56 protein-coding genes, 2 tRNA genes and 1 pseudogene (2 of these 59 running past the window's edge) are annotated in these 56,566 nt (G+C 54.3%); 44 read left to right on the forward strand and 15 right to left on the reverse strand.

Annotated elements, in window-relative coordinates; all coding sequences use genetic code 11:
* A protein-coding gene (locus ACSYTG_RS11465; protein ID WP_489783172.1) for a DODA-type extradiol aromatic ring-opening family dioxygenase crosses the window boundary here: on the forward strand, window positions 1-310 show its final stretch. It extends 509 nt beyond the left edge of the window; 310 of the gene's 819 nt are visible here — the last part of the coding sequence; its start codon lies beyond the left edge, outside the window; the stop codon is at window positions 308-310.
* 158 nt (window positions 311-468) lie between these two features.
* A tRNA-Asp gene (locus ACSYTG_RS11470) sits at window positions 469-545 on the forward strand.
* A 130-nt stretch (window positions 546-675) separates the two neighbouring features.
* Here ACSYTG_RS11470 and ahpD read toward each other — a convergent pair.
* Together ahpD and ACSYTG_RS11480 are read right to left on the reverse strand one after the other, a co-directional pair.
* Window positions 676-1,203, reverse strand: coding sequence for an alkylhydroperoxidase, AhpD family (gene ahpD / locus ACSYTG_RS11475; protein ID WP_086646372.1), 528 nt, complete (start codon window positions 1,201-1,203; stop codon window positions 676-678).
* Between the two features lie 200 nt (window positions 1,204-1,403).
* A complete protein-coding gene (locus ACSYTG_RS11480) occupies window positions 1,404-1,946 on the reverse strand; it encodes a peroxiredoxin (RefSeq protein WP_086646412.1) in 543 nt (180 codons plus the stop codon).
* 166 nt (window positions 1,947-2,112) lie between these two features.
* Here ACSYTG_RS11480 and ACSYTG_RS11485 point away from each other — a divergent pair, with 166 nt between their 5' ends.
* The 3 genes from ACSYTG_RS11485 (at window position 2,113) to ACSYTG_RS11495 (ending at window position 4,066) form a co-directional block, all read left to right on the forward strand.
* Window positions 2,113-3,042, forward strand: a complete 930-nt coding sequence (locus ACSYTG_RS11485; RefSeq protein ID WP_086646373.1) for a hydrogen peroxide-inducible genes activator — start codon at window positions 2,113-2,115, stop codon at window positions 3,040-3,042.
* Between the two features lie 154 nt (window positions 3,043-3,196).
* Entirely contained in the window at window positions 3,197-3,322 is a 126-nt protein-coding gene (gene ykgO, locus ACSYTG_RS11490) for a type B 50S ribosomal protein L36 (RefSeq protein ID WP_003625637.1), read from the forward strand.
* 3 nt (window positions 3,323-3,325) lie between these two features.
* Window positions 3,326-4,066: a tetratricopeptide repeat protein gene (locus ACSYTG_RS11495; RefSeq protein WP_489783171.1), complete on the forward strand. Its 741-nt coding sequence runs from the start codon at window positions 3,326-3,328 to the stop codon at window positions 4,064-4,066.
* Window positions 4,067-4,072: 6 nt separating this feature from the next.
* Here the strand turns inward: ACSYTG_RS11495 and ACSYTG_RS11500 are convergent, their stop codons facing one another.
* Window positions 4,073-4,972, reverse strand: a complete 900-nt coding sequence (locus tag ACSYTG_RS11500) for a prephenate dehydrogenase/arogenate dehydrogenase family protein (RefSeq protein ID WP_086646375.1) — start codon at window positions 4,970-4,972, stop codon at window positions 4,073-4,075.
* A gap of 3 nt (window positions 4,973-4,975) precedes the next feature.
* Window positions 4,976-6,049, reverse strand: coding sequence for a lysylphosphatidylglycerol synthase domain-containing protein (locus tag ACSYTG_RS11505; RefSeq protein ID WP_086646376.1), 1,074 nt, complete (start codon window positions 6,047-6,049; stop codon window positions 4,976-4,978).
* A gap of 216 nt (window positions 6,050-6,265) precedes the next feature.
* On the opposite strand from ACSYTG_RS11505, the gene hpnA reads away from it, so the two are divergent.
* From hpnA to ACSYTG_RS11535, 6 genes are all read left to right on the forward strand, one after another.
* The gene (hpnA, locus tag ACSYTG_RS11510) at window positions 6,266-7,261 is read left to right on the forward strand and encodes a hopanoid-associated sugar epimerase (RefSeq protein WP_086646377.1); all 996 of its coding nucleotides are present in this window, start codon (window positions 6,266-6,268) and stop codon (window positions 7,259-7,261) included.
* Between the two features lie 14 nt (window positions 7,262-7,275).
* Window positions 7,276-8,493 carry a glycosyltransferase gene (locus ACSYTG_RS11515; protein ID WP_489783170.1) on the forward strand — a complete coding sequence of 406 codons (1,218 nt, stop codon included), beginning with the start codon at window positions 7,276-7,278 and terminating at the stop codon, window positions 8,491-8,493.
* Window positions 8,494-8,601: 108 nt separating this feature from the next.
* Window positions 8,602-9,462, forward strand: a complete 861-nt coding sequence (hpnC, locus tag ACSYTG_RS11520) for a squalene synthase HpnC (RefSeq protein ID WP_253528107.1) — start codon at window positions 8,602-8,604, stop codon at window positions 9,460-9,462.
* Between the two features lie 96 nt (window positions 9,463-9,558).
* Window positions 9,559-10,437, forward strand: coding sequence for a presqualene diphosphate synthase HpnD (gene hpnD, locus ACSYTG_RS11525; RefSeq protein WP_086646413.1), 879 nt, complete (start codon window positions 9,559-9,561; stop codon window positions 10,435-10,437).
* Window positions 10,438-10,456: 19 nt separating this feature from the next.
* On the forward strand, window positions 10,457-11,755 hold the full coding sequence (hpnE, locus tag ACSYTG_RS11530) for a hydroxysqualene dehydroxylase HpnE (protein ID WP_489783169.1): 1,299 nt from the start codon (window positions 10,457-10,459) through the stop codon (window positions 11,753-11,755).
* A gap of 224 nt (window positions 11,756-11,979) precedes the next feature.
* The gene (locus ACSYTG_RS11535; protein WP_489783168.1) at window positions 11,980-12,705 is read left to right on the forward strand and encodes a phosphorylase family protein; all 726 of its coding nucleotides are present in this window, start codon (window positions 11,980-11,982) and stop codon (window positions 12,703-12,705) included.
* Between the two features lie 127 nt (window positions 12,706-12,832).
* Here the strand turns inward: ACSYTG_RS11535 and ACSYTG_RS11540 are convergent, their stop codons facing one another.
* From ACSYTG_RS11540 to ACSYTG_RS11565, 6 genes are all read right to left on the reverse strand, one after another.
* On the reverse strand, window positions 12,833-14,347 hold the full coding sequence (locus ACSYTG_RS11540) for an efflux transporter outer membrane subunit (RefSeq protein WP_179290169.1): 1,515 nt from the start codon (window positions 14,345-14,347) through the stop codon (window positions 12,833-12,835).
* A gap of 22 nt (window positions 14,348-14,369) precedes the next feature.
* Entirely contained in the window at window positions 14,370-15,281 is a 912-nt protein-coding gene (locus ACSYTG_RS11545; protein ID WP_086646383.1) for an HlyD family secretion protein, read from the reverse strand.
* A gap of 26 nt (window positions 15,282-15,307) precedes the next feature.
* Window positions 15,308-15,502 (reverse strand): DUF1656 domain-containing protein, encoded by a 195-nt coding sequence (locus ACSYTG_RS11550; protein WP_025827705.1) that lies wholly within the window; start codon window positions 15,500-15,502, stop codon window positions 15,308-15,310.
* A 22-nt stretch (window positions 15,503-15,524) separates the two neighbouring features.
* Window positions 15,525-16,019 carry a MarR family winged helix-turn-helix transcriptional regulator gene (locus ACSYTG_RS11555; protein ID WP_086646384.1) on the reverse strand — a complete coding sequence of 165 codons (495 nt, stop codon included), beginning with the start codon at window positions 16,017-16,019 and terminating at the stop codon, window positions 15,525-15,527.
* A 134-nt stretch (window positions 16,020-16,153) separates the two neighbouring features.
* Window positions 16,154-16,579 carry a phage holin family protein gene (locus ACSYTG_RS11560; RefSeq protein WP_086646385.1) on the reverse strand — a complete coding sequence of 142 codons (426 nt, stop codon included), beginning with the start codon at window positions 16,577-16,579 and terminating at the stop codon, window positions 16,154-16,156.
* 40 nt (window positions 16,580-16,619) lie between these two features.
* Window positions 16,620-16,922, reverse strand: a complete 303-nt coding sequence (locus tag ACSYTG_RS11565) for a hypothetical protein (RefSeq protein WP_086646386.1) — start codon at window positions 16,920-16,922, stop codon at window positions 16,620-16,622.
* A gap of 72 nt (window positions 16,923-16,994) precedes the next feature.
* Between ACSYTG_RS11565 and ACSYTG_RS11570 the strand changes: the two genes are divergently transcribed.
* The 7 genes from ACSYTG_RS11570 (at window position 16,995) to ACSYTG_RS11600 (ending at window position 22,640) form a co-directional block, all read left to right on the forward strand.
* Complete coding sequence (locus ACSYTG_RS11570; RefSeq protein WP_489783167.1) at window positions 16,995-18,116, forward strand: ABC transporter ATP-binding protein; 1,122 nt, start codon at window positions 16,995-16,997, stop codon at window positions 18,114-18,116.
* Window positions 18,117-18,152: 36 nt separating this feature from the next.
* Window positions 18,153-19,265, forward strand: a complete 1,113-nt coding sequence (locus ACSYTG_RS11575; protein WP_489783166.1) for an extracellular solute-binding protein — start codon at window positions 18,153-18,155, stop codon at window positions 19,263-19,265.
* Window positions 19,262-19,684, forward strand: a complete 423-nt coding sequence (locus ACSYTG_RS11580) for a hypothetical protein (RefSeq protein WP_489783165.1) — start codon at window positions 19,262-19,264, stop codon at window positions 19,682-19,684. The genes ACSYTG_RS11575 and ACSYTG_RS11580 overlap by 4 nt, the downstream gene beginning before the upstream one ends.
* Complete coding sequence (locus ACSYTG_RS11585) at window positions 19,681-20,154, forward strand: YcgN family cysteine cluster protein (protein ID WP_489783164.1); 474 nt, start codon at window positions 19,681-19,683, stop codon at window positions 20,152-20,154. Before ACSYTG_RS11580 ends, ACSYTG_RS11585 begins: the two co-directional genes overlap by 4 nt.
* Window positions 20,084-20,830 carry a M48 family metallopeptidase gene (locus ACSYTG_RS11590; protein ID WP_491706420.1) on the forward strand — a complete coding sequence of 249 codons (747 nt, stop codon included), beginning with the start codon at window positions 20,084-20,086 and terminating at the stop codon, window positions 20,828-20,830. The genes ACSYTG_RS11585 and ACSYTG_RS11590 overlap by 71 nt, the downstream gene beginning before the upstream one ends.
* A gap of 65 nt (window positions 20,831-20,895) precedes the next feature.
* Window positions 20,896-20,981: transfer RNA gene (locus ACSYTG_RS11595), tRNA-Leu, on the forward strand.
* 63 nt (window positions 20,982-21,044) lie between these two features.
* Entirely contained in the window at window positions 21,045-22,640 is a 1,596-nt protein-coding gene (locus ACSYTG_RS11600) for a tyrosine-type recombinase/integrase (RefSeq protein WP_489783162.1), read from the forward strand.
* Window positions 22,641-23,155: 515 nt separating this feature from the next.
* On the opposite strand, the gene ACSYTG_RS11605 is transcribed toward ACSYTG_RS11600, so the two are convergent.
* Window positions 23,156-23,488, reverse strand: coding sequence for a hypothetical protein (locus ACSYTG_RS11605; RefSeq protein WP_244896516.1), 333 nt, complete (start codon window positions 23,486-23,488; stop codon window positions 23,156-23,158).
* An 82-nt stretch (window positions 23,489-23,570) separates the two neighbouring features.
* Here ACSYTG_RS11605 and ACSYTG_RS11610 point away from each other — a divergent pair, with 82 nt between their 5' ends.
* The 8 genes from ACSYTG_RS11610 to ACSYTG_RS11645 all read left to right on the forward strand — a co-directional run bounded on the left by ACSYTG_RS11610 (window position 23,571) and on the right by ACSYTG_RS11645 (window position 30,770).
* The gene (locus ACSYTG_RS11610) at window positions 23,571-24,461 is read left to right on the forward strand and encodes a 3'-5' exonuclease (protein WP_489783161.1); all 891 of its coding nucleotides are present in this window, start codon (window positions 23,571-23,573) and stop codon (window positions 24,459-24,461) included.
* Window positions 24,462-24,678: 217 nt separating this feature from the next.
* A complete protein-coding gene (locus ACSYTG_RS11615) occupies window positions 24,679-25,767 on the forward strand; it encodes a D-alanine--D-alanine ligase family protein (protein ID WP_489783316.1) in 1,089 nt (362 codons plus the stop codon).
* Window positions 25,768-26,110: 343 nt separating this feature from the next.
* On the forward strand, window positions 26,111-27,046 hold the full coding sequence (locus ACSYTG_RS11620) for a LysR substrate-binding domain-containing protein (RefSeq protein WP_489783160.1): 936 nt from the start codon (window positions 26,111-26,113) through the stop codon (window positions 27,044-27,046).
* Between the two features lie 155 nt (window positions 27,047-27,201).
* A complete protein-coding gene (locus ACSYTG_RS11625) occupies window positions 27,202-27,948 on the forward strand; it encodes an SDR family oxidoreductase (RefSeq protein ID WP_415497939.1) in 747 nt (248 codons plus the stop codon).
* A 3-nt stretch (window positions 27,949-27,951) separates the two neighbouring features.
* Window positions 27,952-28,638: a cupin domain-containing protein gene (locus ACSYTG_RS11630; protein WP_489783159.1), complete on the forward strand. Its 687-nt coding sequence runs from the start codon at window positions 27,952-27,954 to the stop codon at window positions 28,636-28,638.
* 18 nt (window positions 28,639-28,656) lie between these two features.
* Window positions 28,657-29,139 (forward strand): DUF2938 family protein, encoded by a 483-nt coding sequence (locus ACSYTG_RS11635; protein ID WP_489783158.1) that lies wholly within the window; start codon window positions 28,657-28,659, stop codon window positions 29,137-29,139.
* A 13-nt stretch (window positions 29,140-29,152) separates the two neighbouring features.
* Entirely contained in the window at window positions 29,153-30,241 is a 1,089-nt protein-coding gene (locus ACSYTG_RS11640; RefSeq protein WP_489783157.1) for a flavin monoamine oxidase family protein, read from the forward strand.
* A gap of 145 nt (window positions 30,242-30,386) precedes the next feature.
* A complete protein-coding gene (locus ACSYTG_RS11645) occupies window positions 30,387-30,770 on the forward strand; it encodes a VOC family protein (RefSeq protein ID WP_048836324.1) in 384 nt (127 codons plus the stop codon).
* Between the two features lie 353 nt (window positions 30,771-31,123).
* Here the strand turns inward: ACSYTG_RS11645 and ACSYTG_RS11650 are convergent, their stop codons facing one another.
* Window positions 31,124-32,128, reverse strand: a complete 1,005-nt coding sequence (locus ACSYTG_RS11650; protein ID WP_489783156.1) for a hypothetical protein — start codon at window positions 32,126-32,128, stop codon at window positions 31,124-31,126.
* 262 nt (window positions 32,129-32,390) lie between these two features.
* Window positions 32,391-32,990: a recombinase family protein gene (locus tag ACSYTG_RS11655; protein ID WP_025825621.1), complete on the reverse strand. Its 600-nt coding sequence runs from the start codon at window positions 32,988-32,990 to the stop codon at window positions 32,391-32,393.
* A gap of 176 nt (window positions 32,991-33,166) precedes the next feature.
* On the opposite strand from ACSYTG_RS11655, the gene ACSYTG_RS11660 reads away from it, so the two are divergent.
* The 6 genes from ACSYTG_RS11660 (at window position 33,167) to ACSYTG_RS11685 (ending at window position 37,622) form a co-directional block, all read left to right on the forward strand.
* On the forward strand, window positions 33,167-33,709 hold the full coding sequence (locus ACSYTG_RS11660) for a hypothetical protein (protein ID WP_491706421.1): 543 nt from the start codon (window positions 33,167-33,169) through the stop codon (window positions 33,707-33,709).
* Window positions 33,710-33,768: 59 nt separating this feature from the next.
* Window positions 33,769-34,143 carry a hypothetical protein gene (locus ACSYTG_RS11665; protein WP_489783154.1) on the forward strand — a complete coding sequence of 125 codons (375 nt, stop codon included), beginning with the start codon at window positions 33,769-33,771 and terminating at the stop codon, window positions 34,141-34,143.
* Window positions 34,144-34,185: 42 nt separating this feature from the next.
* The gene (locus ACSYTG_RS11670; RefSeq protein ID WP_126621475.1) at window positions 34,186-34,836 is read left to right on the forward strand and encodes a hypothetical protein; all 651 of its coding nucleotides are present in this window, start codon (window positions 34,186-34,188) and stop codon (window positions 34,834-34,836) included.
* A gap of 30 nt (window positions 34,837-34,866) precedes the next feature.
* Window positions 34,867-35,853, forward strand: coding sequence for a hypothetical protein (locus ACSYTG_RS11675; RefSeq protein WP_489783153.1), 987 nt, complete (start codon window positions 34,867-34,869; stop codon window positions 35,851-35,853).
* A gap of 35 nt (window positions 35,854-35,888) precedes the next feature.
* A complete protein-coding gene (locus tag ACSYTG_RS11680) occupies window positions 35,889-36,530 on the forward strand; it encodes a hypothetical protein (RefSeq protein WP_489783152.1) in 642 nt (213 codons plus the stop codon).
* A gap of 222 nt (window positions 36,531-36,752) precedes the next feature.
* A complete protein-coding gene (locus ACSYTG_RS11685) occupies window positions 36,753-37,622 on the forward strand; it encodes a hypothetical protein (RefSeq protein WP_491706422.1) in 870 nt (289 codons plus the stop codon).
* A gap of 13 nt (window positions 37,623-37,635) precedes the next feature.
* Here ACSYTG_RS11685 and mobF read toward each other — a convergent pair whose 3' ends face one another.
* Window positions 37,636-40,677, reverse strand: a complete 3,042-nt coding sequence (gene mobF / locus ACSYTG_RS11690; RefSeq protein WP_489783150.1) for a MobF family relaxase — start codon at window positions 40,675-40,677, stop codon at window positions 37,636-37,638.
* A 376-nt stretch (window positions 40,678-41,053) separates the two neighbouring features.
* On the opposite strand from mobF, the gene ACSYTG_RS11695 reads away from it, so the two are divergent.
* The 3 genes from ACSYTG_RS11695 to ACSYTG_RS11705 all read left to right on the forward strand — a co-directional run bounded on the left by ACSYTG_RS11695 (window position 41,054) and on the right by ACSYTG_RS11705 (window position 43,037).
* Entirely contained in the window at window positions 41,054-41,512 is a 459-nt protein-coding gene (locus tag ACSYTG_RS11695) for a hypothetical protein (RefSeq protein WP_143216472.1), read from the forward strand.
* Between the two features lie 122 nt (window positions 41,513-41,634).
* On the forward strand, window positions 41,635-42,402 hold the full coding sequence (locus tag ACSYTG_RS11700; protein WP_489783149.1) for a nucleotide-binding protein: 768 nt from the start codon (window positions 41,635-41,637) through the stop codon (window positions 42,400-42,402).
* 14 nt (window positions 42,403-42,416) lie between these two features.
* Entirely contained in the window at window positions 42,417-43,037 is a 621-nt protein-coding gene (locus ACSYTG_RS11705; protein WP_489783148.1) for a hypothetical protein, read from the forward strand.
* A 231-nt stretch (window positions 43,038-43,268) separates the two neighbouring features.
* On the opposite strand, the gene ACSYTG_RS11710 is transcribed toward ACSYTG_RS11705, so the two are convergent.
* A complete protein-coding gene (locus tag ACSYTG_RS11710) occupies window positions 43,269-44,729 on the reverse strand; it encodes a hypothetical protein (protein WP_489783147.1) in 1,461 nt (486 codons plus the stop codon).
* Between the two features lie 383 nt (window positions 44,730-45,112).
* Between ACSYTG_RS11710 and ACSYTG_RS11715 the strand changes: the two genes are divergently transcribed.
* The 9 genes and pseudogenes from ACSYTG_RS11715 to ACSYTG_RS11755 all read left to right on the forward strand — a co-directional run.
* Entirely contained in the window at window positions 45,113-45,373 is a 261-nt protein-coding gene (locus ACSYTG_RS11715; RefSeq protein ID WP_086657969.1) for a type II toxin-antitoxin system RelB/DinJ family antitoxin, read from the forward strand.
* Window positions 45,370-45,471, forward strand: a pseudogene (locus ACSYTG_RS11720) (type II toxin-antitoxin system RelE family toxin); the annotation flags it as partial. The gene ACSYTG_RS11715 and the pseudogene ACSYTG_RS11720, both read left to right, overlap by 4 nt.
* Before the next feature lie 383 nt (window positions 45,472-45,854).
* Window positions 45,855-46,508 carry a hypothetical protein gene (locus ACSYTG_RS11725; RefSeq protein ID WP_489783146.1) on the forward strand — a complete coding sequence of 218 codons (654 nt, stop codon included), beginning with the start codon at window positions 45,855-45,857 and terminating at the stop codon, window positions 46,506-46,508.
* A gap of 1 nt (window position 46,509) precedes the next feature.
* Window positions 46,510-48,843, forward strand: coding sequence for a hypothetical protein (locus ACSYTG_RS11730; protein WP_489783145.1), 2,334 nt, complete (start codon window positions 46,510-46,512; stop codon window positions 48,841-48,843).
* Between the two features lie 7 nt (window positions 48,844-48,850).
* A complete protein-coding gene (locus ACSYTG_RS11735; RefSeq protein ID WP_489783315.1) occupies window positions 48,851-49,990 on the forward strand; it encodes a cysteine desulfurase family protein in 1,140 nt (379 codons plus the stop codon).
* A 46-nt stretch (window positions 49,991-50,036) separates the two neighbouring features.
* Window positions 50,037-50,960 carry a DUF4007 family protein gene (locus ACSYTG_RS11740; protein WP_415506862.1) on the forward strand — a complete coding sequence of 308 codons (924 nt, stop codon included), beginning with the start codon at window positions 50,037-50,039 and terminating at the stop codon, window positions 50,958-50,960.
* Entirely contained in the window at window positions 50,957-54,256 is a 3,300-nt protein-coding gene (locus tag ACSYTG_RS11745) for an ATP-binding protein (protein ID WP_489783144.1), read from the forward strand. Before ACSYTG_RS11740 ends, ACSYTG_RS11745 begins: the two co-directional genes overlap by 4 nt.
* On the forward strand, window positions 54,253-55,095 hold the full coding sequence (locus ACSYTG_RS11750; RefSeq protein ID WP_489783143.1) for a phosphoadenosine phosphosulfate reductase domain-containing protein: 843 nt from the start codon (window positions 54,253-54,255) through the stop codon (window positions 55,093-55,095). Before ACSYTG_RS11745 ends, ACSYTG_RS11750 begins: the two co-directional genes overlap by 4 nt.
* Before the next feature lie 447 nt (window positions 55,096-55,542).
* Window positions 55,543-56,566 carry the 5' portion of a DUF6538 domain-containing protein gene (locus ACSYTG_RS11755; RefSeq protein WP_489783142.1) on the forward strand. 584 nt of this gene lie beyond the right edge of the window, so the window shows 1,024 of its 1,608 coding nt (coding positions 1-1,024); its start codon is at window positions 55,543-55,545; its stop codon lies beyond the right edge, outside the window.

Here is a 56,566-nt window from a genome sequence, read left to right on the forward strand (position 1 = left end):
CGTGCTGATCATGGGCACGGGTCTGAGCTACCATAACCTGCCCCACTTCATGAGCGGTTCCCCCGCAACCGATGAGCCTGCAAAGGCATTTGATGCGTGGCTGACGCGTAGCGTCTGTGCGCCGCCGCCAGAGCGCACCGCGCAGTTGACCCACTGGGCACAGGCCCCCGGTGCACGCCTGTGCCACCCCCGCGAGGAGCATCTGCTCCCGCTGATGGTGGCCGCCGGTGCTGCCGGGCAGGATTACGGCCAGCAGATTTACAGCGATACAGTGCTGGGCAAGGCGCTCTCGGGCTACCGTTTTGGTTGAAGCGGCTCTTGTGCGGCCAATTTTATACGACCGTACAAGACCGCCTGCGCAAAAATGCACTTCTTTGCATTTTTTTATGAAATGCCTGTTGCCAAAGAAAAAAACATCGTTATAAAGCCCCACATACCGACGCACACAACTGGTGAGCGTTGGAAAATGCGGGTGTAGCTCAGTTGGTTAGAGCGCCGGCCTGTCACGCCGGAGGTCGCGGGTTCGAGCCCCGTCACTCGCGCCACTTTCCTTTACAAATCAATCGTATCAGAAAGTGGCGCCGAGCGCCCTTGTGCGCTCCCCACAAACTCCCCCTCTAACCGGCCGCCAGAACGACCGGTTTTTTTATACACTACCCTTACGCTGGGTAATGCTTACTGCTGCAAGGCATCCGCGCCCTGCAATGTTACGGCTACCGCATGCACTGTTGCGGCAATCCGTGCCGCAGTCTGCACCGCAGCAGCGCCAAGTGCATCACGCACGATTTTTTCGTGGCTGGTCACACACAGGTCGCACCCGTTGATGATGGAAACGGCCAGACACCACAGCTCAAAATCTGCTTTATCCACGCCGGGGTTGCCAATCACGCTCATGCGCAGCTGAGCTGGCATCTTGGCGTATTCACCACCCGCCATATGCACAAAGCGGTAGTAGATATTGTTCATACCCATAATGGCGTTGGCAGACTGCGCAGCAGCCAATGCCTGCTCGGACAGCGTATCGCGGAACTGGGCCACAATTGCACGCGTCACATCATCATTGCGCGCAGCGAGGGCGGAGGCGATGAACGTGCCGCCAAGCTGCTGCGGGGTCAGGGTAATATCGCTTGCCAGAGACCCCAGATTCAGGCGTAGGTCCTTGGCGTAATCGGGAATACGGTCTTTGAGTGCATCTATAGACATGGCTTTTTCCGTTATGATTTATTTTGGAAAAATCTGTGCCAGACCAATACATGGAACCTGGAGCACAAGGCACAGCCAGAAACTGGCTGGGAGCGGGCTAAACAGCCCTGAAAGATAGAGTGGTGGTTGCGGCAGAATACGCAGGTATGCCACCGCAACCACCCCCGGCCCGCAAACGCGAACCGGGCAGTGCGTCAGACTCAGACTTTGATAAAGTCTTCGCCCTTTTTCCAGTTGCACGGGCACAGCTCATCGCTCTGCAGGCCGTCAAGGATACGCAGGATTTCCTGCGGGTTACGACCAACAGACAGGTCGTTGACGGACACATGACGGATCACACCGTGCGGGTCGACAATGAAGGTCGCACGCAGGGCAACGCCAGCGTCCTTTGCCATCACGCCCGTGCCTTCGGTCAGCTCGCGCTTGATGTCGGCCAGCATCGGGATCGGCAGATCCTTCAGGTCAGCGTGGTGCAGGCGCCAGTTGAGGTGCACGAACTCGCTGTCGATGGACACGCCATACACAACCGCATCACGGTCTGCGAAGTCCTTGGACATCTTGCCAAAAGCCACGATTTCGGTCGGGCAGACAAAGGTGAAGTCCTTCGGCCAGAAGAACACCACTTTCCACTTACCGGCATCGGATTTGTCGGAAATCTGAACGAATTCGCCCTTCAGGCCTTCCGGCCCACCTGGAACGGAGGTCAGATCAAAGCTGGGAAACTTATCGCCAACGGTCAGCATATGTTTGCTCCTTGTTTCTGGCACAGTGCCTGACCATGCTTTAGGCTGGGTCAGGCGGTGCAGGTATGTATGGCCCGCCTTTTTCATTTAATCCAATGAATATTTTATATAAGAACAATTGAAAGTATCGATTAACCATTCTCGGGTTTTCAGGTAGGACTTGGCCATGCTTCCACTCCCCTCCGCACAGCAGCTCCGCTACCTGATCGCCCTTTCCGAACTGCGCCACTTTGGCCGGGCCGCGGCAGCCTGTGCCGTAACCCAGTCCACCCTGTCTGCCGGGATTATGACACTGGAGCGCCAGCTGGATACCCCGTTGCTGGACCGCACCGTGGGCAAAAAAGTGGTTTTTACCCCTTTGGGGCACGAGATCGCACTCAAAGCCCGGCAGGCACTGGCCGCGCTGGAGGCCGTACCCCAACTAGCCGCCGCAGCCCGTACTCCTTTGACTGGTCCATTACGACTCGGGGTTATTCCCACCATTGGCCCGTTCCTTATCCCCCGCACGGTGCATATCCTGCGCGAGCACTTCCCCCGCCTGCTTTTATCCCTGACAGAAGACACCACAGAACACCTGCTGGAAAAGCTCTCCCTTGGGCAACTGGACATGCTGGTGCTGGCCATGCCCTGCCTGTGTGATGGCACGGAAACCCACCCCCTGTGGCAGGACCCCTTTTATGTGATCATGCCCTCCAACCATCCTTTTGCGGCACTGGAGAGCGTGCCCGTGGAGCGGTTGTCCGAATACAACATGGTTATGATGGAAGACGGGCACTGCCTGCGTGAGCAGACACTGGCCATCTGCCGCCAGAGCCCCAGCCGCAGTGGCGCGGAAGGAGAGAGCGAACCCACCTTTACCGCCATGTCGCTCCACAGCATGGCAGAGATGGTGGAACTGGGTTTGGGAATCGCCATCATGCCAGCACTAGCCATTAACGGGGGTATTCTTAAAAACCGTAAAATTGCCGCCCGCCCCCTTGCAGATGGCGCCGCATGGCGCACCATTGGTCTGGCCTGGCGGCCCCGTTCCCCCCGTGCTGCCGATTTTTCCACTCTGGCCAGCACGCTACTCACACTCGCACTGGACCCGGCTTAAGCGCCCAATCTGCCCGCATCCATGCGATAAAACGCACTATAGGCGGCAAAATCCGCAAGAAAAATGCGCAGAATATTGACTCAGGCGCACGGGGCCGGTATGTGCCGAGCCAACTTATTTATGCATTGAGCGGCATCGACGGAGAATACGGGCCATGAAAATCAGAAATAGCCTGAAGTCAGCCAAGGTGCGCGACAAAGACTGCCGTGTGGTTCGTCGTCGTGGCCGGGTTTACGTCATCAACAAAAAGAACCCCCGCATGAAGGCCCGTCAGGGCTAATTCATGGTTAGTCTGGCCCTTACGGGCAAGCTTATCATGATGATCATGCATAAAGCCCGTTCCCTCGGTCCCCGAAGGAACGGGTTTTTGTTTTTAGGCCTGTCCACAGCCCTCTGCATTACGGCTGTTCCTGCTGCATGGGCGGATACAGCGCCCAAAACCCAGCCTACCCCCTTGGCAGCGCCTGCTCCAGCAGCTGGCACTGGCACTGGCACTGGCACTGGCACTGGCACTGGCACTGGCACTGGCACTGGCACTGGCACTGCAAAACAGATTGCCCTGTTGGTCAAGCAGCTTGCCCAAGCCCCAACGCCCGAAGAGGCCCATACCCTGCAAGAAAGGCTTGAGGCCTTACGGGCAGCGCACCTTTCCCCCACCACGCAACTTCTGGTCCGCCGTGCGGAAAAAGACCTGATATCCGAAAAACCGGATGATGCCGTGGACGATATGGGGGATGCACTGGCACTTCAGCCCGATCAGGCCATTCTGTGGCGCACCCGTGCCCAGATGCGCCTTGTTGCTGGCAACCTGAAGGGCGCTGTAGCGGATTTGGGGGAGGCCCTGATGCGTGATGCAGAGGACGCCCAAAGCTGGAGCCTGCTGGCCAGTGTGGAAGAACACCTGAACGATGGTCAGGCCGCACTTAAAGCATGGCAAAAGGCAACCGCCCTCAACCCCATGCTGGACAGAAGCCACAAACGCTCCGATTCCCTGCGCATCAAGGCGTTTGGCCAGCCAACCTGAGCAGGCTCAGGCCTGCCGGTTTTCAATCAGGCTTTTGCGGATCTCGCGGCCACGCTCGATCTTGTTTACAATATAATCCGCATCTCCCCAGCGGATCGCGCGGGCCATGGCCTGAGCATCTTCCATAAAGCGCCCCAGCATTTCCAGCAGGGCCTCACGGTTAGCCAGAAAAATATCGCGCCACATAATGGGGTCGGATGCCGCAATCCGGGTAAAATCCCTGAAGCCCGAAGCCGCCAAGTCCAGCACTTCCGAGCGGGTTTCTTCCGCCAGATCATCAGCCGTGCCGCAGATGGTAAAGGCCAGCAGATGCGGCAGGTGGCTCACAATGGCGCATACACGGTCATGGTGCGCGGGGGTCATTTCCCGCAGGCGGGCACCACAACGCGTCCATAATTCGCGGATCTGCTGCAGGGCTTCTGGCGTTGTGGCTTCCAGCGGGGTTAGCAGGCACCAGCGATTTTCAAACAGGTCCGCCAGCCCCGCATCCGGGCCGGAGAACTCCGTACCCGCCATGGGGTGTGCAGGCACATAGGGCACATCGGCCCGCAGGCTGGGTAGAATGGCCTCGGTGACCGAAACCTTGGTGGACCCCACATCGGTCAGCACTGCGCCCGGCTTCATGGCGGGAATAACCTGCGCGGCAACGGGCCCCATGGCCCCGACCGGCACGCACAGCATAACGCAATCCGCCTGTGCGGCAGCAGCGACTACGTCTGTTGTTGCCTCATCCGCCAGCCCCAGCTCCATGACCCGCGCGCAGACATCCGCACTGTTGTCCACCGCGATCAGTCTGCGGGCCAGATGACCATGCACTTTGGCACGCCGCAGCACGGACGAACCGATAAGCCCCGGCCCAACCACAACAAGCGTGTCAAACACGACCTGAAGATGCTCTTCCGCCACGGCTCAGCTATCCTTGATTGTGTTGGAAGGGGCAGAATACCCAATATTTTCGCCCTGTGCCGGAGCTGCAGGCTGCTGGGGTGCATTCTGGCGCAGGCCGCGCATTTCCATAAACTGCCACAACAGCAGAACGGGAATACCAATGGTAATTTCCCGCCCACGGCGGAGCAGGGAAATACCAAGGGACAGGGACGGGTCTATGCCAAACGCATGGCCAAGCGCCATATAGGCCCCTTCCTGCACGCCCAGACTACCCGGGACCAAAAACCCGACAGACATAATGGCACAGGTTACGCCTTCCACCGCCACAGCGCCGGGGAACGTCAGCTGCGCACCCAAAAAGCGCGCTGTCAGCCACAGCATGCCAGCACCACCCAGCCAGCCGAGCAGATGGTAGCTGGCAGAACGGCAGATATGCCACGGGCGGCTCCAGGCGGCTTCCATACGTTCCTGCAGGTTATCCGCACCAGCCAGAATGCTGTCCCGCCACTGGGAGGCCAGACTGCGGGTAAACATCCCGCCGAACTTGCGGAACAGGTTGCCACCATGCGTCTGGGTCCAGATAAAACCTGCGGTTCCCGCGATCAGGAACAGGGTTCCCCCGACCACCGGCACCACAAACGGGCTGGAACGCTGGTGCGCAACAAGGCAGGCCACAGCCAGCAGCACAAATGCCACCTGCCCCATGACCTCGGTTGTAATATCCACAAGGTTGGCGCAGGCGGCTTCGGGCAGTTCTACTTCCCGGTCGGTGGCGCGGTGTACGCCATGGCCCGAGCAGGTCGCACGAATACCAATAACAATGCCCCCAACCTGCGAAAACGGCAGGCAGGTTGCAGCCGCATCACGCACCATGCGGGCCAGCAGCAGACGCATGTACCCGATTTCAGGAAAAGCAGCATGCCAGGCCATGCCCAGCAGGCCATCCACGGCCAGCTGGCAGCATACCATAAGCAGAAAGCCGCCAAGACCAATACGCATAACAGCACGTAAAACAGAATCGAAACCGCTCCACGCCATTGCTGCCGTAACGACCACGAGTCCAAGAAAAGTGAGAAAAACCGTAAGCTTCTTCAAGGCCTCAGCTCTGTCCGCCTGTTACGCTCGCGGCTCCGTCACGCCCATGGGCACGCCCGAAGCCCAACCGGGCGCATGTGTGAATGTTCCGCCCCCTTACACTACCACGGGGTCTGGCGCCACCTCGGGTGTCAGGATAAAGAAACAGACCAGCCGTTCGGGCTTAATGCCCAACACCTGTTTTTCTTTCAGCCCTCTACCGGGAGCGCATCCTTCATGACTGCTCATACGCTCGTAACCGGCGCAACTGGTTTTGTCGGTTCCGCCGTGGCTCGCACACTGCTGGAACGCGGCCATTCCCTACGCCTTATGGTGCGAGAAGGAAGCGACCGTAGCAACATTGCCGACATTCCGGCCGAGCTGGTGGAAGGCGACCTGTCACAGCCGGACACATTTGCGCGTGCAGTCAAAGGTTGCCGGTATGTTTTTCATGTCGCGGCCGACTACCGCCTGTGGGTACCCGACCCCGCCCCCATGATGACCGCCAACGTGGAAGGCACCCGCCTGCTTATGCTGGCAGCCCAGCAGGCAGGGGTTGAACGCATTGTGTACTGTTCCTCCGTGGCGGCCCTGGGCCTGATTGGTGATGGCACCATTGCGGACGAGAACACACCGGTAGAAGAACATGCCGTTATTGGCATTTACAAACGTTCCAAATACCGTGCCGAGCAGGAAGTGCTGCGCCTTGTGCGCGAGCAGAATCTGCCCGCGGTTATTGTGAACCCCTCCACCCCCGTTGGCCCGCGCGACATCAAACCCACCCCTACAGGCCAGATGATTCTGGACTGCGCGGCAGGCCGCATGCCCGCTTACGTGGATACGGGCGTCAACATCGTGCATGTGGATGATGTGGCAGAAGGCCATGCGCTGGCCCTTGAACGGGGCAGAATTGGCGAAAAATACATTCTGGGTGGCGAGAACTATCTGCTGCGCGACCTGTTTGCCATGGTGTCTGAAATCGCGCATGTACCCCCGCCCAAGATCAGCCTGCCGCAGGAGGTTATCTGGCCGGTGGCTATTGTGTCCGAATGGCTGTCCCGCGCTTTTGGCTTCTCGCCCCGTGTCACGCGGGAGATGCTCGCCATGTCCCGCAAGAAAATGTTCTTCTCCTCCGCAAAAGCCATGAGCGAGCTGGGTTATGCCCCGCGCCCCGCCCGCATGGCGGTGGAAGACGCCATTACATGGTTCCGCAATAACGGCATGCTGAAATAAGGAGGCGGTCCATCATGATTCTGGCTCTGGCTATTCTATGCGCCATAATCTGGATGGGTCTTATTTTCTGCCACGGACACTTCTGGCAGGCTGGTCCCATACTCCAGCCCGCCAGCATGGCAGACGCACCGGCGGCGGATATTGCCCCCGATGTTACTGTGGTTGTACCCGCCCGTGATGAGGCGGAGTCTATCGAGGCGGCACTTGGCTCCCTTCTGCAACAGGACTACCCCGGCGCGCTCTCGGTCATTTTAGTCAACGACCGCAGCACTGATGGCACAGGGGCTTTGGCCAGAGCCCTGCCCGATACCCACAACCGGCTGAATGTGCTGGACGGTGCAAACCCCGAGGCAGGCTGGAGCGGCAAATTATGGGCCGTAGCACAGGGTGTACACGAGGCAGAGCGACAGACCCCACATGGCAGTGGCTACCTGTTCCTGACCGATGCCGACATTATTCACGACCCCGCCCATGTTTCCACCCTTGTTGCCAAGGCACAGGCCGACCGGCTACACATGGTTTCCGAAATGGTGGAGCTTCAGTGCATCACACTGGCCGAACGGGCGTTGGTACCTGCTTTTGTCTTCTTTTTTGCGCTGCTTTACCCCTTTGCCAAAGTCAACAACCCAAAGGATAAAACCGCTGGGGCAGCGGGGGGCAGCATCCTGCTCCGGCGCGACATGCTCCGCCAGATCGGGGGGATTGAAGCCTTAAAAGGAGCCCTGATTGATGACTGCACACTGGCCACATGCGTCAAGCAGGCCGGGGGGCGGCTCTACCTTGGCCACTCCTGCCTTGCCCGTTCCATCCGCCCTTACCCATCCGCTACCGATATCTGGCGTATGATCACGCGTACAGCCTACGTGCAGCTTAATTTTTCTCCCCTACTGCTGGCGCTAACCGTTGTGGCCATGCTTGTGGTCTGGATGGCACCTCTTGCACTGGCCCTGTGCGCCCACGGCGCTGCGCAATGGATTGGTGCCGGGGTGTGGCTTGCCTCCACCCTGTCCTTTTTGCCTACGCTCAGGCGTTTTCGGCTTTCACCCCTCTGGGCGCTAGGCTTGCCCCTGATTGCCGCCTTTTATACCGCAGCCACCCTTGGCTCCGCCCTTAACCACCACCGCGGGCGCGGTGTGGTGTGGAAGAACCGGGCCTATACCGAGGCCATTCCCAACAATGGGCGGGCCAGCCCCCCGGACGCAGAGCAGAAAATACAGATCCCCAGACGGTAGGTTTTTTTGCCGTTACCTGCCCTCCGGCATTAAGGGATAGGCATGGCAGGCGTGCTCATGTAAACACCAAGCTGCCCTTGGGGTCCCTTTTTTTGAACACGGCACGGCATGACTGACGATACACGCATCTGGGGAAAAGCTGACGTTTCATCCGGCAAGGGTGCGTCTGACGAGAACTTTCCCGTAGGCTCCCTCCTTCTCAGCCGCAAACTGCGCCCGCATGTGCATGCCTATTACGATTATGCCCGTGTTATTGACGACATAGCAGACTGCGAAACCCTCTCCCCCGAAGACAAGGTCACCCGGCTGAATGCCATGGAGGAGGTACTCCTTGGCCAGCGCAGCGCCATTAACCGGGCCGATGCGCTCAGTGCCGCACGGCTGCGGGCATCGCTCATACAGACCAATGTGCCGTTCGAAACAGCAACAGACCTGCTGATCGCCTTCCGTGATGATTCACGCGGCCATGAATACCGCACGTGGGATGACCTGCTGCATTACTGCAAATATTCCGCCAACCCGGTCGGGCGCTACCTGATCTGCCTGCATGGGGAAGACCCGGCAGCCTTTGGCCCATCGGATGCACTGTGCACCTCCTTGCAGATTCTGAACCACCTGCAGGACTGCGCCAAGGATCTGGAGCGGCTCCAGCGCTGCTACATGCCCACAGAGCTGATGCAACGTGCCGGCACCTCCGCCCAGGACCTGCTTGCAGGCCAGACCAGCCCTGCCATGCGCAGGGTGTTCAACACCCTGCTCGACGGGGTGGATGCCCTTAACCGGCAGGCCAGCGCCCTGCCGGCCCATATCAAGGGCCGGCGTTTCCGTATGGAATGTGCGGCCATTGTAGAACTCGCCCACCGCCTGACACAGCGCCTGCGCCGCGAAGACCCGCTGGCCGGGCGGGTGGCCCTGCGCCGGACGGACGCCATGCATGCAGCCATTGCGGCCCTGCGGGCATGGGCATGACCTTCCCGAACGGTGAAAGTTCTGTAAAAAGAAACCCGTTCTCTTCAATCTTGACGAAAAACAGGTGAAAAGCGCGTGACAGCCGTAAACATCCAGATGCACGACAAACCGACCCCGCTCGGATGCGATCCGGCTGATCTTGCCTGGGTGGAAAGCACCGTCAAACAGGCAGGCACCTCCTTTGCCGCTGGCATGCGCATCCTTCCGCCCATGCGGCGTTACGGCATGTACGCCATTTACGCCTTCTGCCGCGTAGTGGACGATATTGCAGATGGCACGGCCCCGCTGGCCGAACGCACCAAAGGTCTGGAAGACTGGCACCAGCGCATTGCCGAGCTTTTTGCGGAACGGGCTGTCCTCCCGACCGAACCGCTGGACCGGGTTCTGCTGGCGACCATCAACTTTTTCTCTCTCCAGCAGGCTGATTTTGATGCCGTGATTGATGGCATGCTGATGGACACGCAGACCGCCATTGTTGCCCCGGACGAAAAAACGCTGGACCTGTATTGCGACCGCGTAGCCTCCGCCGTGGGCCGCCTGTCTGTCCGCATTTTTGGCGACAGCTCCAAAAATGGTGACCTCGTGGCTTTCCATCTGGGTCGGGCCTTGCAGATCACCAACATCCTGCGTGACATTCCCGAAGATGCAATCCGTGGGCGGCTGTACCTGCCGGCTGATCTGCTGGAACGCTTTGACGTGCCCAAAGACCCGATCAAGGCTCTGTCCGCTCCGGGGCTGGAACTGGTCGCCCGCGTTATGGCTGCCCGTGCGCAGGACCACTTCCGCACTGCCTTTGCCACCATGAAAATCTGCCAGCCCCGCTCCATGCTCCCCGCCCGCATTATGGGTGCAAGCTACGAGTCCATTCTCAAGGCGCTGTGCAAGCGTGGCTGGGGTGCAGACGTGCTGCGCGCACGCCCCCATACCTCCCTTCTTGGCAAAGCCCGGTGGTTTGCCCTTTCCTACACGTCCTGAGATAACGGCAAAACGCGGCATGTCTGGTATTTTGCATATTATTGGCGGTGGCATGGCTGGCCTTGCCGCTGCGGTAGAAGTCGCGGGCACCGGCACGCGTGTGATCGTGCATGAAGCCGGGCGGACATGCGGCGGGCGCGCCCGCTCCTACCATGACCGGCATCTGGACTGCCGCATAGATAATGGCAACCACCTGCTCCTGTCCGCCAATAGCACGGTGTTCCGCTACCTTGGCATAACGGGAGCACTGGATACGCTCAGCGGACCGGGCAAGCCGATTTTCCCGTTTGTTGATCTGGCCGAGGATGCACGCTGGACGCTGGATTTGTCCCGCGGGCGTCTGCCTCTATGGGTTTTCCAGCCTCACCGCCGCGTGCCGGACATGCGCCTGCCCGAGTTGCAGAGCCTCTACCGCCTGATCCGCGCAGACGACCAGACAACAGTGGCCGACTGCCTGCTGCCCGGTGCCTTTACCCGCAGACTGCTTGAACCTTTTTCCATTTCCGCCCTGAACACCTTGAGCGATACAGGCAGCGCGGCACTGCTTGGCGCTGTGGTGCGGGAATCGCTCTCGCTCGGGGGGCATGCCTGCGTGCCGTGGTTTGCGCGTGACGGTCTTTCTGAGTCTCTCGTGGACCCGGCCGTTGCTTATCTGGCCTCCATGAACGCCGAGATCCGCACACAAACCCGCATTACGGGGCTGGACGTTGCTAAAGGCCGCGTAACCACGCTCCATACTGCGCAGGACAGCATTGCCCTGTCCGAACATGATAAGGTGATTGTCGCCACCACAGCACCGGTTGCCGAAGGGCTGCTGAGCCAGCACATGGCCGGGCTGACAACCCCCAATGCGTTTGAGAGTATTCTGAACCTGCATTTCCGTCTGGCAGAGGCCCCACGCCCTGTTGGTTCTTTTGCCCAATGCGGATTTATGGGGGTTATTGGCGGCGTGACCGAATGGGTGTTCCTGCGCGGGAATATCCTGTCTGTGACCGTTAGTGCGGCCAACCGCTACGCCAAGCATGACCACGAGGAACTGGCCCGTACCATCTGGTCCGAGCTGCGCAGCGCGTGTGATGCGGTATTGGAGCAACCCCTTCCCTCCGTACCGGATGCCCAGCGTATTGTATGGGAAAAGCGCGCAACCTTTGCCGCCACCCCGGAGCAGAACCGCCGCCGCCCCGGCTCGGCCACTCCTCTGGTTAATCTGGCATTGGCAGGGGACTGGACCAACACAGGCCTGCCTGCAACGTTGGAAGGGGCCATGCGCTCGGGCCTGCGCGCCGTACACGCACTGGGCCTGAAAACACCGTCCTGAAACTACGGCTGTTGTTCTGCCCCCGCTGCGCGTTATCCGGGTTGCGGGGAGTGTGTTGCCCCTAGCCATATGTGCTGCGGTTCAGCACAGACCCGGGTACCAGAATATTGCAGGCAACCATACCGGCCATCTGTAAGGGTTCAGAACCCTGCGTGCTGGCCGGGGCCATTTTACCAGCTTAATCCGATTGTTTTTCGTCTCCACCAAGGCCTGGGTTCTGATCCATGACACAGTCAACCACCGCGCACCGCGCCCCAACACGCCCTGGCATTCTGGTCGGGCTTAAAGCAGAAGCACAGTTGATCCGGGGTGTGTTCCCCCACGCAGCCATTGCCGCAAGTGGTGCCACCAGCGCTGGCGCACAGCGTGAGGCCAACCGGCTTGCGGCATGTGGGGCAGACTGCCTGTTATCCTTCGGGCTTGCAGCAGGGCTGGACCCGGCTCTGCCACCCGGGACCATTGTTATTCCCAGTGCCGTGCAGGCATGGGGCAATGTCTGGCCGAGTGAGCCAACCTTGCGCCATATTCTGGGCGGGGAACAAGCCGGGGTTATCAGCGGGCCTCTCCTCCACAGTGATCAGGTCGTATTGCAGGCCCAGCACAAAGCCGACCTGTTTGCCGCTACGCACTGTGCCGCACTGGATATGGAAAGTGGCTTTTTAGCCCGTGCAGCCCATGAAGCAGGTTTGCCCTTTGCCGTGCTGCGGGTTGTGTGCGACCCGGCAACACGCTCCCTCCCCCCCATTACGGCCTGTGTTCTGTCCCCCGATGGTGGGTTGCAAATCGGCCTGCTGCTGCGCTCCCTGCTCCGCCACCCTTCCCAGATTGGTGGATTGATCTCTCTGGGGCGGGACGCCGGGCTGGCACGCAAAGCCATGCTGCGTTTTCTGCACGAGCAGACCACCCGTCCTGCATTCCAGCAGCTTACCGCCCGCACCACGCAAGGTTGACGCAACCACAGGCCAAGGCACATCCGGGCCCGCAACTCTACGCCCCGATGCTTAGCCTCGACCCACAACAAAAAACCGCCCGGCATATAACCGGGCGGTTTTTTTTAAGCACACGAACCAGAATGTCTTACTGCGAGAAAGCTCTTGCCAGAATATTCTGCGTTTCAAGCGACACAGGCAGGGTAGAGTTGGTAAGGGCCACACCTTTCCACCCTGCACCAAGGGCTGTGTAAAGGTTCACCGCATCGCGCAGGCGTTCAAGACGGGCCAGAGCTTCCATGTTCTGCGCGTTCAGTGTGGTGCGTTCGGTTGTCAGCACTTCCAGAAAGCCAACCAGCCCCGCGCCATACAGTTTACGCGCACGGTCACTGGCTGTTGCGCTATCTTCCGCCGCTTTGTGCAGTTGCTCGGCATATTCAATATCATCATGCCAGGCCGCCATGGAGTCTTCGACCTCCTTGAAGGCCGTCAGCACTGTCTGCCGGTATGTCAGGCGTGCTGCCTCGGCCGAAGCCTGCGTTGCGCGGACTTCAGACGTCATTTTACCACCGTGCATCAGCGGCAGGCTGGCCATAAGCAGGAACTGCCAGCTCATGGCATTGACCTGAAACGCCTGATACATGGCAGAGGCATTGGGGTTGAAGGTCAGCGGCACCACAAAATGCGGATACAGATTGGCAACGGCAACGCCAATCTGGGCCGTGGCGACGGCGTAACGCCGCTCCGCCATACGCACATCCGGGCGGTTGGCAATGACAACAGAAGGCAGAACCGCCGGGAACTCCGGCACAACAGGCAGCGGACGCTGCTGCTTCAGTTCATCTTCCAGCTCACCCGGCATTTTACCCAGCAACACCGCAATCGCATGCGTAACCTGAGAAACACGGGTTTTAAGCGGTTCGCGCGCTGCGATCTGGGCATCCAGTTCCGCCTGAGCCTGCGCGATCTGCAAGGTGTTCCCCACACCTTCCAAATACAGCTTGTTGGTCAGGTCCACGGCGTCCTTGGCAACGCGGATATTGTCCGTGGCAATCTGGATCTGCAACTGCGTTACGCGCAGCAGCATGTAATCCGACGCCAGCTCGGACAAAAGCCCCATGAGCACCGCACGGCGGGCTTCAATTGTGGCTTCAACTGCATGTTCACGGGCCTGCACATCACGCCGGATACGCCCGAACATGTCCAGCTCCCACGATGCCGTGGCACCGTAGGTCAGCATGGAAGCTTCTGGCCGGTTTGCCGGGTTACCCGGACGCAACGGCCAGTTATCGATGTTCAGGGAGTAGCGGACATCCCCGCCCCCCATGTTGGCATCCATCTGCGGGTACCATTGCGCGGCGGAACGGTCACGCATGGCGCGTTCGGCCAGAATACGCTGCCCCGCAATCTGGAGGTCGTAGTTCCCCTTTATGGCGTCCTGCACAAGGCGGGAGAGAAGGGGGTCCTTGAACAGGGCCCACCACTCGACCATTTCCTTGTTTGTGCGCTCAATCTCTTCAGGGGTGGCAACATGTTCCTCCGCTGCCTCCTTGAACTGGGCAGGCAACTTCATACGGTCAGGCTGATAATTGGGCCCAACGGTACAGGCGGAGAGAAACATGCTTGTTGCGGCACATAACCCAAAGCGACGGCGAGCCTTCATGCGCTTCATCCTTGGCCCACGCTCAGAGATGATCTTGCAGCCAGGTGGTCAACGTACCCCTGCGCCCGGTTGGCTCTGGCCCCACGCTGACCGTAGCTGTCATACCTGCTGCGAGGGTGACGCTATCGGGCACATGGTCAAGATGGATACGCACCGGAATACGCTGGGCGAGCCGGACCCATGTAAAGATCGGGTTCACATCCTGTAGGCCCAGCTTATCAGGCGTGCCGTTGGTATCGTTAATACCACGCGCAATGCTGACAACATGCCCGGTCAGGATTGGCTTGTACCCCATGAGCTTGACGCGGGCGACATCGCCCACATGCACGCCCCACATCTTGGTTTCTTCAAAATACCCGTAAACCCAGTAGGAGTCGGCATCAATCACGGCCATACGTGCCTGACTGGCGGCTGCGTAATCGCCCACCCGCAGGTTCAGGTTGGTCACATAACCATTGACGGGAGAATACAGAACCGAGCGCTGCAGGTTCAGCTTGGCCACGTCCAGTGCGGCGCGGGCTGCGTCCACTGCGGCAATCTGGGTTGCCACGTTGGAGTTGAACACTTCCTGCTCTTCGGCCGACACAATGCCACCCAGGCCCATACGGCGCTTGGCGTCATTACGTTTGAGCTTCAGGTCTTCCAATGCGCCATCCAGCCGGGCCTGTGCCTCGCGGATAGCCAGACGGAAGCGGACCGGATCGAGCACAAAGAGCGGGTCGCCCTTATGGACAAACTGGTTATCCACCACCGGAATCTGCACCACGGTGCCAGAAACTTCGGGGGCCACATCGACCACGTAAACACGCACGCGCCCGTCGCGGGTCCAGGGGGCGATCATGTAGACGTTCCAGAGAGTGATCCCCAGAACAATCGCAAGAGAGACGACCGCCAGGGTCAGAACAACTCGTATCAGGGTGCGCAGAAGGGGCATTGCAGAGACTCAAAAGCCTTTTCAGGTCAGACGTAGAGGATCAGCAGACAGAGAATGCAGACGTAAAGCGAAACTTCAAACAGCGCGATATGCCAGAACCAGCCCAAAAGGCCACTCCACCACAACGCAAACCGGATACACATGGTCAGCGGGAGTGCTGCCAGCGCATACACAACAATCGGTGCCATAAAGACACCAAAGAGATTAAATTCCGTCAGCATGACACCGCCCTGGACACCAGCATTACCGTGCGTCCCTTTTTTCAGCATCGGAACTCTCTTTATGGGCCTGAGCAGCCTGCTCTACCCGGTCGAGAACACCACAGCACTGTTCCAGCTCCGGGTCGGACACACCAGCCATAAGCCGGGCCGTAACCTGATCTGCCACGCTGCTGACCAGAGCGGCCACCTGCCGCCCCTCCGACGTGATGCTGACAAGCTTGGAACGCCGGTCTTCCTCATCCGTCTCACGCACGACGTAGCCGCGTTTTTCCAGCACATCCAGAAGCCGCACCAGTGAAGGGGCCTCGAGTGACAGGGAACGGGCCAGATCGGTCTGGCGCATGGATGAGGATGAAAAGTTGAGATAGTAAATGGGGCGCCACGTGGCATCGGTCAGACCGAATACCCGCAGATCGGCATCTATTTCCCGCCGCCACATGGACGCAAGTCGAGCCAGCCGGTAACCGAAGGACCGGCGAGTCTCGTTGTCCACAACAGGATTATGCTCAAGTTCCATTCACTGCTCACACTAGCGAGTATGCAAAAAGTTTGCACACTCACAAAAGACTGACGCCATCATTTACAGAAACAATCCAGCGCGCCAATGCAAATTTGGAATGGAACCTATGGCTTAACCTAGACTGGACAGATTCAGTCCTTTTTACCGCGCACAATATCCCACACCTTGCGGGTGCCACCGCGGCCAACGGCGGTTGCAACGGTGGCCGTAACCGCAGCCATGGTTACGGAGTCGCGCATCTGGGTCATGCAGCGGTCACGCATGATCCGGGCTTCCACTTCATCCGTGGTCAGGTAGGAGCGGCGGCCAAACAGAACGCACACAAGGGCGGCCAGCACATCCAGCCCGAACACGGTAAAGGATGCGCCAACCGGCCCGAAGTGGCCAACAAACACAAGAAGAATCCAGAGCAGACCATGCCCCGTGATCAGGGCAAAAAGGCCAAACACCGCAGCCATGATCAAAAACGCGGCCTGACGACCGTAACGGATGGCCATCTGCTGCATCAGGGAGGACTGGGCAGATAGGGCGGATTTACCAAGATCAAAGATGCGCATGGGCTCTGGAGCTACCTTCGTTCAGATGACGCGCAAAGCGTCAGCGAGACATGCGCCCGATGATAAACCCCACCACGCCGGAAATGGCAATGGACAACCAGGACGAACGACCGCTTGTACGCTTTGCAAGATCGTTGCGCGTATGATCCGCCAGTTCGCGGGCATTGGCAACTGCCTGTTCTGTCAGATCACCTGCCTTGCCGCCTGCACGGCCCAGTGCGGGAACAATATGTTGTGTAACCAGACGCTCAATATGGGCTTTAACGGCCTCCAGTTCTTCACGCGCGGTGTCGGCTGCGGCTTCGCCAGCCAGCTTAACGTCTTTGATTTTATCTGATGACATGAAACAAACCTCGTTGACTTTACCGTTTTAAATTACAACACCATTGTAACCCACAAAAAAGGACATAGTTGCATGCCGCCAGCGCATGGCTCACTCCCGGCTTTGGCGCTTACGGATTTTACTGTCCTGCCCGAAGCTCCTCCACTTGCCTTACGCCTGAGTTCCGGCTGCTGCATGGCCCTGCTGGGAATCGGCCCCACCACGCACGACCTGAACGCGCTGACCGAAGCCCTGACAGGGCGCAGCCGGACATCGGGGCAGATATGCGTATACGGGGTGGATGTCAGCCATAAACCGCAGGGGCGGCGCGGCATTGCCACAGCGGGGGTACATGCCCCCCTGTTCGACCACCTGAGCGTGACCGACAACATTCTGTTCCCCCTCCGCGCCACGAGCCTGCTCTCCCCTGCTGAGACCAACCGCAGGCGTGATGAGGTTCTGGCCCTGACAGGGCTGGATGCCGTGCGCACGTTCTTACCCCCAGCACTCTCCACCGAGCAGGTTTTTCGCGCGGCACTGGCACGCGCCCTGATTACCTCCCCCGACCTGCTTGTGCTCAACCAGCCTTTAAATGGTATGCACCCACAGGCTGCAAAACGCTCGCTGGCGTTTTTGGAACGACTCCGCCAGGCCATTGGCCTGACCTCCCTGTTCCTCACCTCGGACCGGACCGAGGCCTTCATGGCCGCCAACACCATTGGTGTGCTTGATCAGGGGCATTTACTACAGGTGGCGGATGCCCCCACCCTGCTCAACCGCCCTGCCACGCCTGCCGTGGCGCTGGCATTGGGGGACGCCAATATCCTGACCGGCAAGGTCCTGCGCCTTGACGATGATACAGCCGAACTCCGGCTGCCATCAGGCGAAACAGTCGAGGCAATGGCCGATGGGGATCTGGCGGAGCATGATCTGGCGAGCATCTGTATTCTGCCCGACCGGCTTTCCGTTCTCTTTCCTCGGCAGGTAGAGGCTGATAATGCTGCCGAAGCAGGCGACCTGCCATGCACCCTTGTATCCGCCCACCATCTTGGTCACACCATTACCATGCGCATGCGCCTGCGGGATGGAACGGAAATAACTGTTAACCGCCCCCCCGTGCATACACAGCGCGAGCTCAGCGCAGGCCGCCCTGCCCTGCTGGCCTGGCAAACACGGAACGCAACAGCCTTTCCGATGGATAAAAAAACCAGCTAGATTTAGGCTGGCAAAACTGGCCAACAAAAACGACGCATGAGGTTTACCCTGTTCTCTTTCTCTTTCCTGAACACACCCGACAGGCAGGCAGTGTCCTCCCAGGAACGAGGGCAGGCTCCTTCTCTTGGCGTTTTATCGCGCCGTCGCGCATTGCTGGCCGGGCTAGGTTGTCTGACACCTTTGCTCCCAGCTTCTGCCATGGCCCGGCACCCCGCTCCGCAGAGCAAAGCCGCCAGAAGCCTCCATATCCTGACCTTTTCGGGCAAAATTGCCGGGATACAGAGCAAAATCCTGTTCAAACCTTATGAACAGCTTACCCACCAGACTATTATACCCCATGGCTGGAACGGGCAGATCAGCGATCTGGAGCACGTTATAAAGCAGACACACCGTCCTCTGGCTGCTGCCATGATGGAAAGCAGCAGCCTGCGCATTGGCTGCAACCTCAAGCTTCTGTCACGCCACCAGACCGACAGCTCCCTCAGCAATTGCGGCCAGCCCTCCGCCGCAATAGATTACGCCATGGCATGGGACCGCGCCCGGTTTGACGCAGCCCCCAACTGGCCCGATTTCTGGGATGTTGCGCGCCATCCCGGCCGCCGCAGCCTCCGCCGTGACCCCCGCCTGACACTGGAAATTGCCCTGCTAGCCGACGGCGTGCCCGCCAATGCGCTCTACTCTGTTCTGGCAACGACCGAGGGGGTTAATCGCGCTTTCCTCAAACTTGAACAGCTCAGACCCTATATTGTCTGGTGGTCCACGCCGGAAGAAGCTGGACACATCCTGACTTCGGGCGGTGCTCTTATGGGCTGTGTTCCCACGGGGGAAATTCTGGGCATATCCGGACCAGACCGCCAGCGTTTTGGCCTGCACTGGCAGCAGCGTTTTCTGGTCCAATATGGTTGGGGAGTGCTAACCGCTGCCGCACGTAACCCTGCGGCTCTGGCTTTTGTCTCCTGGCTGGAACAGCCGGCACAACAACAGGCATTTGCCAATGCCTGGCCCTCCCTCCCCTCCATAACGGAACTGAATGCTCTGGCTCCACGCCTTAGCCACGTTCCACCTGCCATTATGGTCGATGACACCTTCTGGGAGGCCAATCTGGAAAAGCTGAGTGACCGCTTCCAGCAATGGATTCACCACGTATGATTCCGTATTACTGGGGCCTTACTGATGCACATACAGCGTGCCTCCATGGCCTGCTGATTCTCACAACCAGTCTGGTGGCTACTGCCCTGCTCCTGGGGCTGGGTATTCTCCTGCGTGTAGAACAATGGCTTTATGCGGCCACACTTTTTCTTCTGCTTCCTTGCATCGTCCTTTCCGTAGCACTGCCTTTTTTTCTACATACACAAACCACACCGTTTTTGCAGGGCCTTTTCCTTCTTCCCCTCCTTTTGTTTCCATTATCGTTGCCTATCAGAACCTTGCAGCAGGGCTGGTCGGCTACCGCACGGGAACTCGGCGCAGGCCGACAGGCAAGGCTCCGTTTTTTCTGGTTGCCACTCCTGAAAAATGCTGCCTGCCAAAGTCTTTTTCTCTCACTTCTCTTTAGCATCGTACAATGACACCTCCATCCCCTCCCTCCTTCTGGAAAACCACTCCCCTTGCGGACATGACAACCGAACAATGGGAGTCTCTATGTGATGGCTGTGGCCGATGCTGCCTGCACAAACTCCGTGATGATGACACGGAAGAACTCCACTATACATCTGTCGCATGCAGGCTTCTGGATGTAAAAACCTGCCAGTGCACAGACTACCTCAAACGCCACCGCAAAGTGCAGGACTGCGTAACCTTAACCCCCACCATGATCCCGGACCTGGACTGGCTTCCGCCAGACTGTGCCTATAAACGACTGTCTGACGGTCTCGACCTGCCCGCATGGCACCCGCTGATCACTGGGGACCCCAACACGGTTATCACTTCCGGCGCATCCGCTGCGGGGCGATGCATTAGTGAAAGACGTGCAGGAGCACTGGAGGATTACATTGTTGACTGGCCAGCAGAGCCTGCGACAACTCCCGACGGAAATTAACCTTTCCGCCCAGGAGCCCTTACAGGTCATCTGGAAGCACTCTTTGCGGGCAAGACGCCTTGCCCTACGCATTGCTCCACACGAGCAAAAGCTTGTTGTTACCATCCCGCAAGGCTGCACCTCTGCTCAGGCGCTTGCATTCGTCCAGAAAAATCACGGATGGATTAGTGAGCGTTTGAAGAAACTTGAAAAGGCACCGTCTTTTTCAGCCAACAACACAATTCTGATTGAAGGAAGACCCTACCGGATTGTCCACTCCCCAGAACAACTGGGGGGCGCATGGCTTGAAAACGACCGCGTTATGGTGAGTGGGGATGCGGCATTTATTAACAGACGCGTGACCGATTTCCTCCGCAGCCATGCCGCGACTGTATTAAAAAGAGAAGTGCAGTCAATGGCCCAGCACACTGGCCTGCGCCCAACCCGGGTGGATATCCGAGACACGTCCAGCCGGTGGGGAAGCTGCTCCTCAACAGGCCGGATCATGCTGTCCTGGCGCGTGATCATGGCACCGGAACTGGTACGGCACTACCTGATTGCCCACGAGTTAAGCCACCTCCAGCACATGAACCACGGTCCGCTCTTCTGGCAATGTGTAAGAAGCATTACACCACACAAAACACAGGCCGAAGCATGGCTCCGCCAGAAAGGACCTCTCCTGCTACAAGCCAGATGAACCGAAGATTTGCGCAATAGCCGAAGCATGCTAAAGAACAGCCGCATAGGCCATACAAAGCATATGCGAACTTGGCGGAATGGTAGACGCAGGAGACTTAAAATCTCCAGCCCGTATGGGCGTGCGGGTTCGAGTCCCGCAGTTCGCACCACAAACTGTTGAAAAACAGAGGTATTTTGTCCGAGAGGGAATTTTCCCATAATGGGAAAACTTCATGCTCCGCGCCATCCCGTCCCGACGCACAGGACAGCCTCGTTATCACTTCCGCCGCATCGTCCCGGCACTGCTCCGTCCCCTGTTGGGCAAGACCGAGATTTCCCTTGTCCTCCATACCTCTGATAAGCTGGTCGCCCGTGAACGTGCAGCCGCCCTGTATGCCAGGACGGGACAGCTTTTCAGAGCAGGCAAGATGCAACACCCCACCAAAGACGACCTTCTGGCCCTCTATCGCGACCTGATTGACAGCTACGAGGCCGCTCTGAAAGCGCAGGAAGAGAGTGCCGAAAAAGTGCTCGAAGCCGAACGCGCCCAGCATCTCATTGAAAAAGCCGATCTGGTCACCAAGCAATCAACCTTCCTCAATACGGTCCTGCCTCACATGGAAGGCCTTCTGAAGGGACTGGGACAACTCAGGCACACCCTCGAAAAACGGGAAGTCTGGGCTGTCACCGAAAAACAGGGCTTACAAAACCAGATCACCACGCTCTGTAGCCTGATCCAGACCAGCCTGCCTCACAATGAAGATAAACCCGATGGGCAGAAATCCTCGTCCAAACAACCGCGCAGCATGAAACTGTCGGCGGCGGCGGACAAATTTGTCTTCTCAGTACCATCCAAAAGTGCTGGCACCATCAAAGGAACGGGCAAGACTGTAGCCCTTTTCACCGAAGCCTTCGGAGATATCCCGGTTCATCAGATCACCGGCGACGTGGTTGGAGAATTTTACGACCTTCTCTCTGGCCTGCCGACCACCCATGGCAAAGGTAAAGTCACCCTCCCCCTTCGGGACGCTGTCAGAGAGGCTGAAGACAATGGAGCGGAACTCGTCTCCGGCAAGACCGTCAAAAACCATTTCTCGCGCATGTCTGCGATCTGGAGCGAACTGGTCCTGCGAGACCTCGCTCCCAAAAACCCTTGGGCCAACTGGTCTTTCGATTTAACACAAAAGACCAATCGCCGGGCCTGGTCAGAAGAGGAACTGAGAACACTCCTGACGTCAAAATGGCTGGGGCGTGTTTTCCCCGAACGCACCTATCGGGGCATTGTGCGCATTGCTCTTTATACCGGCATGCGTCTGGGCGAGATCTGCAATCTGAGGAATGAGGATATCGAAGTCCTGAACGGTATTCCCTGTTTCCACATCCGACCCCATACGGTTGAGATCGACGGCAAAATCCGGGAATGGTCTCCCAAGACATCGGCCGGCACCCGTATCGTGCCCATTCACAGCAAACTGCTGGAAAAAAATATCCTTGAGGAATTCAGAAACGCCGGCCCCTATTTCTTCAGTGAACTGCCTATCTCCAATTTCGGGGTGCGGGGCGCCAATTTTGAACTGATCTTTTCCAAGCATAAACGGCGCCTGAACCTGCCAACGCAGGTCACCTTTCACTCCTTCCGCCATCTGGTTTCAACCGTGCTCAGAAATCAGGACAGTCACATTCGAGAGCTTTGGATTGATGACCTGTTAGGCCATGAAGCCACCCATAAAAGTCAGGGCACGACCCAATACACATCGGCTATTTATCTGCAAAACCTTCAGCGTGTTGTGGAGGCCATTACCTATCCCGATGACATTGCAAACTGGTGAACACCGAGCCGGCCTGCTCTGGTTTTAGGGGCCGGAGTAAAGGACACTGGTGCTGTTTCTTGTCACCAAAACCCTCTCGTCATGCGACCATTGGTCGCTTTGGAAGGAAACCCAGACGACCAACGGTCGCCTCACCCTCCCTTCATCAACGACCATTGGTCGCATGGCCAAACCCTCAAGTGCGACCATTGGTCGCTTTGGAAGGAAACCTGGGCGACCAACGGTCGCATCACCCACCCTTCATCAACGACCATTGGTCGCATGGCCAACCCCTCAAGTGCGACCATTGGTCGCTTTGGAAGGAAACTTGGGCGACCAACGGTCGCATCACCCGCCCTTCATCAACGACCATTGGTCGCATGGCCAAACCCTCGAGTGCGACCATTGGTCGCTTTGGGAAGAAACCTGGGCGACCAATGGTCGCATAAAACACCCCTTACGGTTTCTGCAAAAAGATGTGCTGTCTCCCAACCGAACACCTCTTTCCAATCAATTTATGACATGAAATCAGTCTCTTAATTCAAAGCCCAACAGCGTGAAGTCGGCACGTTCTGATCTGTCTGGGGATTGGGTGCGGTTAACACACACAACACAGTTTGCTTACGTCCTTCTACTGTTAAAAGAACCCCTTGCCCCGAATAGTCCGTCGTGCTGATGACCTTGAAACCCTTGTTCAATAACTCGGTCAAAGACAGCGCGAGTGGTTTCAACGTCGTGGGAACCGCCAAAGGACTATAGGGGGATTTCACACCCGACTGCGGCAGCCAGTCCCCCGATGACTGGGCAAAACCACAAACTGGCCCTAAAAGGCCAAGGGCTGTCATCACCATAAAACCGGCTTTGCGCATGAGACTTCCTCCTTCTAATGCTGTTACAGCCTGTAACGAATTACCTCCTGTTTATTACATCAGGCTTTAAGGAAGCGCTTCTGTGCAACACACTTCGCTGGAAGATCAGGCACGCACCTTGGAAGCAACGGGTGCTTACCGGGTTTTACGTCGTATCGCGCCCCTTCCACTTGAAACACAGGTGCCGCGTGATCAGACCCGTGTGGGCCTTTTTCTTGATCTTGAAACCACCGGCCTTGACCCTGCCTGTCATGAGATCATCGAATTCGGGATGGTGCCTTTTGTCTATACGCTGGATGGGCGCATTCTCGGCGCCTTACCAGCCTTCAATCGTCTGAGAGAGCCTTCCCACCCCATCCCTCCCGAAATTACCGCCCTGACCGGCATCACACAGGAGATGGTTGCGGGTAAAACCATCGCCCCTGAAGAGGTCGCCCAGTTCGCAGCACAGGCAGCCCTCATCGTTGCCCATAATGCCCGCTTTGACAGGCTGTTTGCCGAACGCTTCTGGGAGGGGTTTTCAACACTACCCTGGGCCTGTTCCATGGAAGATGTGCCCTGGCAGGCAGAGGGCTTTGAAGGGCGCAGCCTTGGGTATCTCGTCATGCAGGCCGGGTGGTTTTTTGAGGGACACCGGGCTGCTGATGATTGTCTGGCGGGAGTGACCTTGCTCAGCACACGTCTGCCTAAAACACAGACCCCTGCCCTCTCCGCCCTGCTTCACGAAGCGCGACAACCCCGCTGGCAGATCTGGGCAGAAAATGCCCCCTTTGACCTTAAAGATAAGCTCAAGGCCCGTGGCTACCGCTGGAATGACGGCACTGATGGCCGCCCCAAAGCGTGGTTTACTGAAGTGCCGCAGGCGCAAAAAGAAGACGAACTGCATTTCCTGAAAACAGAAATCTATCTTCGTGAGGTCGCCCTGCTCACCCGTGAAATTACCGCATGGGATCGGTTCTCAGCCCGTGCCTGAAACACGCCCCTTTCAATTCCCCACTTCCCTTATTCCTCGGCATGGCAACAGCAGACAGGCGGAAATCGCCTTCTTCTCGGACGTAAAGGGTAGAACGTGTGCTCTCTGAAACCGGACATCGTCCTGCTTAACTGACGGCACGCCGTAGTGTCGCCTCGCCTTTTTTTTATGATAAAGAGCAATCAGCCAAGACTTTGAATAAAGAAAGACGACCGTGATGGCAGATCGTGTGGCAATTCTCTTTCAGGCGCTTTCACCTCCTGTGATTAATGGCCAGCGCAAAGCCCCGAAACCCGGAGGTTATTCTGACAGCGGCGCTGATATCGGTTTCACCCTTCGAAACGGCGGAATCGACGTGCTGACGCCGGTTTTGCGAGCCGACCCGGCACGGGCACTCGACTGGGTATTCCCCGATACAATAGACGGGATCAATGAAGCGATGCGTCAGGGCGCCACCGTCCTGTGGGCGAATACCGTTCTTTTCGCGGGTCATCCGCTGGAATACGTCATGAATCGTGTCGCAATCGTCGGCCAATTACCGGCGGACGTCCAGAAATTTGACGACAAATTTCGCACCAACCGTATGCTAACCGAACATGCCTTGCCGATTGCCCGTTCCTTCCTCATGGGGCGCGGCAACGGGGCTGAAATCCTGCTGGACACATTGGATGATGCCACGCTGTCAGCACGTGGTCTGGCCTTTCCACTCATACTCAAGCCCGTGCGTGGACGCGGCAGTCAGGGCGTTGTTTGCACGAAATCGCTAGCCGACCTGAAGGTACAGGCTGAATCGTTATTGGCTTCCGGCGACTACGGCACGCTTCTCATTCTGGAAGAATATCTCGACGGAGAGGAGTTGACGGTAACGGTCATGCCGCCAGGCTCCTCATGCCCACCAAAAATGGAAAATGCTCCGTCTGTGCCTTCTTTCTGGGGGCTGCGGCCAGTCTGCCGCTTCAATCATACAGACGGCGTTGCGCCTTATAACGGTGCCATCGCCGTGACGCACAATAGTCGGGCGATCTCAACGGACGAGCTGGCATGTTCTTCCGTCGGGGCAATGATGAAAGCTTGCCTCAAGGCGGCTCACCTTGTGGACGCACGTGCGCCCATACGGATTGATTGCCGCGCAGATCGTGAAGGCGTCTATCATCTGTTCGATCTGAACATGAAGCCGAACATGACCGGTGCCGGACGGCCTGGTCGAGAGGACCAGGACTCGCTATCTGCTATTGCTGCCCGCGCAGATGGATGGGCTTATCTCGACCTCCTCAAAGCCATGCTTGAAGCTGCTTGGAAAGAATAACCTTACTCTCGAACTCTTTGGTGCTCGCATCATTCGGCTGTCCCCCTCCCCTAAATCGCCTGTCTCCTCAAGAAAATCAGAGCAGACAGGCGGCAGGCGCCTACATGTCGGTCATACAGACAATGGAAATAATTTTCTGAAAACTGACATTCACCAAACCTAAGCGTGGGTCGATCGAATTAGGTACGGTGGCACATTTGTTTGACATTGAGAATGTTGTATCCGCTCTCGACGTTATAAGGGGCAATCTAGCGGACTAAGCAGAACGTGATCGTTCCCTCGCAATTCGTAAGCCTTATCGTTAAATCTTTCTGAATGAAGCAAAGTCGCATATTCAATAATCATGCGATTCCTGACCCGAATAAAGTCACTGCAAGCACTTGAAGCAGCGGCCCGACACGGCAGCTTCGTGGGGGCGGCTTCCGAACTGGATGTCACGCCAGCGGCTGTCGGCCAACTCGTGCGCTCACTTGAAGACTGGGTAGGCTGCCCTCTTTTTAAGCGCTCGCGCTCGGGCCGTGAACGCCTGACACCCACAGAAGAAGCACGTGAAGCCCTCAGTGATATTACACACGGTCTGGACCTGCTGGAGGCCGGTCTGAAGACGCTGAAAGGACGTAAAGCGCGCTCCATTGTGGTGATCACCGCCTCTCAGGCTCTGGTCGCCAACTGGCTTCTGTCTCGCCTGAACGATTTTACCTCAGCATATCCAGACATCGACGTCCGTCTGGACGTTTCTGATCGTGTCATGGACCTGACACAAGGGGATGCTGACATTGCCATTCGTTGCGGGATGGGGACCTGGAAAGGCGTCAAGGCTACCTATCTCATGGATGAGGAAATCATTGCTGTCTGCCATCAGCGTCTCTTGCCATCGCGGGGAAAAGTTGATGCGAACTGGATCGCCACCCAGACCTTGATCCATGACGGCTCTGGACATCCTGAGGGTGATTTCCCCACATGGGAAAAATGGCTGACACAGGCCGGTGTCGCTGAAGTGCCGACTGATCACGGGTTCAGCATTAACTCAGCCGCTGCCGTCATTCAGGGAGCAGTTGCCGGTCGCGGCGTAGCTCTTGTCCGAAAAAAACTGGTCGCGTCGGAAATCGAAAGCGGTCAGCTCGTTCATCTTCTTCCAGATCAGCGCTGGCCTGTGAAATGGGCATATTATGTCGTTGCGACGAACAAGGCATTACGACGCTATGAAGTGAATGCCTTTCATGACTGGTTAACGACAAAAATTGCACTCCTGCCGGAAAACACGCTTTCTGAAATCTGAAACGGTCTCCCATAAAGAATGATGTCCGGATCGGTGAGAAAAGATGAGAGACGAGAAAGTTTTTCTTTGTCGTCGATATCGTCGAAATGGGTCGTGGTTTTATAATCTGTCATTCATTGTGCGCTTCAGTTGGAAGTAGCAAGGATGACAAGTCGATGCTCGGCGGAAAAACAGCACTTGTTACAGGCGGTTCTAGCGGGATCGGACTGGCATCTGCCCGTAAACTGCTTGAACAGGGCGCACGTGTCGCCATTATGGGACGCTCGCAGGACAAGCTCGACAAAGCGGTCGTGGACCTCGGTGGGGATCGCGTTTTGCCTCTTCAATGCGACGTCGGGTCCAATGAAGATCTGGAGCGCGCCGCCGAGTGCCTGAAACAGGAATACGGTGCGCTAGACATTCTGTTCGCCAATGCGGGGCTCGCTTACGGGACACCTCTGGGGGGCACCGACGAAACCGCCTATAGTCGTATGATGGACGTCAACGTTAAAGGCGTCTTCTTCACTGTCCAGACTTTTCTGCCCCTCATACGCGAGGGTGGCTCGATCATTCTCAATACATCATGGCTCAATCAGGTGGGCACACCGGGACGGGCAATCCTGTCTGCCTCGAAGGCAGCAGTGCGTTCCTTTGCTCGCACGATGTCAGCCGAACTGCTGGATCGAAAGATCCGTGTGAATGCTGTCAGTCCGGGCTCCATTGAAACGCCTATCCACCGCAGTGCCAATCAAACCGAAGACGCGTTCCGCGCCTATTCTGAACGTGTTGGAGAACAGGTACCGATCGGACGTATGGGGCGACCGGATGAGATCGCCGCTGCCGTTCTGTTTCTGGCCAGTGAGGCATCAAGCTACATGCTGGGCGCGGAGATCGTTGTCGATGGCGGAAGAGCAGAGTTATAAATCATGTTGTTAAATGAAGATCTTTCCAAACGAACCCTTGTCAATGCCGGGTCGCTGGACTGGGTGCCAAGTCCGACGCAGAGTGTCGAGCGTCGCATGCTGTTTCGGCTTGGAGCAGAAAAAGCGCGGGCAACATCGATTGTGCGCTATGCACCCGGCAGTCTGTTTCCGCGTCACGCGCATTCTGGTGGCGAAGAGTTTCTGGTTCTTGACGGGGTCTTTCAAGACGAGACCGGAGATTTCCCGGTTGGAACGTACGTCCGCAATCCGCCAGGTTCGAGCCATGCACCCGGTAGCGCAGATGGTTGCACGATCTTCGTCCGGCTCTGGCAATTTGCCACAGAAGACCAGCAGCGCGTCGTGTGTCGCCCTGGTGAGGGACAAATCTTGCCTCTCCGCTCCGGTGTGACTGCCTCTCGATTACTGTTTGAGAGATTCGGAGAAAAAGTCGTTGTGGAGGACTGGGAGGCTGACACACATCAGGTGCTGGTCAATCCCGACGGTCTGGAACTGCTTGTACTTTCCGGCGGCCTCACGGAAGGCGGAGATGAACTGACACGGTGGAGTTGGCTCCGTCTACCGGCAGGAATGCCTTTCGACGCCCGGATTGGCACCCAAGGTGCGCGCGTCTGGTTCAAGTCTGCGCCTCTGCTGCATCCCGATGTCTGCGCCTTCGATGCAACCCCTTAATACGATGAAAGGTCAGGCATGAAACCGTGTCTTAAAGCTGCTTTAGTCGGTGTTGGCGGAACAGTTGTTCTTGATGTGTGGGCCGCAGCAATGGGCAGGATTACAGGGAAGCCTGTTACCAACTGGCCCATGTTTGGCCGCTGGCTTGGCCATATGACCCAGGGGCAATTCGTCCAGCCTGACATGAGGAAAGCCAGCCCGGTTCAGGCTGAAGCAGCAATCGGATGGTCAGCACATTATGCCATTGGCATCGGCTATGGATTGGGTGTTCTGGCATGGCGCGGGCCTACGTGGTTTTCCCGGCCGACGCTCGGAACGCCCCTGAAACTCGTCTGGATGCTTCTGGTCGCGCCCTATTTCATCATGATGCCGGGTATGGGGCTGGGCGTGGCGGGTTCGAAAACACCGCAGCCCACCACGACGCGGATCAAAAGCGTCATCGGACATTCAGTCTTCGGTCTGGGTATGTATGCCACGGCCCTGATCCTGCATCGCAAGTAAGCGGACCCGTCAAATGATTACATGCGATGTCGCCATTGTCGGTGGCGGTCTGTCAGGATTGTATGCGGCCCGTCTTCTCCGTAAGGCATCGATTGATGTCATGCTAATAGAGGCGCGAAGCCATTCGGGTGGACGCATTCAGACAGTTGATGACGAAGGGCAACCAACGGAAGATGGCTTTGACCTCGGTGCCTCATGGTACTGGCCCTACATCCAACCGGCCATCGGTGAGTTGATCGCTGAACTTGGGCTTTCGTCTTTCACACAGAATACCGATGGTGACGTTCTGTTCGAACGTATGTCCCGCGAGCCTGTTCATCGTTTCAGTGGGATGGGACAGGAACAGGCATCGAGACGGCTGATTGGAGGAACCGCGCGCCTTATTAACGCCTTGACGTGCGACATGCCTGCCGACCGTTTGCTCCTAAACCATCGCGTGACAGAAATGGCACTGACTGACACAGAGGTGTGTCTCGCATGTCAGTCCTCAGAAGGTCTGGCCGAGACCATTATGGCACGACATGTTATCGCGGCCTTACCACCCCGGCTTCTTGAGGCGACTGTTACATTCACCCCGGCGCTGGAGAAGACAGATGCTGTCCATTGGCGGGAGACCCCTACCTGGATGGCCCCCCATGCCAAGTTTTTCGCTCTCTATGAACGTCCATTCTGGCGGGATGACAGATTGTCCGGCACGGCGCAAAGCATGGTTGGACCGATGGTTGAAATCCACGATGCGACCACATCCTCAGGCAAAGCAGCTCTCATGGGGTTTATCGGCGTGCCAGCCGCCCAGAGAAGGCTGATTGACGAGGAGACGCTCGCGAAAGCCTGTGTTGGGCAATTAGGCCGTCTGTTTGGTCCACTCGCAGCAAAGCCGCAAGCGACCTTGTTGAAGGATTGGGCGACGGATCCCCTGACGGCTACTGAGGCCGACATCGCCTCAGGCGGTCACGTTACAGCTGCAAATGGGCCGTGGGTCACAGGAGCATGGCGAAAGAGGCTGACACTCGCGGGCAGCGAAACAAGCTCGCAGGAGCCTGGCTACCTCGCAGGTGCCATCATTGCGGCCAGACGTGCTGTAGAAGATGTATGCGGATGATGGTCCAGAAGGATGAAATAGTCGGATTCATGATCCAGGCCCTTCCGCTTCAAGAATTTTCCGGTGCGATAAGAAAGACAGCCGCATTTCAGAGCGCCGGAAATGCACCCCATTTTATGTGGGGTTTCAAAAAAAGGAGAAAAAAATGACCACCTTTACACATGTTACAGTTGGTACGAATGATCTCGAGGCTGCCCGTAATTTTTATGACAAGGTGCTGGCGACACTCGGCTGGACCCGTATCGCAGATCTGGGAGATAAGGGCAGCATCTGGGGCGACGGCAAGCCTTCCTTTTTTGTTCTTAAACCGATCAACGGTCAGCCTGCCACAGTTGGCAATGGCGTAACGATCAGCTTTGAAGCCGCAACGCATGCGGCAGTCCATGCTTTTCACGAAGCGGCACTTGCGCTGGGAGGTCCGGACGAAGGCGCTGTCGGGCCGCGGAACTGGGCACCCCATGCTTACGCCGGGTACACACGTGATCCTGAAGGCAATAAGATCGCCGCTTATTGTTTCGCAGCGGAATAAAACTGGTAAAGGTGCTTCTCGGCCGATTGTTTCCGAGAGCCCCCCCGTCCAACCAAATAGTCTTCACCATTTAGGTGCAAGACGAGCGTGCCTTTCTGGTTGGGCGGCTTAAAGTTGCTATCAGAGTGTAGAACATCACATTCCAGACCTAATCATATGCACCCGAATTAAAAAACTGCCTTATGAATTTTTATCTGTCTGAATGTCAGGTAATTTAAATCGTGATCTGAAAGCCGCCTGTCTGTTTCCCCCCCATAACCGCCGATATTATTGGCCCACAGAGAGTGATGATTGGAGCACAAGATCACAGAAAGAGAAACACGACTGACCTCTCATCCTCTGTGACCTCATGTTCAAATTGAACGCACCCTTTCCATCCTGCGCCGAATATTTAAAACCGTCGCTGGTGATACACCGACCCGACTGGCAATCTCACGCAACGTCATTTTCTGACTATCAGGGGAGGCGAGGATGGCCTCAATCTCCTTCCTCCGCCCTGTGGCCGTATTGTGTCTGGGCTTGGGCGGACATGTCGTTTGCACAGGATCGGGGGATTCCGGAGCCTCAGTCTCCCTGATGTGCGTTTTCAGTTCTTCAGTCTCACTGATATGGGTCAGCCGAATAGCTGCCAGATCACGCAGGATCGCTTCCAGATTTGTCGCTTCCGACATCTGGCGGCCTTTTCCTGTGTCCATCTGAAAACTGACCCGCTTCATCAGATCATCAATCGTGTTGATGGGGAGTTCAAATTGAACAAGATCAGCCAGAATCACCATACGCTTCAAAACAGCCTCGGGCATGACATCCCCGTCCTGACTGGCTTGTCTGTAGGCACGCCTTACAAACTGGCGATCTTCTCGCAATGTGGTCCAGTGGTTCAGTTCCGCAAGAGCGTTATCAATCGTTTTCGGGAATGGAAGAGCGGACCGCAACGCCTCCAACGCGCTTGAGGACCACTCATATCCTGCACGCCATCCTGGCAGAGCGTAGCTTTGCACAGCTTCAACGAGAATATGCTCGTCAGGCATCGCATGGAACAGCCTTCCCTCATAACGTCCTGTGATCTCATTCGCCTGATCACGCAAAGCCTGACGGTGTGCCTTAAGTGCCGCCTTTTTGGCTAAGGCCTCCTCTGCCTCCTGCCTCTGGGTTTCTTTTTCACGTTGCTGTCGTTCCCGGATCTCCCGAGCCTTGTGCACATTTCCACCGGCCAGAAGGACTGGAATATCCTCCAGCACATAACCATGCCGCCCAGCAATCGCGCATGCTCTGTCCTTTGCCGCAGCGCACTCCCCTGCTGAACCACCACGCTCCACAAGAGCCCAGATTTTCCGCAGCCGTTCAAGATCAAGCATCATGATATGGACGCCTCGCGTTCAAATTGAACACAGGCAGTTTGGTCAACCAGAACAAAGTCATGCCTGTGGGGATTTATCAGCATCATGGGAAGCACGGAGAGAGATAAAGTCCCCAAGCCGGACAGTGTGCGAAACACAGTCACCAGTGATACGCCACAGAGTATCGGGGCGCTGGAACCCGTTCTGACAGACGTCGTTTTGGGAGAAGAAGGAGTCAAAAACGGTGGTTTTCGGATTGCCGTCAAGCACTCATCTTTGTCAGTCATGATGACATACCCAAAATGCGGCTTTTTGATGAGTCGATTGCTGCTGTCAGACGCTGGATGGTTGAGACAGACACCCCCATGACCTGAGCAATCTGACCATTGGTCTGACCTGTTGTTGCCAGCATTCTGACATGGGATTTCTGCGCTGCCGTGAGCTTGGGTTTACGCCCAAGCCTCACCCCGGCCTCACGGGCGGCTGCCAGACCAGCAATGGTTCTCTCCCTGATAATCTCGCGCTCAAACTCCGAAAATCCCGCAAGAATGGTCAGAAACAACCGCCCATTGGGCGTATGCGTTTCAACACCAATATTGATAATCCTCAGCTTGATACCGCGCTCATTCAAGATCCGGATCAGGCCAATGACATCCACGGTATCCCGACCAAGGCGATCGAGTTTGGCCGCAACCAGACAATCTCCTGACTGAAGAGTTTTCAGAAGACAGGAGAGACCAGGCCGGTGAAGGGCCGGCACACCCCCTGAAATCACATCCTGTGTAATCTGCTCATCAGAAAGCCCCTCCTGCCGCAAAACCAAAATCTGCGGATCATTGGTCTGATGCTCTGTCGACACCCTGACATACCCATAACGTCGCATGACCCATAAACCCCCTTTTTGACCCGGAATTTCTTACATCTTCCGCATGGTACGGGAGATGTTCAAAAACCACGGATTCTGCTCACACCATTCAGTGTAGTGTGGCGTGAGAAGGATTTCATATTTCCGGAACACGGCATGCCGTCTCAAAGTGTGTTGGTAAAGGTCAGAAAATAATGTGTCGTGATTTAAAGAAATCTCGTTTTATGCACCTCTCGATTGCAGCCCTGTCCTTTTTGACTATGGGCGGGGTGAGTTTGACTTTGGCATCGGCAGACTCACCGAAAGAAGCCAAGACCCGTTACGGACTGGCCTCTGGAACCAGTCCTCTCAATACCTTGCTGATTAACGGCCAGCCCACAACGCCAAAAATTTCCGGGAATAGTGCGCTTTTTGTCCAGAAAATCGCGGAATCCGGCAACACGGATGTCGTTCTTTTAACATCCGTTGGCGGTCAGGCTTGTGACGCTCAGTATTCAATCCTTCAGGTCACGCCGAACGGAATCAAGACGCCCACACCATTCTTCGGGAATTGCTCAACTGCCAAGCCGTCCATTTCCGGGAGCAAGATCACACTGAAATTTCCGCGCAATATCGGGAAATACGTCACCACGCCGGCCGAAGTCGATGTTTACGACCTTACGACCGGAATCCTGACGAAGAACGGCAAGACCATCCCCGCTGCCTGCAAGCTGGATGATGGCGTTTGCCAAGGGTGATTTCACCGCATTCTTTAATCTTTTGACCCACACTTAAATCGAAATCTGCTGAGAGAATCATGAACGCTCGCTCTATACTCACCATCTCCAGAATGGCCGCTCCTGTATTTGGACTTCTCGCACTGCTCCCCTTGGTCGGGTGTGGCGAGAGTGGCCCTTCTCTGGAAGAACTTCAGTCCATAATCTCTCAAAACTATGCGGATGCTGTGGAAGGGAACCGGTCATTCGGAGACATTCTGGGTCACAACCATCCGACACCCCCGGTCGTCAAGGTCACGGAACGGACGTGTGAAGCGCGGGGTTCCTATGAGTTCCACGGTGAAAAACTGCCAATTTTCCGTTGTGATGTGACTTTCAAAGTGGGGGAAGATCAGCAGAAACAGAAGCTCGATTACGTCAAAATCGAAGGGAAATGGAGCCAATACGAAGAATAAGGCGATTTATTATCCGCCAGTGACAAAAAAGGAATTTGATTGATGCTGATCAGAGATGTTGACCTGAAATTCTACACAGCAAAAGGATACCTTGCCGTTGCTGGCGGCTTCGTTGCCATTGTTCTCCTGACCTGCCTTCTTGGTGGGCTTTCAAACGGCGGGCCAGTCGGTGTTATTCTCGGCATTTTCTGCGTCGGGGGTGGCGGATGGCTTGCTCGCAAAATTGCCAGAGCGATCAGCGGTGATCCTCTGGTTTCATTTCCAAAGATGTATGGGGCGATTTTTGCTCACCCGCCTATCCAGATCAATTACCGGCTTGATGTGGATGATTACCTCACCGCCATCTGTTACGATGGTGAATTCCTCTACATCATTGAGAAGAACAAAATAGTCTCTTTGAAATGGAGTGATGTCCGTCAATGGGATTGGGCCATTATCACGCCACAGAAGCAAACCACGATCGGAGGCTCCCCAGGCCAGGCATTCCAAGGTTTTGTTAATGACTCCTTCGCCAATCTGGCACCAACCCTCAAAGCCATGAAAAACAGCGGTATCCGGTTGACCGTCAAGAATCTCGATCATCCGCAATGGTTCTACAATACAGGCAAGGACAAGAACGCCGAAGCCGTCTGCAGGAAGTGGGAAGAAATCTTCCAGCAATTCAATGATGGCACTCTCGCGATTGCACGCTGATCAACGGTAAAAAATAAGGGGGGCAGAATCATGGGGCCAGAAGAATTAGCGATCATCATGAGTCCCCAGTTCATCAACGCGACATTTCGTGCGGGTGAAGACTGGTATTATGGGATGCTCGCACGCACCCAAGAGGCAAACCGTCTGGCCCAGCATCGCCATTCGTTTGAAGTCGCCAACGCTCGATATGCGGTTGTGAATCACCAGCTTCTCCATGACGCACGCGAGCAAAATGCAAAATGGAAAGCCTTTGCGAACGATCTGGTCAGGAAGCATGATGACTATACTGTCTCGGTAAAGCGACTTCTGAATAGAAAAGATGCTTTGTTCTGTAGTGAACTGTCTGCCAGAAACGCGCTTGAACGGCAACTGAACGAAGAAAAGGCCCGTTCTGCCGGCAAGGATAACGAAATCGCGCAGCTTAAACAGGATTGGAATTGGTTTAGCAATACTCTGGATACGACACATGCGGCTCTGACCTCTGAACAGCAGAAGGTGGCGGCTCTTCAGGCAGAGAATGAAAACTTGAGGGCCGCACTTTCTGCCGCAGAAAGTGATCGTCAGCGCCTTCAGGAGGACAACGCGGCGTTCCTGTCTGCCGCTGATCATTTTGAACAAGAATGTAAAGACCTGAAATCTGATCTGACGCGAAGCCAACAGGCTCTACACCAGGAAGAAGCCGAGCATCTGAACCTTTCTCATGATCTGAAAAACGTGCATCTGGTCAACGAAGCCCTTTCGTCCGCATCTTTATTAGTAATGGTCCTGATGGAGCAGACACACGCGTTGTGGGCGGTTCAAGGCAAGCCTTCCATGATGGAGCACTTTCTTGGGTCGCATTACCGGACTGACGGTCACCCTCTAATCGTGCGCGAGTATCTTTGGTTTGCAACGCTGATGCGGGAGATGGTGGCCCGGAACATTCCAGATCACCTGATCAGCGCACATTGCCCAGTTGCACAGAGGGGCGATTTCCTGACCCGTCCCGTCACGATCCAAGAGAAAAGACCCGATTGATCCTCCTGACATCGGAATAAAATGAAGGAATAACCATGGCACAGACTGATCATGCGTCCTCTCGGATGAACCTCTATGCCGGGTGGCTGACGGTTGACGGGCAGTGTTATCCCTTTGGGGCCGAAACCAAGCGACGTTGTCTCCAGATGATTGCGCAATTTATCTGCTCCATGGCTGAAATGCATGCTGAAGATCAGCGCAAATATCCTGATACCGCCTTGCTCTGCCCTTATTGGTATTCAGGCGTTTACACAAATCAAGAGATACGCAGACTGGCTTCTGACGAAACTCTTGATCCAGACATGCTCGATGACATGATGCAGCACGCGCTTGATGATTATTTCAGCAATCCGGACATTAAAATAACAGCCCTTGTCTCACCACTCCTCGTCCCAGTCGTTGGTCAGACTGTTGGTGACACTCTGTTTATTGCAATGCTGGATAAAGACCACGACTTTGCTGGCTATGTCACCACGGAAGAGGAAGTGGCCGAACGCTGGCTGACAGAGTATGTCGCGCAAGTCTTTGGGCCCTCTGTGGGGAAACCCGGTATGAGTGTTGATGCAGCAAAAAAATATCTTAAGGGCAAAGGGCTTATACATATCTGCTCCCTCCCCCTTTCTCCCAACCTCAAGATGGTCCTTTCCTTGGCGGCCCTGACCCCACAGGCCGCCTGAAAACAGCGTCATTATTCTCTTAAATCTGAACTTTCGATTCCGCGCGTCTGCACCCGGAAAACGAGAATTTTATAGTCAAAATAACGCAGAAATCCGCCATTTTCTGAAAAATTATTTTCTCTGAACGATTTTTTTGACAGAAAAAATTTGCACGAAAAATGAGATCCAACCGCACATCTCTTAGACTCAAGGAGTGTATAACGTTTTAAGGAAGGCTATATCATGTCTAATACTTACCCAAACTGGAATGGTTACGACTTGCGCCTGTCTGTCACAACACAGCAGACCCTTCAGGCCATGCAGGCACAGGCTGCCGAAAACGCTTTCCTGAATGATCTGCTCTTCATCACCCTTGACGACAGACCCGTCCGCAAGCTTCTGGGCAATCTGGAAGCATTGCGTCCGGACCCAGAAAACACACTGCTGATCCAACCTCTCACAAGCCTCACAGGCGCTAGCCTAGTGTCCCTCAACCACCCCCATACCGCCCTCGACTTTAAGGATGAGCAGAACATCCTGACCGTCCATGAAACCAAAATCCTCCAATGGGCCTCAAAAACCCTTGATCAGGACGGTGAAAACATCTTCATCGCCATGATCGCCGCCCGCCTGTTCATGGGCGCACGGCCTGGTGCCCTTCATACCTATCGGGCACAGGTTGATGTCGACCGGATCCTCCCGGCCCTTCCTAATACAATGACCCTTATGGCGTTTCTGGGAGAACGGCCCGAGGAGGTTCCAAACTGGGAAGATCTGCTGGATGCTTTTGCCCGCGCAACAGACATCGGAGATAACAGGATCGGGCGGTTGTCGTTCCTTTTGGCCAATGTCCTGTTTTCTGTCATGGAAAACCTGCCGGATGCTTATCATGTTGCAGAGCGCTCCAAAGGTTTCCTCGACAGAACAGGGGAGATCGAAAATCGTCTTTTCAGCATTCTGGACACAATTCCCCACTGCTATTTCCAGCCCTTCATGACTCCGCCGACACATTTCACACGCCGCCCTCTGGGAAGCAGTGGCCGAATAACAACCAGCAAAGGACCAGGCCCCAAACAAGTCCGTTCTCGTTCTCCAAGGCCCCGGTGGGGATAACACCACCACATATTTACCACTCTGGTTCATGGCGCGGCCCTCGAGGCCGCGTTTCTTTTATCGCTTCCTTCTTCCACACCTCTTCTTGCCTTTGGTCCTGTACAGACACACGATGTGACACTCCATCTGACCTCTGTTTGGCAAAAGGCCTAGAAATTTGCGGTAGAAAAGAGGGATCTTGTCTGGGTTGGGAAAATACGGCCTCTGACGCGATCGTCCGCGTCCTGATCTCATGCGCCACGGCCTCTTCAGCCGAACGCGCCTCGGCCCATGCCTGCCGGTTCACCACGAAGTCAGCCGCATTCTGTTTTCCTGAAGACTGCTGTCCTTCCAGAATAATCTGCCTGATGGCCATTTCTGGTGTCAGGGTCTGCGTTTGTTCGTCCTCCTGATCCAGCGCATCAGGCGCCTCCAACCGACCTGCGCCGTCAATATCCACAACCACCCCGTCACGCCGGATCTGGTTCTTTTGATAAAGAAGCGCCATGCGCGTCGTATCGGTATAGAGTGTGCAGCCCTGACGATGCCGCGTCATGGCCACATAAAGCAGTTCCCGATCCAACCCCGCACGATTGAGGACAAAGGCCCGATCCACACTGGCCCCTTGGGCAGAATGAAGTGTCACCGCATAGGCATGTTGCACCTTAATCGGACGTTCTTCTTTGTGCCCCTTGGAATGGCGGCCAACAGGGATCAAATCTGCCCAGCGTGTCGTCACCTCAAAACCCCGGTCAAAAACAAGGCAGAGAACCGGTTCTCCATCAGGGTCCCGATACACCGCCTTCACCGTTGCCAGATCATTATTGCGCACCAAATGCACCCCGGCCTTTAGGGTTTCTCCAAAGATGAGCCGATCACCAGCGACCAGAGGCAAGGCTTCAACGACGGGTTTGCGTCCACGCGCGGTTGCCTCAACGGTAATCTCACACGCGCCAGCATTGTCCCCCTTGCTGATCAGCACAGAACGTAACGCCTGATTAAGGGCTTTCACTTCAGCATGAGTGCGGGCCAGAACCAGACGTGTATCTTTCGGGTTCTCGATAACATCCTGACAGACCGCATCAACCAATGCCTGTCGCAACGCCTCACCTTCCCCTACGATGATGCGACCATGGGCGTCATAAGACCTTACCGCCTGTTCGACGTGCCCGGCGGCCAAAGCCTGACTGGCCTGTCTTTGCCACATCTCTTTCTGGCGCCTGATGGCTTCCAGTCTTTGTGTCCCCAATGTTTCCGCCAATAACCGCATGGGAGATCCGGGAGCCACCGGTTTGAGTTGCCGTGTGTCCCCCGCCACAATGACCTTGGCTCCCGCTTTGGACGTCACCTCAAGAAGCTCCGCCATTTCCATGATGCCAACCATGCCGCCCTCATCAAGGATCACCACATCATGGCGCGCTAATGTTATGGCCTGCGCATGATCAGGATCTTTCAGACGATTCAGAAAACTCCGCAGAACAGCAGTCTGTGCCGGGGGTGTTTGCGTATCCTGCGCAATGACAGAGACAGCTTGATGGGAAGGCGCTGTTACCCAGACCCGACAGCCCGCCTCCCGTGCCACGGCTGCCGCTGTTCCCAGACTGTAGGATTTCCCAGTGCCGGCTGATCCCTCAACGACACTCACCCCATCGCGGTTCAGAGCATGACGCACCAGATCGGCCTGTTCCTCTGAAAGGGTTTCTCTCTTTGCCAGAACGCCTTCCAGTCTGTCTCGTGACACAAAGACCCGTTCATCGCGACGATTGGTGGCAAGACGCACAAGCGCACGTTCCGCATTGATCACCTCTGGTGTGGCGTAATGCAGGTTTCTGGTCTGGGAGAGAGCATTCCCCGTTACCTCAATCAGATGTTCCGACCGACGGGCGGCGCAGGCTTCTTCCAACGCCTGTGCCAACGTCAGCCTGCGTCCCTGACAGTGTTCCAAAACGGTGCCGATCAGATGCCGATCTTCAAACACGGCGTCTGTCTGGGTCAGTTCCTCAAGGGCGCAGGCAAATACCGTTTGGGGATCCTGTGATGGAACCTCTTGCAAGCCTGTCGCGGCCAAAGCACACTCCCATAGAGCCTCTGGTGTCCATCCCTCCTCCCGGACTTCCTGTTCCCACCGCGTCCGCAAAACGGCCCGTGACGGCAGGTCTGATTTGGCCCCGCGCGTGTTCCGGGAAATATGTTCAGCCGCTTCCCTATGATGGGCTGTCAGTATCCCTCTTTTACGCGCTTCCTGTTCAATGGCCGCCCGTCTCTTTGAGAAGCGCTCTTCCACACTGGGTGCCACACCGGCCACACGGAAATTCCGACCATCCTTGATCGTTGTCAGACCAAGATCCCGCTCCAGCGCCTCACTCAATGCCAGACGATAGACGGCGCCCATTTCCTGTTGGTGCAAAAGCAGTTCCCGATTATCGAGCGTGCCGGTTGAGCCATCTTTACGGCGACACACATTCATCAACACCGCATGGGTATGGATCTGAGGATCCCCCGCACGACTGGTGGTGTGCAAAAATGTGCCCGCCATTAATTCGGCGGGCGTTTCTCTCTGACCGCCATTATGACCCCTGCGTGTAACAATCAGGCCTGTTGTAAAGGCATACTCAAGTGCCGCAAAAACGGCCTTTTCTTGCGCGGCCTCAATACGATTACGTTGGCTCTCTGTTCCCATGGCCCACAAAACCGATACCGATTTAGGGGCTGCAAATTGCAGATCATACCCCACACGACGTTGCCCTTTGTTCTGAACCAGAGCCTGCCCCGTCAGCGGGTCGCATCCCCTCGCCAATGCCCTGAAATCAGATGGACTGACCTCTGCCTTTTGCTCAACAAACGGAAGGCTTTGTCCGGGAAGTTTACAAACAGTGGTCCACCAGATGCCGGGTTTTTCACCGGTGCCATTATCCAGATAATAGGCAGCCCGATCCCGTCCTGACCAATCACCACGTTTCCGAGGAGCACGCGCAGGACGTTCCCCCTCCCCTGTCACAACGCTTTGCGCCGTGATATCCTCATTCACTGAGTCAATATAATATTCGACATCCGATAAGGGCGTGCAGGTAAACATGCTTTTATGTCCTGAGCAGACTGAGTGTCTGATCAGGATAGCGTCGCCTGAAAAGGATCACCTGTTCCTCTCAGGCCACATCAGGAAGACCGGCAGAAAGCTCAAAAGAATTCCACAGAATGCTCGGAATCCTCCGCAAAACTATCTGAAATGCCAGACAATCCTTCACAATGGATTCTGCAAAACAAACGGCTCTTTCCTGCCGGAAAATCTGCACCATTGCTTCCTAAAAGCATCGAAGATGCGTGGTGTGTTGCTAATTTCTAAAGGGAACGGGAACAATACAAAGGGATGTATGAAACCAGACCATGTTTTCGAAGATGTGAAGGTCGCAGTGAGGGCAGATACACTCTGCGTATCAGGATCCTGTCAGGTCATGGAAAAAGAACACACTCTTTATTCTATGACACCATGCTCCATGAAACTCTATTGCATCACAGGAGGGATACTCATGCCCCGTAAAGACAAGATTTCTTCAGTTACAATGGTCGGCACGATTGAAGATCTGATTGCTGATCTGGAAAATGAACGCAAAGAGCGTGCCGCCAGAAAACCGGCTACAGCCTTTGGCGTCATCACACAGATTTATCCAACCCTTCTCAGAATGAAGGCCGATGGCTGGTCAGATATGGAAATCTGCACCACGCTCAAAACACGGGGCATCACCCTCAGCCCCGGAACACTCTCCACATACATGAAGAAAATTGGTCGGGAAAAACGCACCATAAAGCCAAAACCACCGCGCACACCCAAAGTGGATTCCGCGACACCGTCTCCTCCCTCGCCCTCCATGCGCGGCTTTACCTCCCAGCCACCGCCACTTCTGGACGCCTGAGGTCATCTTGACCTCCCAGTGTCGTCTCATCACCCCTGTCACGATCTGAGTTTTTCATAAGACGATCCTACACTCTTGATTGGGAAGGCACTAAAGCCATCCCAATCAAAAGGACATAGGTTATGAAACAGGCTGTCAAACGCCTCGTGCTGATCGTTTCTGGTAAAGGCGGTGTTGGGAAAACAACCTTTGCCCGCCTTCTGGTCGATACTTATCACACCCGAAAAATACAGGCCTCCCTCTTTGACGCTGATGGTCAGGTGGGAGGTCTGGCCCGCACCTATCAGGATCTGGGTGTTCTGTTTTACGACCTGAGGCAGGAGAGAGAACGCGACACGCTTCTCAATTCCATTGATACCGACAAGGCCGTCATTCTGCATGATCTGCCGGGTGGATCACGGTTTGAAATTTCGAAGATCATTGATACCGGCGATGGTAAAAGCGTCGAGGGGTTTCTGACCGCCCTGACGGAAAACCATGTCCGTCTGACCCTGGTACATCTTTTGGATCATGAAATCGAAAGTGCCCAATCCGTCGGCCAGTATCTGGAAACCTTCGGCACAGATCTGGTCGACCATGTCGCCGTTCTCAATCTCCGGGAAAGCCGCGACCTGCGCAATGATTTCCCATACTGGTATGGCCATGAGGTCTCAGGGCAACGCCGTTACGGTAAAGCGCGAGAGCGCCTCCTCTCTGCGGGCGGTGTGGAAATCACCATGCCCGGTCTTCACGCGGTCATCCGCGCCAAGGTCAACGCCCTGAACCTGCGATATGCCCAATGTCTGACACACCCGGACCTGACCATTACAGAACGGAGTGCCATCTCTCGCTTTCTGCGCGACTTTCATAAAGGTCTGTCCCAGGCGGCAAGCTTTCTTGGTCTGGCATGAGGGAGGAGACAACCATGACAATTTTTGACGACACGGCCAAGGCTCTGAAGATATCTGCCAAAGACCGCAAATGTGTCTGGGCCACTCTGGATGATCTGGCCCTAAACCCGGATGATCCGGAAGTCGTGCGCCTCTTGGTCACGGAATACAGCAAGACCACCCTGAACGCGCTCTCTACCGATCTGGAACAGGCAACGACCAAAGCCCTCCGCGCTTTTGAAACCGCCCAGTCTCAGACAGAGGCAAGCGCTCAGGCTCGTCTTGCCGCCCGACAGGCTGAACTGGCCCAGACCCTGGCACAGACAATTACCGACTGCCTCGAAGACAGTCTGGAACGACAGACACGCGTGAAAGAGAAGCACGTCATGATCACACAATGGATCATAGGTCCGGTTTTGGTCGGGCTGGGCTTCTGGTTAGCAAAACTCTGCGAAGGTGGCTCTGTCGGCACGCATGATACAGTGTCCGTCTGGCTGGCGTCATACGACCCGTGGGCGCTTTTGGCCGCAGGTCCAATGCTGTTTGTGATCCTGCGTCTTCTCATTGGCTGGACGGTTAGAAACCGCCTGATCAGAGCCCTTCTGGTGCTGCCTCCCCTTGACGACGTGCGAGGCTGGAGAAAACACCGCGATTGAGAACCTCACGAAACCAAAGCCCTGAGGGGAGCGCTTTACGCCTCCCCTTTTTTATTGCTCCCCCAGATGCGGCCTGCCCCCCTCATTCTGGCAGACAAACCTCTCCTGCGCGCAGACCGTATCAGTTTTTCTAAAAGACGAAGCCAGTCATCATCCAAAAGGCTGATACCCCTCTGGACGCTGATCAAATGGTATAGACGCGTATAAGACTGGTATAAGACAGAGGCGTTTTCAGATATGACGCCTCGCATCACCCTGTTTGGCACGCATGGCCACCTCAGCCGCCATGATTTCTCGCCAGAGCGCACCTCCTAAAACCCCGTCATCAACACGATCTATCCTCAGCCGAGGAGAGTTAGCATACATAAAACTCCTCCCAACGTCAGGATTATGCTGAGGCGCAAAGAGACGCGCCAAAGCGCCCGATGGCCGCCCAAACCACCCGTTCTTCTGAGCCCATCCCAAGGCCTGCAGGTGATGGCGTCGGAGAAGACCGAGGTTACGCTTTCCCTGTTCTGTTACAGGCGTCAGGGTGAAATTCTTGACCAGCGTATGGGGCTGCCAGATACCGACTGCAGTCGGTGAAGGGCGTTCCCGAGCCACAATCATGTTTTCAACCGGCGCTTTTTTCTCACCCGGTCCTACGCTTTCCTTCGGTACGCTTCCCTTCGGAAAGGGAGAGCCATCCGCGCCAGACAGGATGCGCGAAGTCAATTTCTTGGTTCTGACCAACTCATGACCAGGGCTAGGGTTCATGGGCGTTGGAACGGCTTTCTTCCGGACCACCTTCTCACCCTGTGTTTTGAGCCCTTTCCGAAAGGCAGCAAAACCCTCTTTGGGAGTTATGTTCCGCATTCCATTCAGTTCTTCAAGAAACCAGATTGCCGCTTCATCACTCAGGTCAGAAAAGAGAATTTCACCTGGCTTTGTCCGCTCTGCCTTATACAGCTTGGCCATGTAATCCATGGTGTCGCTATGAGAGCGGACAGGACCATCAATATAGAAACCGAGCTGAAATTTTTTCCTTACGATCTGACAAAACTCTGTCCAGATCTCCTTGGGCATCGGTGTGTTTAGAGTATAGAAAAAATTCACATGCCCATTGACCTTAACGTCTCGTTTGGGACAGCGCGCGAAAGCAAAGTCATTCATGAGCAAATGAATTTGAAATCCAAATTGCACATAAGCACTGTTTTTATACCAATAGAGCATTCGGCTGATACGAGCGCGTAATTTCTTCATCTCTTTTTTAAGGTCACCGTAAACGCCAATATGCACTTTTGAAGTAAATGTCCCGACGCAAAGCGGTATGACAGGGACAAGTCCTCTCGAAGAACTCTTGTCATCCTTGTGTTTTGGAGCACGGCGTTTTTTCGGAAAGGCGAGCGTATGAAAATACAAAAGATCGTCTGCTAACTGCCGCCGGATACCATAGGCCTGCGAAGGAATGAGCAACGTGCGACGTAGGCGAATGCCCGGCAGATGTTCAACCGCCAAGGTCACTTCGCACACACGATCGATCTCCTCTGTCCTCGTATGGGTCGCAAGACCTGCTTCTTTCATAAGACGGAGAGGACGGGCATCCATATTGCGCAGGCGTTCACGCAAGTCATGATCCATACCGGTTTTGCGTCCCGTCCATGGGGCTGCCAATTCCGCAAATGTCGCGCATCGTTTCCGAAAAGAGACCATGATCCACCTCCTGAGAGAGTTCCATTACCCAGACCTGACATATTCAAGGCCTTATGGAAGGATTATAACCTAGGAAATTGGCGATTTCATGTTTTGTTCTTGGTAACAATTAAGGCTATCGTCATGGTTCTGAAGACAGAACCAGGTCAAGCCAAGTCAAGAATCCCCCCTGACAAGTCATGAATGCTCTGCCTCCAATCATGGACGCACGACAAAACAGGGAATCACATAATCGTGAGCTCTCTTCAACGCCTTCCAAAGCATGAGGAAGCAGTTTTGATCGTCGGTCAGATTTTAACAGACGCTTACCAGCCGATACAATTACACTTCATTTGTATAAACGTATGTGATACATATGTTCATACAAACAAGGGAGGTCTTGCATGTCCGCTGTTACATTTCGGGTAGATGAAGCCCTGAAGGCGGCTGCCGTTGAGAAACTATCGGCGCAAGGTATCTCTCTTTCTGATGCATTGCGCGATACTCTGGCCTACATCGCAGAAACCGGCCGGTCCCCCGTTAAACGTCAGCTTGTCACGGATGAGGATGCCCATCTCCTCGAAATTGTTCGTGAACGCCTCAAAAACCCTGCCCCAAAACACCGTATGACTTTTGCAGAGCTGAAGAGCCGTCATCGCGAATGAAAGAGTATTCGCTTGAATTCGATGAGAGGGCATTGAGAGAATGGGATGCGCTCGACGGGAGTGTCCGCAAGAAATTTGGTAAGAAGCCAACAAAATTGACTTAGAAATCTCTGTCGATTGATGACTCGAGACCAAAAACCTAATTACCAACTCGAAATTCATCGTCATCAAGACGACTGAAAATCGCCCCACCACGCACGACAACGATGGGAAAACCAAGACAACTCATTGGCGTGCTCTACCTCCATCTGCGACCCCACGTATCGCAACAAACCGTTCAACCCTATAAACCAACAGATCCCGTGCCTAAATTGAACAGGCACAATGACTTAGCCGGCAGAGTTCCAATTTCATTCTACAAAATTGCTTGCTGAACGACATGGCACTCTTATAATGCGTTAAGGTTTGTTGCTTCGTTTAATTAGATTACGGCGAATCACACATCTCATTTAACAAAGACTGACAATGGTGTTCGAGCGGAATGACAGAGAAAATTCAGAAGCATCTCTGGGCAGATCTCGCCAGCGCGCCTGCTTCGCCTGGCGTTTATGCTTGGTACTATAGTCCATTGATCACCGATTATGACCTTGACGCTGCAATTTTTGATATCCAAACCAAACGTGATGAAAGCCGTACAGAGGCAGAATTCTCTGCCAAAACGTTGCTGGAAGACCGTATTTTCAAACAGTTTCGTGAAGAACCTTACAAAGCTGTTGTACAAGGACCGCTAAAACCAACCTACAGCGGATCTCTGAAACATGCCTTCGAAGTCTCCCCAGGCTTGATTTCACGAGTTGTAGATGACCCTGAACGGTTACGATCCCTGCGTGATATTCTTGATCTATCCGCCCCCATGTTCGCTAGTCCTCTTTATATCGGGATGTCTATTAATTTACGTACACGCTTGAGCAGACACAAATCGCTTATAGAGAAATACCGGGTTTCGTCCCTCAACGAGATCCCTCCCAAAAATGGGAGTGATGCTGGTTTCGCTTGGCAAATAGCCAAAAGACAGATGCCACCAGATCGTCTTTTTGTGTTTACATGTGCTATCGGCAACAACGATGAAGATACCGCTATCGATATTGAGAATGTTCTAAACCGTCTCTATTATCCAATCTTGGGAAGAAACTGATATGGCTCTTAGCCTAAGCGTAACCTCCGCTCTTAATCTCACGTTAGAAGGCTCAACGGGCAGCTTCAGTGTTGGAAGAGAAGCGGAATCCCAAAAAACGGTTGAGGTGAAATATTTTCTCACTCACGTGGGGTTGAACCTTTTGTCGGGAGCAAATGAAGAACTCCTACGTCATTTGGCGCCTGTCAGAGAAGTCTTTCCCCCACGCGATCTCGCATTCGATGAAATCATGCAGCGTGACATAGATGACGCACGTGTTTCTTCCGAACTAGTGCCTTATCTACTCGATCGAAAATCACGCGATTTAGTCAAAATTTTCCCTCCGATTGTTGTGGTTGTTATGCCTGTTGAGACAAATGCCAACCGTCCAGCAAATCGTTATCCCATAGTAACCCGGGAAGAATGTGTAGAGAACGGACACAACGCACAGATTGTCCGCTCGGGAGCCAAAGGACAAGAGGTTTTTGAGTTCATCCAACCACATGAAGGTGGCAAACTGTACCAACACGATCTGGTGCGCCTAAAGCTCAATACCAATCGCTGCCGCCTAGTCATCGTTGACGGACAGCACCGCGCAATGGCACTTCTTGCGCTTTACCGCAATCTCAAAGGTGACTGGGAAGACAAAAACAAAGCTCCATATCGCGATTATTACGAAGAGTGGACACCCAATTATATAAAGGGCTTTGACCTCGAAACAATTAGCCTACCAATCATGTTTTGCACCTTCCCTGCTCTCGATGAGAACTTCAAAGGTGAATACAATGTCAAGATGGCCGCCAGATCGATTTTTCTGACCCTCAACAAGACCGCTCGACAAGTGTCTGAATCGCGTAACCGACTGCTAGACGATAATGATCTAGTGGCGCTTTTCTTACGTGATACTCTATCTTCAATCAAAGCGCTGGACGATATTCATGCGCACACATCATTACGTATCCACAATATCGAGCTTGACCAAGCTCTGAATCGTGCAAAAATCGAAAGTCCTATAGCTCTCTCGGGCGTCAATCATTTCTATTATCTAATTGAACATATTCTACTGAACAGGCTTGAGGACGTTAGTGGCGCCAAGCCGCGGGCAGGCAATTATAATCTACGTGGCGACTTAGCCAATTATGGAGCACTTCAACGCCTCAACGGATGGAATTTACTTGGTCAAGACCTTGCAAATACAATCAACCGTTTTTTCTACACTAGCGAGGCTGGTGAAATTTTGACCAAAGAATTTCACAAACGGTTCGGGCAATACATCGTAGCAGCGTTTGAGAAATTTGCTCCCTATGAGGCGCATTCAAGTGCAGTATTATGGCTTGACGAGCAATTACGTGAACAGGCCAATACAAAAATCAGGCCCATCTTATTTGAAGGGCAAGGCATAGGCCGCACTTTCGAAAATCACCGCAATCATCTTGCTGATAAAATTCGTGAAAAAGACTTTGGTTCAGAAGCCCCGAAATTACAGGAAATTCTTAACCGCCTAAATGCAACCCAGAAACTCGTTGCCGACTTTGAAAAGAAGCTCAGAGCCGAACGAGCAGTTCGCTTTATTGCCTCAGTCAGTGATAAGAAAGCCCTACGGAACGAAGACGGTCAAATCTACCCTAAAATCGTCGAATTCATCAACGCACTCTATGACAACGTGCTAAATACTGTCGCATTCCAAACCGCACTCATTGGTGGTTTTTTCAATGAATTAGAGCGTGCTAATATTGAGCGCCAAAAGATAGGAAGAGCGCCACTAGATACTCCTGCTGTGTTCGAGCGCTTTATCAACGACATCAACGCTTTCTTCAGAATTGACCGATCTAACGACTTTCGCCGGCTGGTCGAAGTATTTGAAGGAACCCTTGGAGACGAGATAGGTCAGTGGAAAATCACACCATCGAACTCTACTTTCCGGCAAGTAGTTTATCGTGGAGAGATGCAACCAGCTCAATGGCCAAAGTATAAGTATCTTCTACTTGAACTCTGGCGTGCAAATGGAACTGATATAGAAAGCAATCTAACAGCTCAACGCGATATAGCGCGCCATCAAGTATTTAATTCACTTGAGCGAACATATCAAAAAATATTCCTCGAACAAAATCTACGGCGAGAAGAAAGCCTAACCTCGCCTGAACGCAAAAAAATACGTCATGATGCTTATGAGGCATTTTGTAAGTTTCTACGCCATCTAGGCTGGAAAGCTAGCGAAGTCCCTAGCGAACAATCACTTATTGAAACCACGCAAACAGAAGATGCCACCGAAGCCCCTCACCTTTTCGACGAAGATTCGATCAAAGGAGAGGGAGAAGGCTTATCTCTTAGCGGAACAGACAACGAAGAAAACTAACGTGACAATGCGCTCGCCAATCTATCTCGACAGCTTCGCCACAACACCATTAGCGCCCGAAGCGCTAACCATGATGAAAATGGCATGGATGGAACCGATGAATGCTGGCTCACAGCATCAAGGGGGAGCGCGCGCGAGTCTTTTTGTAGAAGCCGGCCGTAAGACGGTAGCCGATCTTATACATGCGATTCCTGGAGAGATTATCTTCACCTCCGGAGCAACCGAGTCCAATAATCTTGCAATCCAAGGGATTGCAAAATGGGCGTTAGCAGGTGGGTCACCAAAACGCCAAATCATAGTAAGCGCTATCGAACACAAATCGGTTCTTGAAACCGCACGAGCTCTCAGGGCCTACGGCTTCAAGATCCTGGTAGCACCCGTAACACCGCAAGGAGTTGTTGATCAGAATTACCTTTCATCCCTGATCAACGATGAAACTTTGCTGGTATCAATAATGCATGTAAACAATGAGACCGGTGTAATTCAGCCTATTAAAGACACTTGCATATTGACCCATGCACGAGGGGCGCTATTTCACTGCGACGCCGCACAGGCTGTCGGAAAAATCGACGTCGATGTCCTCGACCTTGATGTCGATTATCTCAGCTTAAGCTCTCATAAGATGTATGGTCCTGCGGGTGTAGGAGGGCTTTACGTCTCTGCTACCGCCCCGCGCCCAATGCCACTGATGCATGGAGGAGGACAGGAACGCGGCTTCCGTTCTGGAACTGTTCCAGTTGCACTCATCGCAGGCTTCGGCGAGGCAGCCCGGATTGCGGCAGATCAACGAATAAGTGACGGTTTACGTTTGGCACAGCAAGAAACATTATTACTGCAATGTCTACGCAAGCATGACATCGCTTTTCGAATTACCTCCGGATCAGCCAAGCGCCTCGCTGGCGCTCTCAATATCCTTATCGAAGGCTATAATGCCGACGATATTGTTGACAAAATCAGTCGGTACGTAAGTCTTTCAACCGGCTCAGCCTGCAATGCAGGTCAAGTAACCCCATCACATGTCCTTAAAGAAATGGGAATTAATACAGAAACATCAAGAAATTCTATTAGAATTTGCCTTAATAGATACACAAAAAACAAAGATTTAGAGTTGGCAGCAGAGTACTTATCTACAATTATCAACAACTAACAACTCCTCACTGGACGGCTTCGCCAGTAAGCGTTAAAGTGCCCCCATGAAGCACGCGCTCTACAACTCCGATATTCGTGGCCAATTTGCCGGACATGAGACCTTCCCTTTGCGCCTTCTATGGCTAAAAAAGGCATATGATGCGTGCGTTGGCGGCGCACCAATTGGAACATTTCAAGAACAATCAGCCATCGCACGTTTTGGGGTCGGCCGCAATATGGCATCTTCAATGCGTTATTGGGGGTTAGCTACCGGCTTCATTCACGAACAAGAACGGCTACTCTTACCAACGGCAATCGGCCAAGCTATTCTTTCAGAGGATGGTTTCGATCCGTTTATAGAGCGTTCGGCAACAATATGGCTCGCTCATTGGGGAGTGGCCAGCACGCCAGAATGGACCAGTACCGCCTATTTTGCTTTCAATGGTATGGCAAGTCCAGAGTTCGATGCCTCTAGTCTATTGCAAGAATTGTCTGATCTCGTTCGCGCACGCAAATGGCGTGCCTCAACTAGCACTCTAAAGCGAGATATCGAGGTTTTTTTGAGAAGTTATGTGCGGAGAGAAAGTCTTGCTAATGATGATGCAGCTGAGCCACTTCTCGCAGAATTAGGATTAATACGCGAGGCAAGAATCGGTGGATGGTTCGAGTTTGTGCGAGGCCCCAAGCCGAGCCTTCCTGATGGTGTTTTCGCTTACGCACTCCAAGATTTCTGGCATCATAACGGCAATCCAACAGCCCTAACGGTAGAACAGGTGTGTTATGCCCCTGGATCACCAGGCCGAGTTTTCAAGCTTGACGAAGATAGCGTCGTTACTCGTCTAATGCGTCTGGAGAATCTGACGAATGGAGCCTGGCGCTGGACGGATACTGCAGGCCTAAGGCAAGTGCAAAAAATAAGCGAAATCACTACTGGTCAGCTAATCGAATGCGCTTTCCTTAACATCGCGACCGCAAGGAAGAGCGCATGAGCGACTTATATTCTCAGGTCACCATAAACCGACGTTTCGCTAGATCTACTCGCCTTGATGCTGATTTAAAAGAAACTTCGCAACTTATTGGCTACGTGCTTCAGGAAAGCGTCAGGAAAGCGCTCGTCACGATGGCGGCAAGCCATAAAGAAACAGGACAAGGAGCTTTTACTTGGACTGGACCTTATGGGGGAGGGAAATCCTCAGCGGTTTTACTCATCGCAAACCTCATTGCAGGAGACGTTACAAGCAAGAAAATTGCACGAAAAATCGTAGGGAAAACGGTTACTGGTCTCTTTGCTCAAGCTTTCCCAACAGATACCACACCGTGGAATGTGGTTGCTGTAACAGGTAGTCGAACAGAACTCCGACCCGCAATTGCTGAAGCGGCCGCAATCAGCCTAAAATGGCCTAAGGCTACACTAACAAAAGCCCTAGAAAATGATGCGGCCCTCATAGACACATTATCGGCTACAGCCACACAGAGTAGCGGTGTGATCATCATTCTTGATGAGCTTGGGAAGCTTTTGGAGCATGAAGCTGCAAACGCAGGAGACATCCACTTCCTTCAAGACCTGGCAGAACGGTGCACACGAAGCAACGGTCGTCTGGTAGTTATCGGCATTTTACACCAAGCTTTTGAGCAATATGCGGCTCGTGTTTCGCGCGAAGCACGACAAGAATGGGCGAAGGTTCAAGGTCGCTTTCAAGATATCCCTTTCCTTGCCGGCGCTGATGAAACAGTTGCTTTGCTCGCACAAGCGATCACCACAACCAAACGCCCGGCTAACGCTCAGACTGAAGCCCTACGCGTGGCTGAGGCCGTTGCTCAACGCAAGCCTACAGATATCAACTCATTAACCCAAGCGCTCACCAAAACCTGGCCCTTAAACCCTGTGACTGCCATGCTGCTCGGTCCAGTATCTCGCCAACGTTTTGCCCAAAATGAACGTAGTGTCTTTGGCTTTTTGAGTTCAGTCGAACCTTACGGCTTTCAGGATTTTCTCTCATCAAGCACAACGGAAGCAACTTATGGGCCAGATCGTCTGTGGGATTATCTCGCGTCTAATTTCGGCATTGCGCTCTCAACGGGAGGAGACAATGGCAGGTTGAGCCTGGCCTTCGAGGCAATCGAAAGGGCTGCTGTTAAAGGAACCCAGCTACATGTACGGCTAACAAAAGCCGCCGCTGCCATAGAGTTCTTCCGCAATGGCTCAGGTTTAGCCGTTGCAGACAATTTCCTGTTTGCAGCGATACCCGACTTTCCACCCAAAGAAATAACGGCTGCCCTTAATGACCTCGTTGATTGGGCCATCCTGATCCGGCAAGCGCGACTGGGCGGCTATGCGCTTTTCTCTGGTAGCGATTTTGACCTCGACGAAGCGATCGACCGCTCTATTACTTCTTTGTCAGCAGAGCAACTTGAAACCATTCCGCAACGAGCGGGTATCGGTTTCGCCGCTGCCAAGAGGCATTATTTCCGCACCGGAGCATTACGTACATTCCAGGTTTTACTTCATCCTATAAGCAAGGATGATACAATTGAAGATCTCGTTTCCACCTTGAAGAAACGCTGTCATAATGGTTCAGGCAGTCTAATTCTAGCCCTTGGCGACGGCTCTCTTTCGACAGAAGAAGTAGAAAACCAGTGTAAGGCTATCGCCAAACAACTTAATAAATCGAAATTTGTCCTCGCCATCGCTGCTGCCACGGAGAGCTTTGCGTTACGATCTGGAGCCTCCGAACTCTTCGCCATAGAGCGTGTAATGCGTGAGCATCCACAACTTGAAGGGGATAGAATCGCACGTCGCGGGTTATCAGTGCGCCATACTGCAGCCAGCGATATGCTTTACCGAGAACTTGAAAAGGCACTAGAAGGTGCTCGTTGGTGGCTTTCACCGACCCCCTCTAAATCTATCCGCGCTCCTCTCTCGGTGATAGCGAGCGCTTTAGCCGACACTGTATTCAATCAAGCCCCTTTACTTCATAGCGAGCTTCTTCAACGTGATCGCCCTTCATCTAGCGCCATGGCTGCCGTTCGCGCACTTACCCATGCCATGGTTAAGTGTAATGATCAGCCAAATCTTGGCATCTCAGGTTACCCTGCAGAAATGGGGCTATATCTTACTGTTATCGCTCCATTCGGCCTGCACAAAGCAGATAAACAGGGGCGTTTTGATTTCTGTAATCCTGACGATAGTTCCAGCGGTTGCAGTCTAAAGTCTGCTTGGCAATTAATCAGCGAAGCTCCAGAAGCCACCATTGATAAAATTTATACTCGCTGGGCAGAGCCTCCCTTTGGGATGAAAATGGGGGTAATGCCAGTGCTTGCACTCGCCGCCATCCTCGCCAATCGCAAGCACTTAGCTGTTTATTTAGATGGTATATTCCAGACTCATTTAGATGATGTTTTCGTTGATAAGTTTCTTCAACGTCCCGGCGACATCCGTATCCGTCGGATCGACCGTAATGTTCGCGAAGCTGCTTTCCTCAATGAATTGGGCCAATGCCTCGGTGTCACAAATAGCGATACCTCTCTGCCTGTTGCTCAAGCTCTTTTTGGTCGTTTCGAAAATCTAACCGTTTATGCACAACGTACAAACACGATTTCTCCTCAAGCAAAATCAGTGAGATCGACCGTTCTACAGGCACGCGACCCCGAGGTACTTTTATTTGATTCTCTTCCTGAAACCTTAGGTAATCAGTTAACCAGTCAAGCTATCATCAACGCCATTGAAGAGGTCGAGAACGCCTATCCACAACTCCTATCCACCTTACGTGAAGCACTGGCTCGTTCACTTGCTGTAGATCCAGCCACCTTCTCAGGCATCAGTAAGCGTGCCGCGACAGTGAAGGATCTAACAAACGACTATGCCTTCGAAGGCTTCGCCATGCGTGCCGCTGCTTTCGAAACGGGAGAGGGCGATATCGAAGGCGTTGCTAGCATCCTGCTGCACAAACCAGCCCATAACTGGTCAGATCGAGATAGAGAACAAGCTTTGTCGCAAATGGCTCGATACGGCCGACAATTTCGCGAATTAGAAGCTCTAGCTGCGGTCAGAAATAGGCAGTCAAATACAGAAGCGCTCGCTGTTATAGTGGGCATCGACCCGAATACACCGCCATTACTCCGATCATTTGTTCTGACAGAGGACGAACATCTGCGCGCTGTCCGGCTTGCAGATAAACTCACACATTTACTGGGGAAAGAGAAAAATCTTGATCGTGTGCAGTTGGCTGCGTTAGCACGTGTGGCCGCAACCTTGGCCTCTGATCAAGATACGGGGGATGCATGACACACGAACGCCACATCCTTGGCCTTTCGGGGGGACGTGATAGCGCTGCTCTAGCAGTTTATATGCGCTTACATAGACCCGAACTCCCTCTAGAGTATTTTTTCACTGACACAGGCAAGGAACTGCCCGAAGTTTACTCTTTTTTAGACCGCCTCGAAGGCTTTCTGGGCAAACCAATAAAAAGACTAAATCCAGATCGTAATTTTGACTTCTGGCTTGCAGAATATAATAATTTCTTACCTTCTCCCCGGACGCGATGGTGCACTCGTCAACTGAAGTTACGACCACTAGAACACTGGATACGGGATGATTTAGCCAAAGGTATAATCATTAACTCGTATGTAGCCATTCGCGCAGATGAACCAGCACGTGAGGGATATCAGGCCACCCATGAAAATATGCGCGTCCATCTCCCCTTACGCGACGCAGGCATCGATAAAGCAGGCGTCATTGATATTCTTGAGCAAGCAGACGTCGGCGAACCCGCCTATTATAATTGGCGATCTCGTTCAGGCTGTACTTTCTGCTTCTTTCAGCAAAAAATTGAATGGGTACGTCTTGCAGAGCGGCATCCAGACAAATTTGCTGAAGCAGTAAAATATGAAAAAACCGCGTTAGATGATGGTAGCCCATTTACTTGGAGCCAAGGTGAAAGTCTAACCGAATTAACGCTTCCAGAACGTATTGAAGCAATCCGAGAAGATTACCGCAAACGCCTTGAACGACTGCGCTCCCGGCGCCCTCAAAACCCACTATCAACTCGCCCCGTCAACGAGAGCATTGACGATATCTATGGCGTTGAAGAGGCAGAAGGTGGCTGTATTATTTGCCATAAATAAAATGGCAAATAATACTTAAATTTAATCTCAAAATATCATAAATACTCTTTTATATATGAACTTATATCGAATTTTTCATATATTTTTAAATAAAAAATATTATATCTGCCCTTTCCACAAAAATATAATCCATTATGGTTTTTGAGTAGAAATCGGCTTCACACAATAAAGCCTCCCTTCTCCTTTAGTGTGCAATTTTGTCCTCACACTACTCCCGCCTCATAATCATCTCACATTCGCATTTGCCTTTCCCATAATGTTTGACGTAAACGCTGGACCACATAACACAAAGGGGAATTTCCCCGGATAAAAACCTATGGTTAAGCGCAACATGCCGGTTCGAGTCCCGCAGTTCGCACCACTAACCGATTGAAATATAACAGTAAAATGAGAATGTGACGGGTCTGCGGGATTTTCCCGTTTGTCTTCCCAGACTGGGAAACGCAGATGCTCCGCCTTATCGGTTCTCACTACCATTTCCGCCGGGCTGTGCCCGTTGCCGTTCAGGCCAGACTGGGCCGAACCGAAATTTCTCTCTCCTTGCAAACTCAGAGTAAGCTGGTGGCCCGCGAACGGGCAGCAGCCCTTTACGCCCGAACCGGCGCACTTTTTGAGAAGGCAAAGACGATGGAGACTGACCTGTCACGCGAGGAACTGATTGCTCTCCTGACCGAACAGGGCAAAATCATCGCGGAACAGGAAGAACTCCTCACCCTTGCCGATGATGCCTTCCGGGCTGAAAAACGCGCCCTGCAAGCCGATCACGCCATGACCCTGATGGATCAGGTGCAGAAGGAAGGCGCTTTCATCTCTTTCGCCACAGACTCTCTCAAGGCACTGGAAGCCCGGCTTCAAAGCATGATGCAGAAAGTCTTTACAGACAGCGCCGTGAGCAAAAAAGAAAAGGACATGCTACGCGAGCAGATCAAAAGCCTTTCCACCCTGATTGTCGATCTGGGCAAACATCGCCCCGCTGCCCCGGTAGATGCTCCAGCCGGAAGCCCGGTTGAAGACGCGCAGCCCAAAGCCCGCAAGCCGACCTCTCCGCCTCTTTCCGTAATGGCAGAAAAATTTGTCTTTGCTGACAAAGACAAGAGCGAGGACACCAAGAAAGCCACACGCAAAACCGTGGACCTCTTTATTGAAGCCTTTGGCGACATGCCGGTGAAGCAGATCACGGGCACGGTTGCTGGGGAATTTTTCGACCTGCTCTCTGACCTTCCTGCCACTCATGGCAAAGGAAGAACCGGCCTTCCCATCCGTGAAGCCGTTGCTCAGGCCCGCGAGCGAGGGCAGGAAACCGTCAGCGGGAAGACGGTGAAAAACCATTTCTCCCGTCTGTCCGCTCTATGGATGCATCTTGTGCAACGAGAAATGGCAGACCGGAATCCGTGGGCTGGTTGGGACTTCAACATCACAAAAAAGATCGTACGGCGAGGCTGGACAGATGATGAACTGACACTGCTTGCCC

This window comes from Acetobacter sp. ESL1128, from assembly GCF_058505085.1.

What these genes read in the sequence shown, in the direction of transcription:
- ACSYTG_RS11625 (WP_415497939.1), top strand. Translation starts at nt 27,202, where the DNA reads ATGCTCGGCGGAAAAACAGCACTTGTTACAGGCGGTTCTAGCGGGATC.
- ACSYTG_RS11710 (WP_489783147.1), bottom strand. Translation starts at nt 44,729, where the DNA reads ATGGTCTCTTTTCGGAAACGATGCGCGACATTTGCGGAATTGGCAGCC.
- ACSYTG_RS11480 (WP_086646412.1), bottom strand. Translation starts at nt 1,946, where the DNA reads ATGCTGACCGTTGGCGATAAGTTTCCCAGCTTTGATCTGACCTCCGTT.
- ACSYTG_RS11650 (WP_489783156.1), bottom strand. Translation starts at nt 32,128, where the DNA reads ATGATGCTTGATCTTGAACGGCTGCGGAAAATCTGGGCTCTTGTGGAG.
- ACSYTG_RS11700 (WP_489783149.1), top strand. Translation starts at nt 41,635, where the DNA reads ATGAAACAGGCTGTCAAACGCCTCGTGCTGATCGTTTCTGGTAAAGGC.
- ACSYTG_RS11655 (WP_025825621.1), bottom strand. Translation starts at nt 32,990, where the DNA reads ATGCGACGTTATGGGTATGTCAGGGTGTCGACAGAGCATCAGACCAAT.
- ACSYTG_RS11730 (WP_489783145.1), top strand. Translation starts at nt 46,510, where the DNA reads ATGGCTCTTAGCCTAAGCGTAACCTCCGCTCTTAATCTCACGTTAGAA.
- ykgO (WP_003625637.1), top strand. Translation starts at nt 3,197, where the DNA reads ATGAAAATCAGAAATAGCCTGAAGTCAGCCAAGGTGCGCGACAAAGAC.
- hpnD (WP_086646413.1), top strand. Translation starts at nt 9,559, where the DNA reads ATGCACGACAAACCGACCCCGCTCGGATGCGATCCGGCTGATCTTGCC.
- hpnA (WP_086646377.1), top strand. Translation starts at nt 6,266, where the DNA reads ATGACTGCTCATACGCTCGTAACCGGCGCAACTGGTTTTGTCGGTTCC.
- ACSYTG_RS11745 (WP_489783144.1), top strand. Translation starts at nt 50,957, where the DNA reads ATGAGCGACTTATATTCTCAGGTCACCATAAACCGACGTTTCGCTAGA.
- ACSYTG_RS11685 (WP_491706422.1), top strand. Translation starts at nt 36,753, where the DNA reads ATGTCTAATACTTACCCAAACTGGAATGGTTACGACTTGCGCCTGTCT.
- ACSYTG_RS11485 (WP_086646373.1), top strand. Translation starts at nt 2,113, where the DNA reads ATGCTTCCACTCCCCTCCGCACAGCAGCTCCGCTACCTGATCGCCCTT.
- ACSYTG_RS11605 (WP_244896516.1), bottom strand. Translation starts at nt 23,488, where the DNA reads ATGCGCAAAGCCGGTTTTATGGTGATGACAGCCCTTGGCCTTTTAGGG.
- ACSYTG_RS11750 (WP_489783143.1), top strand. Translation starts at nt 54,253, where the DNA reads ATGACACACGAACGCCACATCCTTGGCCTTTCGGGGGGACGTGATAGC.
- ACSYTG_RS11570 (WP_489783167.1), top strand. Translation starts at nt 16,995, where the DNA reads ATGCCGCCAGCGCATGGCTCACTCCCGGCTTTGGCGCTTACGGATTTT.
- ACSYTG_RS11580 (WP_489783165.1), top strand. Translation starts at nt 19,262, where the DNA reads ATGATTCCGTATTACTGGGGCCTTACTGATGCACATACAGCGTGCCTC.
- ACSYTG_RS11620 (WP_489783160.1), top strand. Translation starts at nt 26,111, where the DNA reads ATGCGATTCCTGACCCGAATAAAGTCACTGCAAGCACTTGAAGCAGCG.
- ACSYTG_RS11635 (WP_489783158.1), top strand. Translation starts at nt 28,657, where the DNA reads ATGAAACCGTGTCTTAAAGCTGCTTTAGTCGGTGTTGGCGGAACAGTT.
- ACSYTG_RS11670 (WP_126621475.1), top strand. Translation starts at nt 34,186, where the DNA reads ATGCTGATCAGAGATGTTGACCTGAAATTCTACACAGCAAAAGGATAC.
- ACSYTG_RS11705 (WP_489783148.1), top strand. Translation starts at nt 42,417, where the DNA reads ATGACAATTTTTGACGACACGGCCAAGGCTCTGAAGATATCTGCCAAA.
- ACSYTG_RS11645 (WP_048836324.1), top strand. Translation starts at nt 30,387, where the DNA reads ATGACCACCTTTACACATGTTACAGTTGGTACGAATGATCTCGAGGCT.
- ACSYTG_RS11540 (WP_179290169.1), bottom strand. Translation starts at nt 14,347, where the DNA reads ATGAAGGCTCGCCGTCGCTTTGGGTTATGTGCCGCAACAAGCATGTTT.
- ACSYTG_RS11640 (WP_489783157.1), top strand. Translation starts at nt 29,153, where the DNA reads ATGATTACATGCGATGTCGCCATTGTCGGTGGCGGTCTGTCAGGATTG.
- ACSYTG_RS11585 (WP_489783164.1), top strand. Translation starts at nt 19,681, where the DNA reads ATGACACCTCCATCCCCTCCCTCCTTCTGGAAAACCACTCCCCTTGCG.
- mobF (WP_489783150.1), bottom strand. Translation starts at nt 40,677, where the DNA reads ATGTTTACCTGCACGCCCTTATCGGATGTCGAATATTATATTGACTCA.
- ACSYTG_RS11680 (WP_489783152.1), top strand. Translation starts at nt 35,889, where the DNA reads ATGGCACAGACTGATCATGCGTCCTCTCGGATGAACCTCTATGCCGGG.
- ACSYTG_RS11600 (WP_489783162.1), top strand. Translation starts at nt 21,045, where the DNA reads ATGCTCCGCGCCATCCCGTCCCGACGCACAGGACAGCCTCGTTATCAC.
- ACSYTG_RS11725 (WP_489783146.1), top strand. Translation starts at nt 45,855, where the DNA reads ATGACAGAGAAAATTCAGAAGCATCTCTGGGCAGATCTCGCCAGCGCG.
- ACSYTG_RS11545 (WP_086646383.1), bottom strand. Translation starts at nt 15,281, where the DNA reads ATGCCCCTTCTGCGCACCCTGATACGAGTTGTTCTGACCCTGGCGGTC.
- ACSYTG_RS11735 (WP_489783315.1), top strand. Translation starts at nt 48,851, where the DNA reads ATGCGCTCGCCAATCTATCTCGACAGCTTCGCCACAACACCATTAGCG.
- ACSYTG_RS11535 (WP_489783168.1), top strand. Translation starts at nt 11,980, where the DNA reads ATGACACAGTCAACCACCGCGCACCGCGCCCCAACACGCCCTGGCATT.
- ACSYTG_RS11660 (WP_491706421.1), top strand. Translation starts at nt 33,167, where the DNA reads ATGTGTCGTGATTTAAAGAAATCTCGTTTTATGCACCTCTCGATTGCA.
- hpnE (WP_489783169.1), top strand. Translation starts at nt 10,457, where the DNA reads ATGTCTGGTATTTTGCATATTATTGGCGGTGGCATGGCTGGCCTTGCC.
- ACSYTG_RS11560 (WP_086646385.1), bottom strand. Translation starts at nt 16,579, where the DNA reads ATGCGCATCTTTGATCTTGGTAAATCCGCCCTATCTGCCCAGTCCTCC.
- ACSYTG_RS11630 (WP_489783159.1), top strand. Translation starts at nt 27,952, where the DNA reads ATGTTGTTAAATGAAGATCTTTCCAAACGAACCCTTGTCAATGCCGGG.
- ACSYTG_RS11575 (WP_489783166.1), top strand. Translation starts at nt 18,153, where the DNA reads ATGAGGTTTACCCTGTTCTCTTTCTCTTTCCTGAACACACCCGACAGG.
- ACSYTG_RS11495 (WP_489783171.1), top strand. Translation starts at nt 3,326, where the DNA reads ATGGTTAGTCTGGCCCTTACGGGCAAGCTTATCATGATGATCATGCAT.
- ACSYTG_RS11565 (WP_086646386.1), bottom strand. Translation starts at nt 16,922, where the DNA reads ATGTCATCAGATAAAATCAAAGACGTTAAGCTGGCTGGCGAAGCCGCA.
- ACSYTG_RS11675 (WP_489783153.1), top strand. Translation starts at nt 34,867, where the DNA reads ATGGGGCCAGAAGAATTAGCGATCATCATGAGTCCCCAGTTCATCAAC.
- hpnC (WP_253528107.1), top strand. Translation starts at nt 8,602, where the DNA reads ATGACTGACGATACACGCATCTGGGGAAAAGCTGACGTTTCATCCGGC.
- ACSYTG_RS11550 (WP_025827705.1), bottom strand. Translation starts at nt 15,502, where the DNA reads ATGCTGACGGAATTTAATCTCTTTGGTGTCTTTATGGCACCGATTGTT.
- ACSYTG_RS11555 (WP_086646384.1), bottom strand. Translation starts at nt 16,019, where the DNA reads ATGGAACTTGAGCATAATCCTGTTGTGGACAACGAGACTCGCCGGTCC.
- ACSYTG_RS11715 (WP_086657969.1), top strand. Translation starts at nt 45,113, where the DNA reads ATGTCCGCTGTTACATTTCGGGTAGATGAAGCCCTGAAGGCGGCTGCC.
- ahpD (WP_086646372.1), bottom strand. Translation starts at nt 1,203, where the DNA reads ATGTCTATAGATGCACTCAAAGACCGTATTCCCGATTACGCCAAGGAC.
- ACSYTG_RS11615 (WP_489783316.1), top strand. Translation starts at nt 24,679, where the DNA reads ATGGCAGATCGTGTGGCAATTCTCTTTCAGGCGCTTTCACCTCCTGTG.
- ACSYTG_RS11740 (WP_415506862.1), top strand. Translation starts at nt 50,037, where the DNA reads ATGAAGCACGCGCTCTACAACTCCGATATTCGTGGCCAATTTGCCGGA.
- ACSYTG_RS11695 (WP_143216472.1), top strand. Translation starts at nt 41,054, where the DNA reads ATGGAAAAAGAACACACTCTTTATTCTATGACACCATGCTCCATGAAA.
- ACSYTG_RS11515 (WP_489783170.1), top strand. Translation starts at nt 7,276, where the DNA reads ATGATTCTGGCTCTGGCTATTCTATGCGCCATAATCTGGATGGGTCTT.
- ACSYTG_RS11665 (WP_489783154.1), top strand. Translation starts at nt 33,769, where the DNA reads ATGAACGCTCGCTCTATACTCACCATCTCCAGAATGGCCGCTCCTGTA.